General features: G+C 70.3%; 49 protein-coding genes. 22 read left to right on the top strand and 27 right to left on the bottom strand.

Annotated features, from left to right (window positions below):
* The first annotated feature begins 28 nt into the window (after positions 1-28).
* The 8 genes from V6M42_RS01750 to V6M42_RS01785 all read left to right on the top strand — a co-directional run bounded on the left by V6M42_RS01750 (position 29) and on the right by V6M42_RS01785 (position 6,813).
* A complete protein-coding gene (locus V6M42_RS01750; RefSeq protein WP_332657952.1) occupies positions 29-268 on the top strand; it encodes a DUF6489 family protein in 240 nt (79 codons plus the stop codon).
* A 147-nt stretch (positions 269-415) separates the two neighbouring features.
* A complete protein-coding gene (gene mnmE / locus V6M42_RS01755; protein WP_332676721.1) occupies positions 416-1,723 on the top strand; it encodes a tRNA uridine-5-carboxymethylaminomethyl(34) synthesis GTPase MnmE in 1,308 nt (435 codons plus the stop codon).
* A gap of 69 nt (positions 1,724-1,792) precedes the next feature.
* The gene (gene mnmG, locus V6M42_RS01760; protein WP_332676723.1) at positions 1,793-3,649 is read left to right on the top strand and encodes a tRNA uridine-5-carboxymethylaminomethyl(34) synthesis enzyme MnmG; all 1,857 of its coding nucleotides are present in this window, start codon (positions 1,793-1,795) and stop codon (positions 3,647-3,649) included.
* 53 nt (positions 3,650-3,702) lie between these two features.
* Positions 3,703-4,275 (top strand): 16S rRNA (guanine(527)-N(7))-methyltransferase RsmG, encoded by a 573-nt coding sequence (gene rsmG / locus V6M42_RS01765; protein ID WP_332657966.1) that lies wholly within the window; start codon positions 3,703-3,705, stop codon positions 4,273-4,275.
* A complete protein-coding gene (locus tag V6M42_RS01770; RefSeq protein WP_332676725.1) occupies positions 4,259-5,071 on the top strand; it encodes a ParA family protein in 813 nt (270 codons plus the stop codon). The genes rsmG and V6M42_RS01770 overlap by 17 nt, the downstream gene beginning before the upstream one ends.
* Positions 5,072-5,099: 28 nt before the next feature.
* On the top strand, positions 5,100-5,990 hold the full coding sequence (locus V6M42_RS01775) for a ParB/RepB/Spo0J family partition protein (protein WP_332676728.1): 891 nt from the start codon (positions 5,100-5,102) through the stop codon (positions 5,988-5,990).
* The gene (locus V6M42_RS01780; protein WP_332657957.1) at positions 5,991-6,623 is read left to right on the top strand and encodes a class I SAM-dependent methyltransferase; all 633 of its coding nucleotides are present in this window, start codon (positions 5,991-5,993) and stop codon (positions 6,621-6,623) included.
* A gap of 4 nt (positions 6,624-6,627) precedes the next feature.
* Positions 6,628-6,813 carry a hypothetical protein gene (locus V6M42_RS01785; protein WP_332657958.1) on the top strand — a complete coding sequence of 62 codons (186 nt, stop codon included), beginning with the start codon at positions 6,628-6,630 and terminating at the stop codon, positions 6,811-6,813.
* 36 nt (positions 6,814-6,849) lie between these two features.
* On the opposite strand, the gene holA is transcribed toward V6M42_RS01785, so the two are convergent.
* The 4 genes from holA to V6M42_RS01805 form a co-directional block, all read right to left on the bottom strand.
* Positions 6,850-7,902 (bottom strand): DNA polymerase III subunit delta, encoded by a 1,053-nt coding sequence (gene holA, locus V6M42_RS01790; protein ID WP_332676730.1) that lies wholly within the window; start codon positions 7,900-7,902, stop codon positions 6,850-6,852.
* A gap of 10 nt (positions 7,903-7,912) precedes the next feature.
* Positions 7,913-8,392 carry an LPS assembly lipoprotein LptE gene (gene lptE, locus V6M42_RS01795; protein ID WP_332676732.1) on the bottom strand — a complete coding sequence of 160 codons (480 nt, stop codon included), beginning with the start codon at positions 8,390-8,392 and terminating at the stop codon, positions 7,913-7,915.
* Positions 8,392-10,950 carry a leucine--tRNA ligase gene (gene leuS / locus V6M42_RS01800; protein ID WP_332676734.1) on the bottom strand — a complete coding sequence of 853 codons (2,559 nt, stop codon included), beginning with the start codon at positions 10,948-10,950 and terminating at the stop codon, positions 8,392-8,394. The genes lptE and leuS overlap by 1 nt, the downstream gene beginning before the upstream one ends.
* A gap of 63 nt (positions 10,951-11,013) precedes the next feature.
* The gene (locus V6M42_RS01805; protein WP_332659480.1) at positions 11,014-11,484 is read right to left on the bottom strand and encodes a DUF3576 domain-containing protein; all 471 of its coding nucleotides are present in this window, start codon (positions 11,482-11,484) and stop codon (positions 11,014-11,016) included.
* Positions 11,485-11,821: 337 nt separating this feature from the next.
* Between V6M42_RS01805 and V6M42_RS01810 the strand changes: the two genes are divergently transcribed.
* Positions 11,822-12,214 carry an NtrZ family periplasmic regulatory protein gene (locus V6M42_RS01810; protein WP_332659481.1) on the top strand — a complete coding sequence of 131 codons (393 nt, stop codon included), beginning with the start codon at positions 11,822-11,824 and terminating at the stop codon, positions 12,212-12,214.
* A gap of 6 nt (positions 12,215-12,220) precedes the next feature.
* Here V6M42_RS01810 and V6M42_RS01815 read toward each other — a convergent pair whose 3' ends face one another.
* Entirely contained in the window at positions 12,221-12,853 is a 633-nt protein-coding gene (locus V6M42_RS01815) for a thiamine phosphate synthase (protein ID WP_332676736.1), read from the bottom strand.
* Between V6M42_RS01815 and V6M42_RS01820 the strand changes: the two genes are divergently transcribed.
* Complete coding sequence (locus V6M42_RS01820; RefSeq protein ID WP_332676738.1) at positions 12,852-13,568, top strand: YggS family pyridoxal phosphate-dependent enzyme; 717 nt, start codon at positions 12,852-12,854, stop codon at positions 13,566-13,568. The two genes, V6M42_RS01815 and V6M42_RS01820, sit on opposite strands and share 2 nt — an antisense overlap.
* Before the next feature lie 62 nt (positions 13,569-13,630).
* Complete coding sequence (locus tag V6M42_RS01825; RefSeq protein WP_332659485.1) at positions 13,631-14,317, top strand: response regulator transcription factor; 687 nt, start codon at positions 13,631-13,633, stop codon at positions 14,315-14,317.
* Here V6M42_RS01825 and V6M42_RS01830 read toward each other — a convergent pair whose 3' ends face one another.
* Positions 14,318-14,842, bottom strand: coding sequence for a hypothetical protein (locus V6M42_RS01830; RefSeq protein WP_332676740.1), 525 nt, complete (start codon positions 14,840-14,842; stop codon positions 14,318-14,320).
* Between the two features lie 373 nt (positions 14,843-15,215).
* Here V6M42_RS01830 and V6M42_RS01835 point away from each other — a divergent pair, with 373 nt between their 5' ends.
* Positions 15,216-16,619: an SLC13 family permease gene (locus V6M42_RS01835; RefSeq protein ID WP_332676742.1), complete on the top strand. Its 1,404-nt coding sequence runs from the start codon at positions 15,216-15,218 to the stop codon at positions 16,617-16,619.
* Here V6M42_RS01835 and V6M42_RS01840 read toward each other — a convergent pair.
* From V6M42_RS01840 to V6M42_RS01850, 3 genes are all read right to left on the bottom strand, one after another.
* Positions 16,616-17,410 carry an exodeoxyribonuclease III gene (locus tag V6M42_RS01840; RefSeq protein WP_332659491.1) on the bottom strand — a complete coding sequence of 265 codons (795 nt, stop codon included), beginning with the start codon at positions 17,408-17,410 and terminating at the stop codon, positions 16,616-16,618. The two genes, V6M42_RS01835 and V6M42_RS01840, sit on opposite strands and share 4 nt — an antisense overlap.
* 382 nt (positions 17,411-17,792) lie before the next feature.
* Complete coding sequence (locus V6M42_RS01845; protein ID WP_332659492.1) at positions 17,793-18,425, bottom strand: LolA family protein; 633 nt, start codon at positions 18,423-18,425, stop codon at positions 17,793-17,795.
* 356 nt (positions 18,426-18,781) lie between these two features.
* Positions 18,782-21,145: an FtsK/SpoIIIE family DNA translocase gene (locus tag V6M42_RS01850; protein WP_332676744.1), complete on the bottom strand. Its 2,364-nt coding sequence runs from the start codon at positions 21,143-21,145 to the stop codon at positions 18,782-18,784.
* Between the two features lie 207 nt (positions 21,146-21,352).
* Here V6M42_RS01850 and V6M42_RS01855 point away from each other — a divergent pair, with 207 nt between their 5' ends.
* On the top strand, positions 21,353-22,606 hold the full coding sequence (locus V6M42_RS01855; RefSeq protein WP_332676746.1) for a UbiH/UbiF/VisC/COQ6 family ubiquinone biosynthesis hydroxylase: 1,254 nt from the start codon (positions 21,353-21,355) through the stop codon (positions 22,604-22,606).
* 116 nt (positions 22,607-22,722) lie between these two features.
* Here the strand turns inward: V6M42_RS01855 and V6M42_RS01860 are convergent, their stop codons facing one another.
* The 5 genes from V6M42_RS01860 to rpe all read right to left on the bottom strand — a co-directional run bounded on the left by V6M42_RS01860 (position 22,723) and on the right by rpe (position 27,124).
* Complete coding sequence (locus V6M42_RS01860) at positions 22,723-22,917, bottom strand: Trm112 family protein (RefSeq protein WP_332676748.1); 195 nt, start codon at positions 22,915-22,917, stop codon at positions 22,723-22,725.
* A 98-nt stretch (positions 22,918-23,015) separates the two neighbouring features.
* Positions 23,016-23,675 (bottom strand): LON peptidase substrate-binding domain-containing protein, encoded by a 660-nt coding sequence (locus tag V6M42_RS01865; RefSeq protein WP_332676750.1) that lies wholly within the window; start codon positions 23,673-23,675, stop codon positions 23,016-23,018.
* 9 nt (positions 23,676-23,684) lie between these two features.
* A complete protein-coding gene (trxA, locus tag V6M42_RS01870) occupies positions 23,685-24,581 on the bottom strand; it encodes a thioredoxin (protein ID WP_332676753.1) in 897 nt (298 codons plus the stop codon).
* Positions 24,582-24,659: 78 nt separating this feature from the next.
* Positions 24,660-26,468: a heparinase II/III family protein gene (locus V6M42_RS01875; RefSeq protein ID WP_332676755.1), complete on the bottom strand. Its 1,809-nt coding sequence runs from the start codon at positions 26,466-26,468 to the stop codon at positions 24,660-24,662.
* Entirely contained in the window at positions 26,465-27,124 is a 660-nt protein-coding gene (gene rpe / locus V6M42_RS01880) for a ribulose-phosphate 3-epimerase (protein WP_332676757.1), read from the bottom strand. The genes V6M42_RS01875 and rpe overlap by 4 nt, the downstream gene beginning before the upstream one ends.
* 103 nt (positions 27,125-27,227) lie before the next feature.
* Here rpe and V6M42_RS01885 point away from each other — a divergent pair, with 103 nt between their 5' ends.
* Entirely contained in the window at positions 27,228-27,689 is a 462-nt protein-coding gene (locus V6M42_RS01885) for an OsmC family protein (protein WP_332657576.1), read from the top strand.
* On the opposite strand, the gene V6M42_RS01890 is transcribed toward V6M42_RS01885, so the two are convergent.
* From V6M42_RS01890 to purH, 3 genes are all read right to left on the bottom strand, one after another.
* Positions 27,686-28,441: a dienelactone hydrolase family protein gene (locus tag V6M42_RS01890; protein WP_332676759.1), complete on the bottom strand. Its 756-nt coding sequence runs from the start codon at positions 28,439-28,441 to the stop codon at positions 27,686-27,688. The genes V6M42_RS01885 and V6M42_RS01890 overlap by 4 nt on opposite strands.
* 44 nt (positions 28,442-28,485) lie before the next feature.
* A complete protein-coding gene (locus tag V6M42_RS01895) occupies positions 28,486-28,821 on the bottom strand; it encodes a GNAT family N-acetyltransferase (protein ID WP_332676761.1) in 336 nt (111 codons plus the stop codon).
* 125 nt (positions 28,822-28,946) lie between these two features.
* Positions 28,947-30,551, bottom strand: coding sequence for a bifunctional phosphoribosylaminoimidazolecarboxamide formyltransferase/IMP cyclohydrolase (purH, locus tag V6M42_RS01900; protein WP_332676763.1), 1,605 nt, complete (start codon positions 30,549-30,551; stop codon positions 28,947-28,949).
* Positions 30,552-30,665: 114 nt separating this feature from the next.
* Here purH and V6M42_RS01905 point away from each other — a divergent pair, with 114 nt between their 5' ends.
* Together V6M42_RS01905 and V6M42_RS01910 are read left to right on the top strand one after the other, a co-directional pair.
* Positions 30,666-30,962 (top strand): autorepressor SdpR family transcription factor, encoded by a 297-nt coding sequence (locus V6M42_RS01905; RefSeq protein WP_332676766.1) that lies wholly within the window; start codon positions 30,666-30,668, stop codon positions 30,960-30,962.
* On the top strand, positions 30,959-31,333 hold the full coding sequence (locus tag V6M42_RS01910) for an ammonium transporter (RefSeq protein ID WP_332676768.1): 375 nt from the start codon (positions 30,959-30,961) through the stop codon (positions 31,331-31,333). The genes V6M42_RS01905 and V6M42_RS01910 overlap by 4 nt, the downstream gene beginning before the upstream one ends.
* Before the next feature lie 9 nt (positions 31,334-31,342).
* Here V6M42_RS01910 and V6M42_RS01915 read toward each other — a convergent pair whose 3' ends face one another.
* Positions 31,343-31,873 carry a prolyl-tRNA synthetase associated domain-containing protein gene (locus V6M42_RS01915; protein ID WP_332676770.1) on the bottom strand — a complete coding sequence of 177 codons (531 nt, stop codon included), beginning with the start codon at positions 31,871-31,873 and terminating at the stop codon, positions 31,343-31,345.
* Between the two features lie 53 nt (positions 31,874-31,926).
* Between V6M42_RS01915 and V6M42_RS01920 the strand changes: the two genes are divergently transcribed.
* Positions 31,927-32,667, top strand: coding sequence for a DUF6065 family protein (locus V6M42_RS01920; RefSeq protein WP_332676772.1), 741 nt, complete (start codon positions 31,927-31,929; stop codon positions 32,665-32,667).
* A gap of 36 nt (positions 32,668-32,703) precedes the next feature.
* On the opposite strand, the gene V6M42_RS01925 is transcribed toward V6M42_RS01920, so the two are convergent.
* The 7 genes from V6M42_RS01925 to htpX form a co-directional block, all read right to left on the bottom strand.
* Positions 32,704-33,276 carry a CC0125/CC1285 family lipoprotein gene (locus V6M42_RS01925; RefSeq protein ID WP_332657588.1) on the bottom strand — a complete coding sequence of 191 codons (573 nt, stop codon included), beginning with the start codon at positions 33,274-33,276 and terminating at the stop codon, positions 32,704-32,706.
* 82 nt (positions 33,277-33,358) lie between these two features.
* Complete coding sequence (locus tag V6M42_RS01930; RefSeq protein ID WP_332657590.1) at positions 33,359-33,991, bottom strand: LysE family translocator; 633 nt, start codon at positions 33,989-33,991, stop codon at positions 33,359-33,361.
* A 104-nt stretch (positions 33,992-34,095) separates the two neighbouring features.
* Positions 34,096-34,674, bottom strand: coding sequence for a hypothetical protein (locus V6M42_RS01935; protein WP_332657591.1), 579 nt, complete (start codon positions 34,672-34,674; stop codon positions 34,096-34,098).
* Positions 34,675-34,783: 109 nt separating this feature from the next.
* Positions 34,784-35,236 (bottom strand): translation initiation factor IF-2, encoded by a 453-nt coding sequence (locus V6M42_RS01940; protein WP_332676774.1) that lies wholly within the window; start codon positions 35,234-35,236, stop codon positions 34,784-34,786.
* An 89-nt stretch (positions 35,237-35,325) separates the two neighbouring features.
* Positions 35,326-36,558: an argininosuccinate synthase gene (locus V6M42_RS01945; protein ID WP_332676777.1), complete on the bottom strand. Its 1,233-nt coding sequence runs from the start codon at positions 36,556-36,558 to the stop codon at positions 35,326-35,328.
* Positions 36,559-36,655: 97 nt separating this feature from the next.
* Positions 36,656-37,081 (bottom strand): hypothetical protein, encoded by a 426-nt coding sequence (locus V6M42_RS01950; protein WP_332676779.1) that lies wholly within the window; start codon positions 37,079-37,081, stop codon positions 36,656-36,658.
* Positions 37,082-37,140: 59 nt separating this feature from the next.
* Positions 37,141-38,100 (bottom strand): zinc metalloprotease HtpX, encoded by a 960-nt coding sequence (gene htpX, locus V6M42_RS01955; RefSeq protein ID WP_332657599.1) that lies wholly within the window; start codon positions 38,098-38,100, stop codon positions 37,141-37,143.
* Between the two features lie 88 nt (positions 38,101-38,188).
* Between htpX and V6M42_RS01960 the strand changes: the two genes are divergently transcribed.
* The 3 genes from V6M42_RS01960 to V6M42_RS01970 all read left to right on the top strand — a co-directional run bounded on the left by V6M42_RS01960 (position 38,189) and on the right by V6M42_RS01970 (position 40,027).
* Complete coding sequence (locus V6M42_RS01960; protein ID WP_332657601.1) at positions 38,189-38,419, top strand: DUF1674 domain-containing protein; 231 nt, start codon at positions 38,189-38,191, stop codon at positions 38,417-38,419.
* Positions 38,420-38,489: 70 nt separating this feature from the next.
* Positions 38,490-38,981: a hypothetical protein gene (locus V6M42_RS01965; protein WP_332676781.1), complete on the top strand. Its 492-nt coding sequence runs from the start codon at positions 38,490-38,492 to the stop codon at positions 38,979-38,981.
* Positions 38,982-39,118: 137 nt separating this feature from the next.
* Entirely contained in the window at positions 39,119-40,027 is a 909-nt protein-coding gene (locus tag V6M42_RS01970) for a hypothetical protein (protein ID WP_332657605.1), read from the top strand.
* Here the strand turns inward: V6M42_RS01970 and pyrF are convergent.
* Positions 40,024-40,743 (bottom strand): orotidine-5'-phosphate decarboxylase, encoded by a 720-nt coding sequence (pyrF, locus tag V6M42_RS01975; protein WP_332676783.1) that lies wholly within the window; start codon positions 40,741-40,743, stop codon positions 40,024-40,026. The two genes, V6M42_RS01970 and pyrF, sit on opposite strands and share 4 nt — an antisense overlap.
* An 86-nt stretch (positions 40,744-40,829) precedes the next feature.
* Between pyrF and V6M42_RS01980 the strand changes: the two genes are divergently transcribed.
* Positions 40,830-41,528, top strand: coding sequence for a MarC family protein (locus V6M42_RS01980; protein ID WP_332657607.1), 699 nt, complete (start codon positions 40,830-40,832; stop codon positions 41,526-41,528).
* Positions 41,529-41,568: 40 nt separating this feature from the next.
* Positions 41,569-41,826, top strand: a complete 258-nt coding sequence (locus V6M42_RS01985) for a hypothetical protein (RefSeq protein WP_332657609.1) — start codon at positions 41,569-41,571, stop codon at positions 41,824-41,826.
* A 15-nt stretch (positions 41,827-41,841) separates the two neighbouring features.
* Here V6M42_RS01985 and V6M42_RS01990 read toward each other — a convergent pair.
* A partial coding sequence (locus V6M42_RS01990; protein ID WP_332676785.1) for an SDR family NAD(P)-dependent oxidoreductase occupies positions 41,842-42,387 on the bottom strand: 546 nt, incomplete at its 5' end.

The raw sequence follows: 42,387 nt of genomic DNA on the forward strand, positions 1-42,387 counted from the left end.
TGTTTCACGTGAAACATGGAGCGGCGGCATGAAGGTCACGGTCGAGGTCGATTGCACCCCCGCGGAAGCGCGCGCCTTCATGGGCCTGCCGGACGTCGAGCCGCTGAACGACCATCTCGTCTCCGAGATGAAGCGGCGCATGGATGAGAACATCACGGCCATGCAGCCCGAGGAACTGATGAAGACCTGGACCAGCTTCGGCCTCCAGGCCCAGGACCAGTTCCGCAAGCTGATGGAAACCGCCGTCGGCGGGGCGACGAAGCCGTGACCATGGTCTCCTCCCCATCGAAGATGGGGAGGGGGACCGCGAAGCGGTGGAGGGGTTGCCTGACCCAAACGCTGGCGTCGCCCCCTCCGTCTCGGCGCGATGCGCCGAGCCACCTCCCCATTCGCTTCGCGAACAGGGAGGAGACGATTGTCTGACACCATCTTCGCCCTCGCCACGCCTCCGGGCCGCGGCGCCATCGCCATCCTTCGTCTCTCCGGCCCGGGGACCGACGCCGCCCTGACCGCCCTCGGCGCCGGCGGGCTGAAGCCGCGCCTCGCCTCCCTCCGCGACCTGACCCACGACGGTCGGCCCATCGACCAGGCCCTCGTCCTGCGCTTCCCCGCGCCCAACAGCTACACCGGCGAGGACTGCGCCGAGCTCCATCTCCACGGCGGCCGCGCGGTGGTCGAGGCGGCCAGTCAGGCCCTGATCGCGCTGGGCCTCCGCCCGGCCGAACCCGGTGAATTCACCCGCCGCGCCTTCGAGAACGGCCGCATGGATCTGGCCCAGGCCGAGGCCGTCGCCGACCTGATCGACGCCGAGACCACGGCCCAGGCCTCGCAGGCTCTGGGCCAGCTCGACGGCGCCCTGTCGCGCACCTACACGGGATTCCGCCGCGACCTGCTCAAGGCCATGGCCCTGGTCGAGGCCGAGATCGATTTCCCCGACGAGGAAATCCCCGACAATCTGGCCCGCACGGCGGGGCCGGTTCTGGATCAGCTGATCGCCGATCTGCGCGCCGCCCTGGCCGACGCGCGGCGCGGCGAGCGCGTGCGCGAGGGCTACCGCATCGTCCTGATCGGCGAGACCAACGCCGGCAAGTCGTCGCTGTTCAACGCCTTGGTCGCGCGCGAGGCCGCCATCGTGACTCCGATCGCCGGCACGACCCGCGACGTGCTGGACGCCGACTTGATCATCGGCGGCTACGCCGTGACCCTGTCGGACACGGCGGGCCTCCGGGAGTCCGAAGACGTGGTCGAGGCCGAGGGCGTGCGCCGGGCGCGGGCGCGGGCCGAGGCGGCGGACCTGCGCCTCTGGGTCAGGGGTCCGGGCGATCCCGGCGGCGTCGCCGCCGACTATGTTCAGCCGGGCGATCTCCTGATCCGCAACAAGTCAGACCTCGGCCATACCGACGCCGTCGACGGCCTGGAAAATCTCGTCGTCAGCACCGCGACGGGGGAGGGGCTGGCCGAACTTCACGACTGGCTTGCCGCGCGACTGGCCCGCGATCTGTCGGGCGCGGACTTCCCGGCCGTGACGCGCGAACGCCACCGCCGCCGTCTCTCCGAGGCCCTCGCCGATGTCGAGGCCGCGCGCCGGGCGCTCGACCACACGCCGGAGATGGCGGGCGACGACCTGCGCCGGGCGGCGGAAACCCTCGGGCGGGTGACGGGCGCCATCGGCGTCGAAGACATTCTCGGCGAAGTCTTTTCGACCTTCTGCATCGGCAAGTGACGTGTTTCACGTGGAACACCCGAACGGCGCCGGTGGCGTTTGGGGCGCTTTTCCCCTATGTCCCCGGCCATGAAATCCTTTGATGTCATCGTCATCGGCGGCGGACACGCCGGCTGCGAGGCCGCGGCCGCCTCCGCGCGCGCCGGCGCGAAGACAGTGCTGCTGACCCAGAAGCTCGGGACCATCGGCGAGATGTCCTGCAACCCGGCCATCGGCGGCCTGGGCAAGGGCCATCTGGTCCGCGAGATCGACGCCATGGACGGCGTCATGGGCCGGCTGGGCGACGTCTCCGGCATCCAGTTCCGCCTGCTCAACCGCTCCAAGGGCGCGGCGGTGCAGGGCCCCCGCAGCCAGATCGACCGCCGCCTGTACCGCGAGGCCATGCAGGCCGAGCTGGGGGAGACGCCGAACTTGGCCCTCATGGCCGGCACGGCCGAGAGCCTGATCCTCGACGGCGGCCGCGTCGTCGGCGTGGTCACGGGCGAGGGGACCGAGGTCCGCGCCGGCGCCGTGGTCCTGACCACGGGCACCTTCCTGAACGGCGTCATCCATAAGGGCGACCAGCGCATTCCCGCCGGCCGTCACGGCGAGGCGCCGTCGACCGGATTGGCCGCCGACCTCTATGGCGCCGGGCTGCAGATGGGCCGGCTCAAGACCGGCACGCCCGCCCGCCTCGACGGCCGCACCATCGCCTGGGACCGGCTGGAGATGCAACAGGCCGACGCCGAGCCGGTGCCGTTCAGCTTCCTGACCGACCGGATCGACGTGCCCCAGATCGCCTGCGGCGTGACCCATACGACGGCCGAGACCCACCGGATCATCGCCGACAACCTCGGCGACAGCGCCGTCTACGGCGGCCACCTGTCCGGCCGCGGTCCCCGCTACTGCCCCTCGATCGAGGACAAGGTCGTCCGGTTCGCCGACAAGACCTCGCACCAGATTTTCCTCGAGCCCGAGGGGCTGGACGATCCCACTGTCTATCCGAACGGCATCTCGACCTCGGTGTCCGACGCGACCCAGTCCGCCTTCCTGCGCACCATTCCGGGGCTGGAGGCGGTCGAGGTCTTCCGCTTCGGCTACGCCATCGAATACGACTACGTCGACCCGCGCGAACTGACCCCGGCGCTGGAGGTCAAGAAGCGGCCCGGCCTGTATCTGGCCGGCCAGATCAACGGCACCACGGGCTATGAGGAGGCGGGAGCCCAGGGCCTGATCGCCGGCCTGAACGCCGCCCGCGCCGCCGCCGGTTCGGACCCGATCGTTCTCGGCCGCGACCAGGCCTATATCGGCGTCATGATCGACGATCTGGTCACACGCGGCGTGACCGAGCCCTACCGGATGTTCACCAGCCGGGCCGAGTACAGGTTGACGCTGCGGGCCGACAATGCGGATCAACGGTTGACCCCCCTGGCCATGGAGGCGGGCATCGTCTCGTCCCGTCGTGGCGAGGCTTTCCGGGCCAAGTCCGCGCAGCTGGCGGAGGCTTCGTCTGTTTCACGTGAAACAGTGTTCACGCCCAAGGAGGCGGCGGCGCTCGGAATTCACGTAAACGCAGACGGCCAGCGCCGCTCAATCCGCGACCTTCTGGCCTTCCCCGGTGTGACCCTCGAGACCTTCCTCGACGCCCGCCCGGACATCGCCGGCTGGTCGCATCAGGTGCGCCAGCAGATCGAGATCGACGCCGGCTACGCCGGCTATCTGGATCGTCAGGCCTCTGACGCCGAGGCCCTGCGGCGCGAGGAGGCGCTCGCCATCCCGGTCGACCTCGACTACGCCGCCATCGGCAGCCTGTCGAATGAGGTTCGCGAGAAACTGACCCTCGTCCAGCCGCGCACCCTGGGTCAGGCCGGCCGCATCGAGGGCATGACTCCCGGGGCGCTGACGGCGCTTCTGTCCCACGTCAAACGGACGCGGGTGGCCGCGTGAGCCTGCCCGACGCGGCCGCATTCCAGACCCACACCGGAGCCACACCGGCGCAGATGGCCGACCTCGAGACCTTCATCGGGCGCCTCGCCGAGGCCAACGCCGTGATGAACCTGATCGGCCCCGACACCCTGCCGGATGTCTGGAACCGCCACATCTGGGATTCCGCCCAGCTGCTGGAGATGAAGCCGAACGCAAGGACCTGGGCCGATCTCGGGGCGGGCGCCGGCTTCCCCGGTCTGGTGCTGGCCATCATGCTCAAGGACCGCCCGGACACTCACGTCTGGCTGATCGATAGCCTCGGCAAGCGCTGCCGCTTCCTGCAGGAGGTGGTCGACGCCCTGTCCCTGCGGGCCACGGTGATCAACGGCCGGGCCGAGGAGCAGAGGGTCACGGTCGACGTCGTCACCGCCCGCGCGGTCGCTCCGATGGAGAAGCTGCTCGGCTATGCACAGCCTTATCTACAGCGCGGCGCACAGGGGCTGTTTCTCAAGGGGGAAAAGGCCGAGGCTGAGTTGATCGAAGCCCGCAAGGTCTGGCAGTTCGATAGCGACCTCTCCGTCTCGCGCAGCGATCCGCGCGGCCGTATCGTTTCCGTCCGGAGCCTTCGACGTGTCCCCAACCGGTAAGACCCGCGTCCTCGCTGTCTCGAACCAGAAGGGCGGCGTGGGCAAGACCACGACCGCCATCAACCTCGGCACGGCCCTGGCCGCGATCGGCGAGAAGGTGCTGATCGTCGACATGGATCCGCAGGGCAATGCCTCCACGGGTCTCGGTGTTCCACGTGAAACACGGCGGGTGACCATCTATGACGTCATCGTCGACGGCCGTTCGGTCGACGATTCCGCGGTGCAGACCTCGGTCCCGGGCCTGCACATCATCCCCGCGGACGCCGACATGTCGGGCGTCGAGATAGAGCTGAGCCAGGCCGACCGCCGCTCCTTCCGCCTGCGCGACGCCCTGGCCGGGCAGGGGGCCGACGGTCAGACCCGGTACGACTATGTGCTGATCGACTGCCCGCCGTCGCTGAACCTTCTGACGCTCAACGCCATGGCCGCCGCCGACGCCGTCCTGGTGCCGCTGCAGTGCGAATTCTTCGCGCTGGAGGGCCTGACGCAGCTGATGAAGACCATCGAGATGGTGCGTCAGAGCCTGAACCCGACGCTGGAGATCCAGGGGCTGGTGCTGACCATGTTCGACCGGCGCAGCGCCCTTTCGGGCCAGGTCGCCAACGACGTGCGCAATCATTTCGGCGACAAGGTCTATGAGGCCGTCATTCCCCGCAACGTGCGGGTGGCCGAGGCTCCGTCGTTCGGCAAGCCGGCCCTGATCTACGATCTGAAATGCGCCGGCAGCCAGGCCTATCTGCGTCTCGCCCGCGAGGTGGTGGCGCGTGAGAAATCCCGTCGGCTTCAGGCCGCGTGATGATGATTAGAAGAACGGAATCAGTGTCTTGAGCGAACGTCAGCGCGGTCTTGGGCGGGGTCTTTCCGCCCTTCTGGGTGAACAGGTGGCCGAGAGCGCCCCGGTCGACGGCGCGCCCGCGCCCGCCGGCGTGCGAATGGCTCCGATCGAGAGCCTGAAGCCCAATCCGGAGCAGCCCCGCAAGATCTTCAACAATGACGATCTGGCCGAGCTGTCGGCCTCGATCCGCGACAAGGGGGTGCTGCAGCCGATCCTGGTGCGGTCGCAGCCGGGGCAGGACGGCGTCTGGCAGATCATCGCCGGCGAACGCCGCTGGCGCGCCGCCCAGCTGGCGCGGCTGACCGAGGTGCCGGTCGTGGTCCGCGAGATGGACGACGTCGAGGTGTTCGAGGTCGCCATCATCGAGAACGTCCAGCGCGCCGACCTCAACCCGCTGGAAGAGGCCGACGCCTATCGCATGCTGATGGAGCGGTTCGGCCGCACCCAGGACGCCGTCGCCGGCGTCGTCGGCAAGAGCCGCAGCCATGTGGCCAACACCCTGCGCCTGCTGCAGCTGCCTGAAGAGGTCCTGTGGTTCGTGCGGAACGACAAGATGAGCGCCGGCCACGCCCGGGCGCTGATCACGGCCCCGAACCCGGCGGCCCTGGCCCAGCAGATCGTCGACGAGGGGCTGAACGTCCGTCAGGCCGAGGCGCTGGCGCGCCGCGCCGCAGAAGGCCCGAAACCCGGCAAGGCGAGGACGGCTTCGTCGGCCCCGGGCGAGGGCGCGGCCGATGTGGCGGCGCTGGAGCAGGATCTGGCCGACGCCCTGGGCCTGAAGGTCCAGCTGGCGGACAAGGGCGGCAAGGGCGAGATCACCATCCGCTACGGCACGCTGGAACAGCTGGACGACCTGTGCCGCCGGCTGATGCGCGGCTAGATGAAGGATCCGGCCGAGGCGGCGGCCGAGGCCATCATCGGCCTCTACAGCCGGCACGCCGACGACTGGGCCCGGATGCGCGACGGGCCGTTGAACGCGGACGAGCGCCCCCATTTCGAACGCTATGCGGCGGCCCTGCCCGAGGGCGGGGAGGTGCTGGATCTGGGCTGCGGCTCCGGGCGGCCGATCGCGGCCTGGCTGATCGGGCGGGGGTTTCGCCTGACGGGCGTGGACGCCTCTCCGGGCCTGATCGCGCGCTGCCGGAGCGCCTTTCCGGAGCATGACTGGCGGGTGGCGGACATGCGCGGGCTGGACCTGGGCCGGCGGTTCGACGGCGTCCTGGCGTGGTTCAGCGCCTTTCACCTGACGGCGGAGGCTCAAGGCGCGATGGCGGCGGTCTACGCCCGGCACCTGCGGCCCGGCGGCGTGCTGATGTTCATCGGCGGGCCCGGGCGGGGCGTGGCCATGGGAACCTGGCTGGGCGAACCGCTGTATCACGCCAGTCAGGATCCTTCGGAGTATCGCGCCGGGCTGGAACAGGCCGGGCTGGTCGATATCGAGGAACGGTTTCTCAAGGCGGGGACAGACGATCCGGCGAGGGTCTGGACGGCGCGGCGCAGCGTGTCAGACTGAGGCCATGACCGACAAACCTTCCAATCCCACCGCCGAAGCCATGAAGAAGGCGCTGGCCGCCAAGAAGGCGGGCGGCGGCGCGCCCGCCTCGGGCGGCTTCAAGCCCGCACAGCATGCAGAGAAGTCCATGGCGCGCCAGAGCGCTGCGGCCAACAAACCCGCCTTCCGCAAGGCGTCGAAGCGGGGCTAGAGCCCGCCTCAAAGAGCGCGAAGTGGGGCCGGCGCCTTAAAGCCCCAGCCGTCTCGCCCGCGCGGAAATCTCCAGCAGCAGCCGTTCGGCGATCAGCTGGTCGGGCGAGCCCGTGGTCTTGGTGGCGACGTCGGCCGTGTTGACGCTGTCCAGAACCCGGTCGAGGTCTTCCAGCCGCCAGCTGCGCGCCTGACGCAGCATCTCGGCCTCCTGCTTCCAGAACACCCCCGCCGCCTTGGCCGCCTCCTTGGCGCCGGACCCGTTGGCCTGCAGCACATTGATGCGGCGCAGCCGGCCCAGATGGATCGAGGCCTGCCTGACCGCCATCACCGGCGATTCCCCCTCGGCGAAGGCGCGGCGCAGGCCGGACTGGGCCGGGGCCGGTCGGCCGCCGAAGGCCTGAAGCGCCGCGTCCTGCAGGGAGGCGTCGGCCTCGACCCCCAGATGCTGCTCCAGTTCGGCCACGTCGATCGTCTTGCCCGAACCGGGCCCGATATAGAGGGCCAGCCGCTCGATCTCCTGCCGCATCAGACCGCGTTCGCGGGGCAGGCGGCTGACGAACCGGTCCAGGGCGTCGCCGGTCAGACCGACCTTGTCGGCGGCCAGGGCCTCCCGCGTCATCCGGGCCACGTCGCCGGTCTCGTCCTCATAGCAGGCGATGCCGACGGCCTCCCTCGCCCCCTCGGCGGCCTTGCGAAGCGCGGAATCGCGGCCCAGGGCGCCGGCCTCGATCACGAGCATGGCGTCGGGGTTGTAGGCGCCCTCGGCGTGGTGTTTGAGCGCGGCGGCCAGCATCCTGTCGATCGAGGCCTTCTCGGAGCCCAGCCGCACGCGCACCAGACGGCGGCCGCCGATCATGCTCAGGGCGGTCAGGGCCTCTTCCAGCCGCGCCTCGTCGCCGTCGATGTCGCTGTCGGTCAGGACGGTGACGTTGAAGGGGTCGTTCAGGTCGGGGGTGATCGCCCTGCACAGGATCTCGGCCCGCTCGCCGACGCCCGAACGGTCCTTGCCGTGGATGACGGCGGCGCGGACGCCGCGGTCGGGCGAGGCCAGGAAGCGGTCGACCTCGGGTCGTTTGGCCAGGATCATCGCGCGACCCTCAAGGCTGCGCCGACATCGCCCGCATGATGTCCAGCCGGATCAGGCGCGCCAGTTCGGCGGCGGCGCGTTCCTCTCCGTCCTGCTGGGCGGCGATGGCGGCGTAGGGCTGGTCGGCGGCGGCGTAGGTGGTGGTCACGGTCTCGACTCCGCCGAGCGGTTCGCCGCCGCCCGCCGGGGTCAGGGTCCAGGCGCCGCGCACGGTCAGTTCATACCGGGTGGCGGTGTCGTCGATCCGGCGGCCCAGTGACCGGCGCGACTGATGCAGATCGGTCTGCAGGCGCCACAGCGGAGCCTGCGATCCGTCGCGGCCAAGGGCGTCCTCCAGCTGTTCGCGCACGCGATAGCCGAGGCGGTCGTCCTGGGTGGTCACGGCGATGCGCGACAGGGAGCCGCTGACGCCCGTGTCGCCGTACATGGGCGTGAAGCCGCAGGCGGACAGTCCCACAAGGGAGACAAGCGCCAGGGCGAGCCGGCGCATCAGCCGACCACCAGATTGACGATGCGATCCTTGACCACCACGATCTTCCTCACCGTCTGACCCTCCAGCCGCGCCTGGACGTCGGCGTCGGCCATGACGATGGCCTCGACCTCGGCCGGTTCCAGACCCCGGGCGACGCGGATTTCCCCGCGGCGCTTGCCGTTGACCTGGATCGGCAGGACCACCTCGTCGTCGGCCGCCAGGGCCGGGTCGAACGCCGGCCAGGGCGCGTCCAGCACCATCCCCTGTTCGCCGAGGCGCGTCCAGCACTCCTCCGCCAGATGGGGGGTGAAGGGGGCGATCAGCCGGGTCAGGGCCGACAGGGCCTCGCGCCGCGCGGCTCCACCCGCCTTGGGCGTGTCCCGCACGGTGGCGATGAAGCCGTACAGCTTGGCGATGGCCGAGTTGAAGCGGAAGGCGGAGACCCCTTCGGACACGGCTTTGATGGCCTTGTGCGTCTCGCGGATGAGGAAGGCGTCGGCCTCGGGGTCGCCCGCGGCCGCCGGATCGAAGGCCTCGACCTCGGCCCAGACCCGCTGGACGAACCGGCCCGCGCCCTCGACCCCGCCGGGGGTCCATTGCACGTCCCGTTCGGGCGGGCTGTCGCTGAGCACGAACAGGCGGCCGGCGTCGACGCCATAGCCCTCGACGATCTCCTGCGGGGCGACGACGTTCTTCTTCGACTTCGACATCTTCTCGATGTCGCCGATGGTCAGGGCCTCGCCGGTCGACAGCTGGCGCGCCGAGCGCTTGCCGGCGTCATTGGTCAGTTCGACGTCGGTCGGTTCGACCCAGGCGCCGTCGGCGCGGCGGTAGGTCTCGTGGACCACCATCCCCTGGGTGAACAGGCCCGCGAAGGGTTCGCGCACCGACATCAGGCCGGCGTCGCTGAGGGCGCGGCTGATGAAGCGGGCGTAGAGCAGGTGCAGGACGGCGTGCTCGACCCCGCCGATGTACTGGTCGACCGGCAGCCATTTGTCGGCGGCGGCCTTCGAGATGGGCTCGGCCGCCGTGGGGTCGGTGAAGCGGGCGAAATACCAGCTGGAGTCGACGAAGGTGTCGAGGGTGTCGGTCTCGCGCACCGCCTCGCCGCCGCAGGTCGGGCAGGAGACATGCTTCCAGGTCGGGTGCCGGTCCAGCGGATTGCCGGGCATGTCGAAGGTCACGTCTTTCGGCAGTTCGACCGGCAGCTGATCGGCGGGCACGCCCACCGGGCCGCAGGCGGCGCAGTGGATCACGGGGATGGGACATCCCCAGTACCGCTGGCGGCTGACGCCCCAGTCGCGCAGGCGGTAGATGGTCGCGCCCTGGCCCTGGCCCGCCGCCTCGATGCGGGCGACGGCCGCGGCCTTGGCGGCCTCGATCTCCATCCCGTCCATGAAGTCCGAGTGGAACAGGCGGCCGGGGCCGACATAGGCCTCGGTTCCGACCTCGAAATCATCGTCCGCGCCGTCAGGTCTCACGACCGGGATCACAGGCAGGGCGTATTTGCGGGCGAAGTCGAGGTCGCGCTGGTCGTGGGCCGGGCAGCCGAAGATGGCCCCGGTGCCGTATTCCGACAGGATGAAATTGGCGATCCAGACCGAGACCTCGCGGCCGTCGAACGGATGGACGACCTTCAGGCCGGTGTCGAAGCCGATCTTTTCGGCCTGTTCGATCTCGGCCTGGGTCGAGCCGCCCTTGCGGCATTCGGCGACGAAGGCGGCGGCGGCGGGATCAGCCTCGGCGATGGCGCGGGCGATCGGATGGTCGGGGGCCACGCCCATGAAGCTGGCGCCGAACAGGGTGTCGGGACGGGTGGTGTAGATCTCCAGACCGTCGGGCGCGGCGGCGGGCGCGTCGCCGGCCCATTTCCACGTCATCTGCAGGCCCTTGGACCGGCCGATCCAGTTCTCCTGCATCAGGCGGACCTTGTCGGGCCAGCGGCCTTCCAGTTCCTTGAGGCCTTCGATCAGGTCGTCGGCGTAGTCGGTGATGCGCAGGAACCACTGGTTCAGCTTGCGCTTCTCGACCACCGCGCCCGAACGCCAGCCGCGGCCGTCGACGACCTGCTCATTGGCCAGGACGGTGTTGTCGACCGGGTCCCAGTTGACCACCGAGTCCTTGCGATAGACCAGGCCGCGCCGGAACAGCTCCAGGAACCAGGCCTGCTGCTTGCCGTAATAGGCCGGGTCGCAGGTGGCGAACTCGCGCGACCAGTCCAGCGACAGGCCCAGCAGCTTCAGCTGGTCGCGCATGGCGGCGATGTTGGACCAGGTCCAGTCGCCGGGATGGACGCCGCGCTCGATGGCCGCGTTCTCGGCCGGAAGTCCGAAGGCGTCCCAGCCCATGGGGTGCAGGACGTCGAAGCCCTGGGCGCGCTTCGACCGCGCCACCACGTCGCCCATGACGTAGTTGCGGGCGTGGCCCATGTGGATGGCCCCCGACGGATAGGGGAACATCTCCAGCACATAGTATTTGGGCCTGCCCGTTCCTTCGGTCGGCGTGCGGAAGGCGTCGGCGGCCGCCCAGCGGGCCTGCTGGCGGGGTTCGGCGGTCTTGGGCTCGTATCGGGCCACGGGAATCCTTCAGGGTCGCTCCTGAAGGCGGGGCCAGAAGGAGGCGTTGGGTATCGGGGAGGGTTAGCCGGCGTTCTGGAGGTTTAGCTGGCGCGCCTTGGTCAGGATGGCGTTTTCCAGATCGGTCTCGGTCTGGGCCGCGACGCGGGCGCCGATCCAGGCGCCCGTGGCGTCACGGACTTCCTTGGTCACCGTGACGTTCAGCGCATCGGCGCGAAGGCGGGTGTCGAGGATGAAGACCGTGGCCTTGAAGCGCTCGTTCGGGTTCGAGGCGTCGCTGTACCAGTCGTAATTGATGACGCCGCCCCAGGGATCGGCGTTGGCCAGGGGCATGAAGGCCATGGTGTCGAGCGTGGCGCGCCACAGGAAGGCGTTGACGCCGATGCCCGTCTGGGCCGCGGCGGCGGCCTTGGTGTTGCTGTCCATGCCCATGACGTCGCCGACGGTGGGCCCGAACGGACGATCCGACGAGCAGCCGCTCAGCAGAACGCCCGAGGCGAGGAGGGCGAACATCGCACCGCGAACCAGCACCATCGAGAAACTCCATTCGGTCGAAACGTGAGGCGGACCGGTTCCACCCACGCGCTGGCCTGCCCGAACGTGGGTCGAAGCCGAGGCGAGGCTCTATAACACGGCGAAAAGGGGCGATGACAAGGCGAAGACGTGTCGGGGGGCATAAGCTTCTGTCCCGCAATGGAGCATTCGCGCGGTGCGGGAACCGTTGAGTCGTGACGCTCGCGCCACAGGAGTCTTCCAGAGTCGCGCGGAACCCCCGTACAGCTGCGCCGTTTCGTTGACCGGGCTGACCAGCAGTGTCTAATTGCTGGGAGTGATCGCGGCGGGATCCCCGTCGCGGCGTAAAGGGCAGGACATGCGCAGCAAAAGCGCCGTCATCGCTGGACTGGCCGCGGGGCTCACGCTCCTCGCCGTGGCGGATGTCGCCTCGGCCCAGACCGCCGCCCGCACCCGCGCGCCCGCCGTTTCCCTGACCGAGGCCCAGTCCGCCCGCGCCGCCACCGGCACGTCGCGCCTGCGCTTCACCGAGCGCGGCCGCTGGGGTCTGGATCTCAACATGAGCCAGCCCGAAACGCGCGACAGCAATGTCGGCGACGTCGAGGCCGGCGCCTATTACCGCGTCAACCCGCGCCTGCGCGTCGGCGCCGCCGCCGGCGTGACCGAGGCCGACACCGATCCGGCGACCGGGCCGCAGACCGAGCGCCGCCAGGCCGCGCGTTTCCGGCTGGAATCGATCTTCCGCTTCTGACGCCGGTCAGGCGCTGAACGCCGCCTGGATCGCCGACACCCCCGCAAGGCCGCAAGCGCCCGAGCCGATGAGGCCGCGGGCGTTTTTCGCGTCTATGCCTCCAAGGGCGTAGACGGGGCAGGACGCGGCCGCCGCAGAGGCTCGAAACGCCTCAAGACCGAGCGGCGACGCGGTCGACGAAGCGCCCCCCGCCTCGAACACCGGCGACAGGACCCGCGCGTGCAGGCCGGGAAGGTCGAACGCCGAGCCCGCGTGGGCCGCGCCGGTGATCAGCCAGGCCGGATGCGTTTCGGCCAGGGTCCGGGCCTGTCCCAGGGCGTGCTCGGGCAGGTGAACGCCGTCCGCGCCGACGGCCTCGGCCAGATCGTCGTCGAGGCCGATCAACAGCTGGACGCCGCCCGCCGCCGTGACCTCGCGCAGCCGCAGGGCGGTTTCGCCGGCGTCCGGCCGGCCGAAATGGCGGAACACCACGGCGGCACCGGCCGGCAGGCGCGCCGCCGTCTCCCACGGCCGGGGCGTGCGGGCCGGGTCGGTGAAGAACAGCAGGGGCGGCAGGGCCGCGACCCGGCTGACTTTGGCGGCGTCGCGTGCGAGGACACGGGCGACCTCCCACAGGATTTCGGCGTCCGAGCGGTTCATGACCTCCTCATCTCCCGATCAAGACGGTGCGTCCAGCGTCGCGAGCCGCCTCGAGGCGGTGCGCGGGCGGATCGCCCGGGCCTGCCGCGCCGCGGGGCGCGCCCCCGACAGCGTCGTCCTGACCGCCGTGACCAAGACCCAGCCGCCCGGGGCGATCGACGCCATACTGGCGGCGGGCCAGCGGGTGTTCGGCGAGAACCGGGTGCAGGAGGCGCAGGGGCGCTGGACGGATCGCCTCGCCGCGCCGCCCCGTCCGGAGCTGCGCCTGATCGGGCCGCTGCAGACCAACAAGGCGGCCGACGCCGTCGCCCTGTTCGACGTCATCGAGACGCTGGACCGGCCGAGGCTGGCGGACGCCCTCGCCGCCGCCGCCGGCAGGGCGGGAAAGTCGCCGCGGGTTCTGGTCCAGGTCAATACGGGAGCCGAGCCTCAGAAGGCCGGAGCCCTGCCCGAAGAGACCGACGCCCTGATCGCCCACGCGCGGGCGCTGGGGCTGACGGTCGAGGGGCTGATGTGCATTCCGCCCGCCGACGAGGCTCCCGGAATCCATTTCGCCCTGCTGCGCAGGATCGCCCGCCGCAACGGACTCGACGTCCTGTCGATGGGGATGAGCGGCGATTACGAGACCGCGATCCGCTTCGGCGCGACCCATGTCCGCATCGGATCGGCGCTATTCGGGGAACGAAACACCCCCCAAACGCCCTCTATGGACTGAAAACCGCTCCGCTTGCCGTCCAACCCTTGGCGGAACGGCCGACGCTCGCCATTCTGGTACCCATGCCCACGCCAAAGACCATCCTGATCATCGACGACGACGACGACCTGCGCGAGGCGCTGGCCGAGCAGCTGGCGCTGCACGAGGCCTTCCGGCCGGTGCAGGCCTCGACCGCCGCCGAGGGCGTGCGGATGGGGCGCGAGGTGCGGGCCGACCTGATCCTGCTGGACGTCGACCTGCCCGACATGGACGGGCGCGAGGCCTGCCGCCTGCTGCGCAAGGACGGCGTCTCGACCCCGATCATCATGCTGACCGGCCAGTCGTCGGATTCCGACACCGTGCTGGGGCTGGAGTCGGGGGCCAACGACTATGTCACCAAGCCCTTCCGCTTCGCCGTCCTGCTGGCCCGCATCCGGGCCCATCTGCGCAGCCACGAACAGTCCGAGGACGCCGTCTTCCGCATCGGCCCCTATGAGTTCCGGCCCGCCGCCAAGGTCCTGGTCGACGACAAGGCGCGCAAGGTGCGGCTGACCGAGAAGGAAACCAGCATCCTCAAATACCTCTATCGCGCCGGGGCCAAGGCCGTGTCGCGCGAGGAGCTGCTGACCGAGGTCTGGGGCTACAACGCCGGGGTCACGACCCACACGCTGGAAACCCACATCTACCGCCTGCGCCAGAAGATCGAGCCCGAGCCCGGTCAGGCGCGGCTGCTGCTGACCGACGCGGGCGGGTACCGGCTCCAGCCTTGATCAGCCGGGCCGCCATTCGCTGAGACGGACGCCTGATGCGTCCTCGAAGGCGATCTTGTCCACGGTCGCCCCGATGACGCAGGCCGGGGGCTCGTCCGCCCATATGACCCGGCAGCGGATCACCCGGCCGTCCGCCCAGGCCGTCAGTCGCCCTTCGATGACCAGACGATAGCCATCCTCGGGGGGCGGCGCGGGCGCTCCGGCCTCGCCACGCACCAGGTGGGTGAAGTCCCGCGTCCCGACCCGGCCGAGCCTGGATGCGTCTTTCGCCCGCAGCATCGCCAGACCCACCCGCGGCCCGGTCCTCACCGTCCGCTCGTCCATCACGGGAAGGCCCGGCGCCGGGCAGCGCTCGCTCTTCATCCACGGGAACGGGATCCACACCCCTTGCACGCCGTCGAAACCGGGAGGCGCGGGGCCGCTGGGATCGCCCTCGCTCCAGTTCGCGGGCGAGAGGGACAGCCGCAAATTTCCCCGGTCCGTCGGACGGAACCAGCGCGCCACGCCGTCGCCAACAGGGTCCACGCCCGGCGGGGGCGTGTCCTCACCAAGACAGCCGAACGCGATCCGCAATCTGAATTGCCGTCCATCAATGCCGGAAGGGCCTGTCCGGGCGACGCCGCCGGCTGTGTCGGATGAGGCGGCGGCGACGGCGTCGAGCAGCTCCGCGCGGCCCAGAACGGGGGGAGAGGATAGCGGCTGCGGGGCGAGAGGCGCTGCGATTTCAGGATCGGGCTGGGCGATGTCCGCCGTCTCACGCCGTTCGCATCCCGAGAGGCCGATCGGGATAACGACCGCGACTACGGTGAGGATCGTGTGAGCCGTCTCTCGCGTCATGGAACCGTCCGCTCCTTCGATCCGCTACCTCTAGCCTAGCGCACCCGGGCGGGGAGGGTTCATGACGTTCGACCAGATCGCCGCCCTCGCCGTTCTGTTGGCTGTCGTCGCCGCCCTGATCCACGGCAAGCTTCGGGCCGACGTGGTGGCCCTGACGGGCGCCGCCGTGCTGCTGATGCTGGGCGTGGTGCGCCCCGTCGAGGTGCAGGGCGCCTTCGCCAGTCCGGCGGTCATCGCCCTCGCGGGCCTGTTCGTCATCGCCTATGCCATCGAACTGTCCGGCCTGCTGGCCTTTCTGATCCGGCAGGCGACGCGCCTGACCCGAAGGCTCGGAGCGCGGGGCATCTGGCTCGTCATCGGCCTGTGCGGCTCGGTCGGGGGTTTTCTGAACAACACGCCGGTCGTTGTCCTGGCCGCGCCGGTGGTGCGCGACATGGCGCTGTCGCTGAATCATTCGCCGAAACGCTATCTGATGCCGCTCAGCTACATCGTCGTCATGGGCGGCCTGCTGACCCTGATCGGCACCTCGACGAACCTGCTGGTCAACGACATGGCGCGAAATGCGGGCCAGCCCGTCTTCGGCCTGTTCGATATCACCGGCGTCGGCCTGATCATCGGCCTGACAGGGGCGGCCTATCTTTACCTGGTGGGAGCCCGGCAGCTCGACGGCGTCGCCCGCCAGGAAGAGGCCGACATGGCGCGGGCGCAGGCGGAACAGGCGCGCCGCGTCCGGCCCGCGGATCGCCTCCCGGCCCGGCGGCGCTGGTTCGGCCTGCCCCTGCTCGGCGAGGCCCGCAGCCAGCCCGACGGGTCTGGCGATGCGGTGCTGGGTGACGTCGACCTCTATGAGAAGGGCAAGGAGCGGCCGCTCGAACTGAGGCGGGCGCTCCTTTCGATCGGTGTTTTCGTGGCGGTGATCTTTGTGGCCGCGACCGGCCTGGCGCCCATCGCCGCAAGCGCCTTCGCCGGGGCGGTGGTGCTGATCCTGCTCAGGGTCATCAGCGCGGACGAGGCCTATGCCGGCCTGCGCCCGGAAATCCTGCTGCTGATCGCCGGCATGGTGGTCGTGGGTACGGCCATCGAGGTCACGGGGCTGGCGGAGGCCGGGGCCGCCTCGCTGATCGGCGTGGTCGAACCCCTGGGTCCGATGGGCGCCCTGATCATCTTCTACGGCGTCACCCTGTTCGCGACGGAGCTCCTTTCCAACGCGACGGTGGCGGTGCTGATCACTCCGATCGCCGTGGCGCTGGCCGATGCGCTGGGAGTCGACGCCCGGCCGTTCCTCGTGGCGGTCATGATGGCGGCCTCGGCGGCGTTCGCGACGCCGTTCGGCTATCAGACCAATGTTCTCGTCTTCCAGATGGGCGGCTACAGCTACATGGATTTCGTACGCGTCGGCGTGCCGCTGAACCTGATCACATGGGTGGCGGCGATGATCGCCATCCCGATCTTTTTCCCGTTCTAGACCGCCAGATCGACCGTCACCGGGGCGTGGTCGCTGGGCTGGGTCCATTCGCGGACCGTGTCGTGGATGCGGGCCGTGCCGGGCGCCACCGAAGGCGTCAGGCCCGGCGAGGTCCAGATGTGGTCGAGGCGCAGGCCGCGGTTGGACTTGCGGAAGTCGGCCGCGCGGTAGCTCCACCAGCTGGCCAGCTTCTGCGGTTCGGGGATCTGGTCGCGGACCACGTCGGCGAAGCCGCCGGCCGCCTGGAGGCGACGCAGGGTCTCGACCTCCAGCGGCGTGTGGCTGACGATCTTCGACATGTAGCGGTGGTTCCAGACGTCGTTCTCGCCCGGCGCGATGTTGAAATCGCCCGCCAGCACCAGCGGCCGTTGCCTGTCGCGCCCCGCCATCTCGGCGGTCAGGCGCTCGTAGAAATCCATCTTGTGATCGAATTTCGGGTTCAGGGCCCGGTCGGCGACGTCGCCGCCGGCGGGGATGTAGAAATTCTGGATCTCGACCCCGTCGACCTCCACGCCCACGCAGCGCGCGTGGCGCTCACGGCAGACGTCGAGCGCCGGGGCCGCCGTGATCGGCTTGCGGCTGGCGATGGCGACGCCGTGCCAGCCCTTCTGGCCGCCGATCTTCAGGTGGGGCATGCCCATGGCCTCGAACGCCGCGCGCGGGAACTGGTCCTCGAGGCATTTGATCTCCTGCAGGCACAGGACGTCGGTCCCGCTCTCCTCGACGAAGCGGGCGACCTGATCGATGCGCAGGCGGACGGAGTTGATGTTCCAGGTGGCGATGCGAAGCATCGCGTGGCTCTAGCATCTTTGATCCGGGATCGCTGACCCCCTTACTTTCGTCATTCCGGGCAAGCCGCTCTTGCGGCGCAGACCCGGAACCCAGCGGCGCGCGAGAGCGAAACTGTCGGGAGCGTGGTTGCCTGCGGGTGTTGACGGAATCAGCGGTGTTTCGCCGCCGTCGCGGCGCCGCTGGGTTCCGGGTCTCCGCTGCGCTTCGCCCGGAATGACGAAAGGAAACAAAAAAGCGCCCGATCGGGGGGATCGGGCGCTGGAAGGTTCGTCTCTCGCCGCCGGGAAGGGGATGAAATCCATAGCGGTCCGGTCGACTCCCGCCGACCTGTTGCGAAAGTGCCACGGCCGGGAAAAAAAGTCAACTCGCCCGGGGCGCGAGTTATCCGCGGCGCGGACGGCGGGTCGGGTCGCTGAGCCGGAACAGGCTGGCGGCGAGGCCGGGCGCCGGTTGCAGCGAGGTCAGCTGGGTGCGGGTGCGCGACCCTTGCGCGTCGGTGATGGTCCATTCGTGCAGCCGCAGGGGCGAGCCGGCGAAGGACAGGATGACCGAGCCGTCGTTGGGACGATCCCGGTCGCGGGCGGTGATGGCGAAGGCGCCCGAGGCCATGCGGGTCACGCGGTCGATGCGCACGCCCTGATCAAGGCGCACGGTGCGGGCGAGGAAGGTCGACAGCGGGGTCGAGCCCAGCGGCACCTGACGGAAGACGTTCAGGCGCGGGTCGTAGCGTTTGACGTTCGAACCGTCCGAGACGACCAGCAGGCCGGCCGGGTTGGTGTATTCGAAGCGCATCTTGCCCGGACGCTGGATCCAGAAACGGCCCTCGCGGCGCTGGGCGCCCGAGGTCTCGACGAAATTGCCCTGGGCCGAGGTCAGGTTCTGCAGATAGGCCTGGGCCTGGGCCACGACGGCGCGGTCCTCCGCCGACAGCGCGCCCTGGGCGGCGGCGGGCAGGGCCGCGAGGGCGGCGAGGGCGGCGGATCCAAGCGCAAAGGCGCGGCGCGAGACGGTCATAGGGGTCTTCTCCCGTTCGGGATGGTTTTCGATCATGCCGTCATACGGACTGCGAAAGGCGCGGGCATGACCCGAGCCTGACCATATTCCGGCGCTGCGATGAAGCCCTGTTCAGGATCATGCGACGGACGGCGGTCCGGACGAACGCGGACAGGACCTCTCCGTTGCAGCGGCCGGGTGAAAGTGTCCGACGAAAATTCGTGGGACATTTCGGACAATTCGGACAATTCCATCGCTCCTCGGGCGCCGTGAACGGGCGACGTTCCATCATACCGCGACCGTGACGGGCGCCAGGAATAGAGACCTGGAAAACTCGAAAGCCTTGCGAATTGCGCCGGATAGCCTGACGGCGACCGCTACATCGGCGGCGGCCCGGCGAGGATGTCGCGCTTGCCCGCGTGGTTGGCCGGGCTGACGACGCCCTCCTGCTCCATCCGCTCGATCAGGGAGGCGGCGCGGTTGTAGCCGATCTGCAGGCGGCGCTGGATGTAGCTGGTCGAGGCCTTGCGATCGCGGGTGACCACGGCGACCGCGCGGTCGTACAGGTCGTCGCCCGAGCCGCCGCCGCCCTCGTCGTCGAAGGCCGCGTCGCCGTCGCCGTCGGGATCGTCGGTGATCAGGTCGAGGTAGTCGGGCTCGGCCTGACTACGCAGGTGTTTGCAGACCTCGTCGACCTCCTGGTCGGTCACGAACGGGCCGTGCAGGCGGGTGATGCGGCCGCCGCCGGCCATGTAGAGCATGTCGCCCTGGCCCAGCAGCTGCTCGCCGCCCTGTTCGCCCAGGATGGTGCGGCTGTCGATCTTGGAGGTGACCTGGAAGGAGATCCGGGTCGGGAAATTGGCCTTGATGGTGCCGGTGATGACGTCGACCGACGGGCGCTGGGTGGCCATGATCAGGTGGATGCCGGCGGCGCGGGCCATCTGGGCCAGACGCTGGACGGCGCCCTCCACATCCTTGCCGGCGACCAGCATCAGGTCGGCCATCTCGTCCATGACGACGACGAGGAAGGGCATGGGTTCGGGGCGGATCTTCTCGGATTCGTAGACGGGGCGGCCCTGTTCGTCGAAGCCGGTCTGGACGGTGCGTTCGAAATGCTCGCCCTTGGCCACGGCCTCGCGGGCGCGCTCGTTGTAGGAGGCGATGTTGCGCACGCCCAGCTTGGACATGCGGCGATAACGGTCCTCCATCTCGCGCACGGTCCATTTCAGCGCGACGACGGCCTTCTTGGGATCGGTGACAACCGGGGCCAGCAGGTGCGGGATGCCGTCATAGACGCTGAGCTCCAGCATCTTGGGGTCGATCATGATGAAGCGGCACTCGGCGGGGGTCAGCCGGTACAGGATCGACAGGATCATGGCGTTGACGCCCACCGACTTGCCCGAGCCGGTGGTGCCGGCGATCAGCAGGTGGGGCATGCGCGCCAGATCGGCGACATAGGGCTCGCCGCCGATGGTCTCGCCGAGGGCGAGGGGCAGCAGATGGGCGGGCTTGTCGTATTCGGTCGAGGCCAGCAGGTCGCGCAGATAGACGGTCTCGCGCCGGGCGTTGGGCAGTTCGATGCCGATGGCGTTGCGGCCGGGCACGACCGAGATGCGGCAGGCGCGGGCGGACATGGAGCGGGCGATGTCGTCGCTCAGGGCCACGACGCGGCCGTGCTTCACGCCCGGGGCCGGGACCAGTTCGTACAGGGTGACGACGGGGCCCGGGCGGATCTGGTCGATGACGCCGCGCACGCCGAACTCCTGCAGCACGCCCTCCAGCATCTTGGCGTTCTGTTTCAGCGCCTCCTCGTCGACCGAGGCGACGCGTTTGGCGGGCTTGGTCAGCATGCCCAGCGGCGGCAGGTCGAAACCGCCGGAGGGGCGGGCGAAGTCGAAGGCGGCCTGGCTGTCGTCGAGCTCGCGCTTCGACGCCTTGGGAGCCTTGGCCGCGGCGACCTTTGGTTCGGGCGCGCCGCGGGCGGGAACGGGGGCCTCCCACGGCGGGGCGTCGTCCCCGTCGAGGCTGACGGGGGCGTAGTCGTCGGGTTCGGGGGCCGGGCGCGGACGAGGCGGGGCCTTGGGCGCAGAGGCGCGGGCCCTGGCGGGCGGCGGCGACATGGCGCGGCCGCTGCGGGCCCAGAGCAGGGCGTCCGTCAGGTCGGAGGTCCTGAGTCCGATGGCGTAGCCGATGGCCCACAGCGCCATGGGGAAGAAGAGGACGCCGGCGATGATCGGGGCGCCCGGGATGCGCAGGGCGGAGCAGGCCATGCGGATCAGGCCGACGATGGCGTCGCCCCACAGGCCGCCGAGGCCGGCGGCCAGCGGCCAGGCGGCGGGCGCGGCGAGGGCCGACAGGGCGGCCGACAGGGCCAGGACGCCGCCGGTGGCCGACAGCGCCTTGAGGGTCGTGGGCTTGAGGCGCTGCTGGATGACGTCGCCGATGGCCGAGGCCAGGCCGAAGGCGATCAGCAGCAGGGCGGCCGGGAAGGCGGCCATGCCCAGCGACTGCATGAACAGGTCGGCGAACAGGGCGCCGTTCAGGCCGAGCCAGTTGGTCGGCGCCAGATCGGAGGCCGCATTGAGGCTGGGATCGGCCGGATTCCACGAGATCAGGGCCGCCAGCAGCAGCGCCGCCAGCAGGGCCTGGAGCACGCCGCGGAATTTGATCGCGATGGGCGCGCCCCAGAGGATGCGGGCGCCGGACCAGGCGCGCTGGCCGATGGCGAGGGCGGCGGACATGGCGGGGACGGACTCCGGACGGTCGAACTGACCGGGGAGTGTGGCCTGCGCAGGGTTAAGAGGCTGTTTACCTAGGGATGAGGGACGAGGGATGAGGGATGAGGATTTTGCGCTGCTCTCTTACTCATCCCTCATCCCCCTTCCCCCCTTCCCCTCCTCCACTTTGCCGCACTGGACCTTTGGGCCCGCCAGCGCGACAACCGGCCCATGAGCACGCCCGACCGATATGACGTCATCATCGCCGGCGCCGGCCTGGCCGGGGCGACCTTCGCCCTGGCTGCGGCGCAGGGCGGGCTGAAGGTCGTGCTGGTCGATCCGCAGCCGTTTTCCCTGCAGCTGGCTCCGGCGTTCGACGGCCGTTCGACGGCGATCGCCTTTTCGACCTTCCGCATGCTGGATGTTCTGGGCGTGGGCGCGGGCCTGCGTCCGCACGCCTGCCGCATGGACCGGATTCTGGTGACCGACGGCCGACGGCCGGGGGCGGCCTCGCGGCCGGCCGGCTCGGCCTTCCTGCGCTTCGACGCCGACGAGATCGGCGACCGGACGGACGGCGAGCCGCTGGGATACATGGTCGAGAACCGGCGCATCCGGGCGGCCCTGGCCGAGGCGGTCACGGCGGCCGGGATCGAGGTCCGGGCGCCCGCATCGGTCGCCGCCGTCGAGGCCGGGCCGGGACGGACGGCGGTGACCCTGGCGGACGGGACGACGCTGGAGGCGCCGCTGGTGGTCGGCGCCGAGGGACGCGGCTCAATGGTGAGACAAGCCGCCGGGATCGACACCGTGGGCTGGGCCTACGGCCAGAGCGGGGTCGTGGCGACCGTGTCTCTCGGGCGGGACCACGGCAATGTCGCGCATGAATATTTCCTGCCCGCGGGGCCGTTCGCCATCCTGCCGCTGACCGAACAGCGGGCCAGTCTGGTGTGGACCGAGACGACGCGCCGGGCCGAGGCGCTGAAGGCCTGTCCGGACGCCGCCTTCCAGTCGCATCTGATGCGGCGGTTCGGGGACTTCCTCGAGGATGTGACGGTGGTCGGGCCGCGCTTCGTCTATCCGCTGTCGCTGCAGCTGGCCGAGGCCCTGACCGCGCCGCGCGCGGCCCTGATCGGCGACGCCGCCCATGCCGTGCATCCGGTGGCGGGCCAGGGGCTGAACATGGGGCTGAAGGACGCCGCCGCCCTGGCCGAGGTGCTGGTCGAGGCCATGCGGCTGGGCGAGGACATCGGCTCGGAGACGGTGCTGGACCGCTACGCCCGCTGGCGGCGGTTCGACAATACGGCGCTGGCGGCGGGCTTCGACGGCTTCGTGCGGCTCTTCTCGAACGACGCCCCGCCGGTGCGGCTGGCGCGGGGTCTGGGCATCGCAGCGGTGAACCGGATTGCGCCCATGCGCCGCGCCTTCATGCACGAGGCGGGAGGCGCGACGGGGGATCTGCCGCGATTGCTGCGGGGCGAGGCGGTCTAGCTAAGTGGCTAGTGGCTAGTGGCTGGCCGACGCCTGTGCGACGGCGCGGTCCGCGTCGCCCTTCCGCTAGCAGTAAAGCTACAATCACTAGCCACTAGCCACTAGCCACTAGCCACTCAGTCCAGCTTCCGCGCTTCCTCGGGCAGCATGATCGGCACGCCGTCGCGGATCGGATAGGCCAGCTTCGCGCCCTTCGAGACCAGCTCCTGATGCTCGCGGTCATAGGTCAGCTTGCCGCGCGTGACGGGGCAGACCAGCACCTCGAGCAGGCGGGGATCGACCGAGGCGGGGGTGTGGAAGGTGTCGGACATGAGGGAAGGTTACAGGGGTTAGGGGTCAGGTTCTAGGGAGGGTCACGACCTGTCGCAGCAGTCTCCAGAACCTAACCCCTGGTCCCTAGCCCCTATCTTCACTGCATCTGCGGCGCGTCGCCCTCGCCGTCGCTGGCGGCGTCGATGGTGAGAAGGGCGGTCAGGACGGCCGAGCGGTCGATCAGGCCGGGCGCCTCCAGCAGCGCCTGTTTCTCGGGCGGCTCGAACGGCAGGGCCATGGACAGGCTGTTGATCAGGGCCTCGGGCGGGGCGGTCTCGGCGGTGTCCCAGTCGATGTCGAGGCCGCGCGTCTCCAGATAGGCGCGCAGGGCGTCCAGCAGGCCGTCGCGGTCCAGACCGATGTCGTCCACCGGCGGGGCGGTCAGGTCGTCCTCGAACGGGGCGAAGTCGGCGCGGATCTGGCGGTACGGCGTCTGGGCCGGCAGTTCGCTGGCCAGGCGGAAGCGGGCGCAGCCGGTCAGGGTGATCAGATAGCGGCCGTCAGAGGTCTCGGCGAAACTGGTGATCCGACCGGCGCAGCCGACGGGCGACAGACCGGGCTGACGGGCCGACCCGGCCTGGGGCTGGAGCATGCCGATGATGCGGTCGCCGGCCATGGCGTCGTCGACCATGTTCAGATAGCGCGGCTCGAAGATGTTGAGCGGCAGCTGGCCGCGCGGCAGCAGGATGGCGCCCGGAAGCGGGAAGACAGGGATCACCTGCGGCAGGTCGGCGGCCTTCACATATCCCTGCGCCACCCGGACCTCCTATGCGAACAGGATGGAGGACAGGCGGCGGCGCCCGTCCCGCGCGATGTCGGAGGCCCCGCCCGCGGCGTCGAAGACGACCAGCAACTGCTTGCGGGCGGCCTGGTCGTTCCACTCGCGGTCGGCGGCGACGATGGCCAGCAGGCTGTCGACCGCCCCCTTCAGATCGCCCGCCGAGGCCTGGGCCAGCGACAGGTCGTAGCGCGCCTGATGGTCTGTCGGATCGGCGGCGACGCGGGCCTCAAGTTCGGATGCGGCGCCGGTCGGGGCGGCCGAGGCCAGGGCCAGCTGGGCGCGGACGCTCTGGACCGTCGGCTCCTTCGAGTCCTGCGGGGCCATGGCGATGGTCTGGCGGGCCTGGTCGGCGTCGCCGTCGGCCAGGTAGACCCGCGCCATGCCGGCGATGGCCTTCTCATTGCCCGGCTCGATCGTCAGCAGCTGGGCGAAGGCCTGGGCCGCGCCGCCGAGGTCGTTCAGCGACAGGGATTCCTCGCCGAGGGACAGCAGCTGTTCGATGTCGGAATTGGCGCTTTCGCCGCCCGTCAGCTTGTCGATGAAGGCCTTGAGCTGGCTGTCGGGCACGGCGCCCTGGAAGCCGTCGACCGGCTGGCCGTTGACGAAGGCGTAGACGGTGGGGATCGACTGGACCCGCAGCTGGCCCGCATAGGCCGGGTTCTTGTCGACGTCGATCTTGACCAGTTTCACCGCCCCGCCGGCGGCGCGGACGGCCTTTTCGATCATCGGCGTCAGGGTCCGGCACGGCCCGCACCAGGTGGCCCAGAAGTCGACCAGCACGGGCTGGGTCTTCGAGGCCTCGATGACGTCGGTCATGAAGCCGGCGTCGGAGCCGTCCTTGATCAGGTCGTCAGGCAGGGCGGTCGGGTCGGCGAGGCTCATCAGTCGGTCCTGTGGTCGGATAAGGCGTAACGCAGCAGCGCACAGATGGTCGCGACGACCCTTCGCCTCAAGGGCGGATCAGGTCGGATCGCCGCCCGCCCCGGCGGGGCTCAGCTTCCAGCGGATCTTGGTTTCGGAATCGGTGCGGGCCGAGCCGCGCACCACGATCTGCAGCGAGCGCCGGGTCAGGCCCTCGTCGATATGGACCGAGGGCTCGATGGCCACGTCCGGCCCGTCGGTGCGGAACCACCAGCCCCGGCCCGAATGGCCGCGCAGCAGGATGGAACGGCGATCGCGGGCGAGCGAAGCCTGGACGCCGGGTTCCAGCTGGAAGCGCACGGCATAGGGAGCGGCGATGGCGCGGACGACCTCCTTCTGCCCGGGAGCGGGATGCAGCCGCTCCTCGGCGCGCAGTTCGTCGAGGCGCTGGTCCAGATAGAGGCGGCGCTGGTGCAGCAGGCCGTAGTCGTGGACCCAGCCGTCGTGCTCGACCTCGAGCCAGACCGCGCCCTCGCCGTCGCGCTGGTCGACGACGAGGTGCAGGGGGCGGCCGATCAGACGGTGGTCCAGCAGCTCGCCCTTCCAGCCGCCGAGCGGCTCGCCGGTCGAGCCGTCGCCGAGGGTCAGGGTCGAATGGCCCGGGGCGAGGCGCAGGCCCTGACGGTCGGCGGCGCGCGGCGTCCAGCCGCAGCCGGTGACCAGCCGGTCCTTGCCGCAGACGATCTCCAGCGCCATCGGCTGGGCGCAGGCGGCGGCGGACCAGGCGCCGCGCGCCGGGGCGGCGATGTCTGCGGCGATGGTCAGCAGCGGGCTGCGGATGCGGGTGATCCCGGCGACCGTTCCGCCGGCGGCGTCCGCCTGGGCGTCGTCATGGACGCGGGCGGCGGCGACGCGCGCGGCGCTCGAAGGCCCGCCGCCCTGCATGGTGATCAGCCGGCCGTCGGGCAGGGTCTGGAGGCGCAGGGCTCCCGTCAGCCGCTGGATGGCGCCGCGCACGGCGTCGGGCGCCGCCTCCGACACCTGGGACAGGGCGTCGTCGAGTGTGAGGAGGTCGAGCAGCAGTTCGAGGCCCGCTTCCGGGCTGCGGCTGGCGTGGCCGCCGTCAGGGCCGACGGTGCGGTCCAGCGCGCCGGCCAGACCGTTCAGGGCCGAGCGGCGCAGGGCGACGCCCGGCGCGCCGGCGAGGGTGCAGCCGGCGATGGCGGCGGCGGTCAGGCGTTCGGCCTTGCCGGCGACGCCTCCGGGCGGGCGCAGCAGCTGGCGGCCCTGACGGCCGAGGATGTCGGCCAGCCGGAGCCGTTCGGCCTCGGTGGCGACCTGACCCATGCGGCGGGCGGCGCAGGCCAGATGGATGGCGCGGCGGGCGAGGATGTCCGGCCCCCAGGCGAAGGGCGACCAGCGGGAGAAGGCGTCGGCCCAGGCCAGGGTCAGGCGCACGGCCTCGCGCGCGCCGCGCTCGCCCTGGAGCATCAGGGAGGGCAGCCAGGCGAAGCTGTGCAGTTCGACGGCGAAGGCGCGGGTCGGGCTGGGGCGGTTCCAGGGATCCTCGGGCGCGACGGCCTCGAGGCTGGTCCCGGCGAGGGCGAATTTGCCGCCCAGCACAGCCTTGCCCGGGGCCGGATCGACGGGGCGGAAATCGCGCGGGGTGGCGGCGAAGCCCTGGGCCGGGCGGCCTTTCAGGGTCAGGCTGTAGCCCGGCAGGCCATAGGCCTCGATCCACAGCTGGCGGGTCAGCAGCCGGCCGATGACGGCGGGCCACAGGCCGGGGCCGGTGGAGGCCCCCGTGGTCTTGACCGGGGTCCGCATCGGCGCGCCGCGCAGGCCCGGGATTTCTCCGGGCGCGGGACCGTCGGCTTCGGGACGGGCGAAGGGTCCGAGAGGGCTCACGCTGCCTTCAGGGCCTGGATGTTGGCGGCGTAGGCGGAGGGCCCCCCGCGGAAGACGGCCGTTCCGGCGACGAGGGCGTCGGCTCCGGCGGCGACGCAGGCGCCGGCGTTGGCGGCGGTGACCCCGCCGTCGACCTGCAGGTGCGCCTTCGACCCGGCGGCGTCGAGGATGGCGCGGGTCTTGTCGATCTTGCGCAGGGTGGTGTCGATGAAGGACTGGCCGCCGAAGCCCGGATTGACCGACATCAGCAGCACCAGATCGACCAGCTCCACGACGTCGTCGAGCACGCTGAGAGAGGTGCCGGGGTTCAGCACCACGCCCGCCTTCGCGCCCAGCTGGCGGATGCGGCCGAGGGTGCGGTGCAGGTGCGGGCCGCTTTCGGGGTGGACGGTCAGGATGTCGGCGCCGGCCTCGCGATAGGCCTCCAGCCAGGGATCGACCGGGGCGACCATCAGGTGGACGTCGAACGGCAGTGTCGTGTGCGGGCGCAGGGCCTTCACCACATCGGGGCCGATGGTGATGTTGGGCACGAAATGCCCGTCCATGACGTCGACGTGGATCCAGTCGGCGCCGGCCGCATCGAGAGCGCGGACCTCCTCGCCCAGACGGGCGAAGTCGCTGGCGAGGATCGAGGGGCAGATCAGGGGCGCGGCCATGTCAGCGGGATAAGGCGGGTCGGGGGCGGGGGCAAGGCGCAGGCTTGGGTCTGGAGGCCTCCGGCGCTACACGGTTCAGTCATTGACCATGCGGAGGGCCCCGATGAGCGAGCATGTCGCGACCGTGGAATGGAGCCGGGGCGACCAGCCCTTCAGCGACAACCGCTATTCCCGCGCCCACGACTGGCGCTTCGACGGCGGGGCGGTGGTGCGGGGCTCCTCGGCCCCGTCCAGCGTGCCGGAGCCGATGTCCGACGCGGCGGCCGTCGACCCGGAAGAGGCGCTGGTGGCGGCGGTTTCGAGCTGCCACATGCTGTTTTTCCTCGCCTTCGCGAACAAGGCGGGCTTCGTCGTCGACCGCTACAGCGACGACGCGATCGGCCGGATGGGCAGGGACGGGCGGGGGAAGATCTCGATCACCGAAGTGATGCTGAGACCCGCAATCGTCTTCTCGGGCGAGAGCCGGCCCGACGCTGCGGCGCTGGAGGCGCTGCACCACAGGGCGCACGAGGCCTGCTACATCGCCAATTCGATCCGCGCCGAGGTGACGGTCGAGCCGCGCTAGGCCCCCGGCGCCGCCGCGACATCGCCCAGCAGGGCGGTGAACCGGCGGATCGCCTCGTCGGCCAGTTCGGCATGGTAGCGCATCGGACCGGCCGCCATCGGTTCGTCGAAGGCGTGGGTGCCGTCGGCGATCCAGGTCTCGACGTCCGCGCCGCAGCGCCGGACCATGTCGTGCACCCGCTCGGCGTTGCGCACGGTGGTCAGGTGATCGGTGCGCGAAATGACGGCCAGGGTCTTCGGACAGTGGGTCCAGGGCCGCATTCTGTTGACCGCGCCGATGCCGACGTAGGGGTAGGCCAGATAGGCGCCGACCACGCCGTCGAGGGCGACCGCGCCGGGATCCTCGACGCCGAGCATGCGGCGGCCGCGCTGCGAGCTCATCGCCTCCATGATGCCCCAGCCGCCGTGGCTCCAGCCGGCGAGAACGATCTTCGAGGCGTCCACGTCACGCCTTTGGGACACGCCGTGCAGGGCCGCCAGCACGTCGCCCGCCCTCTGCCAGCCGTGCAGGAGCATCCCGGTGCAGACCATGGCCATGGCGAACTGGCGGCTCCAGCCGCGCGGCGCGTAGGAATCGACGATGACCGCCCGCCAGCCCGCGGCGACAGCGGCGGCGGCGTAGCGGGGCAGGTGGTCGCGCAGACCGCCGCAGCCGTGGAACAGGATGACGGTCGGGCGCGGCCGGTCGTCGTCGGGGCCGACGAAGCGGGCGTGAGGTTCCAGGCGAGCCCAGCGGTCGGCGAGTGTGTCCATGCCCCTGCTCTAGCCTGCGATCCCCGGCCCCGTCACCCTCGGGTTCAGCCCTGCCGCAGCGGCTTGCCGAAACAGACGGCGTCAGCCCGGCCGACATACCGGCCATACGGCGCGATGCGCGCATAGCCGGACCGGTCATAGAAGGCGACGGCGCGGCCGTTCACCCGCCGCGTCTCCAGCCGGATCTCCGCATAGCCGTCGGCGCGGGCGCGATCCTCGAGGGCGGCGAGAAGGGCCGCGCCGACGCCGCGCGTTCCCGGCGCCGCATACATCCGCTTGATCTCGGCCACGCCCGGCTCCAGCGGCCGATAGCCGCCGCAGCCCAGGGCCGCGCCCGAGGCGTCGCGCGCCAGCAGGAAGCCGGCCCCGGAGCCGCGCACGTCCCCGGCGTCGAACGAGGCCTGACCGCTCGCGCCGGTGAGGGCCTCGAGCGTGGCCGACAGGGCGTCGAGCAGGGCGCGCGCCTCCGCGTCCGCCGGATCGACGGCCTCGATGCGCAGCCCGATCAGTGCCGGAAGACCCGCACGCCGGTGAAGGCCATGGCGACCCCGGCCTCGTCGGCGGCGGCGATGACCTCGTCGTCGCGGATCGAGCCGCCGGGCTGGATCACCGCCGTGGCGCCGGCCGCGACCGCCTCCAGCAGGCCGTCTGCGAAGGGGAAGAAGGCTTCGGAGGCGCAGGCGGACCCTTGCGCCAGCGAATGGGCCAGACCCTTGGCCTCGCCGGCCTCCCTCGCGCGGATGGCGGCGATGCGGGCCGAGTCGCGGCGGTTCATCTGGCCCGCGCCGATGCCGGCGGTCTGGCCGTCCTTCGCATAGACGATCGCGTTCGACTTCACATGCTTGGCCACGGTGAAGGCGAACAGCATGTCCTCGATCTCCTGCGGCGTCGGCTGGCGGCGGGTGACGATCTGCAGATCGGAGGCGGCGATGCGGCTGCGGTCGCGCGACTGGACCAGGAAGCCGCCGGCCACCGAGCGGAAGACTTCTCCGGCCGCCAGCGGATCGGGCAGGCCGTCGGTCAGCAGCAGGCGCAGGTTCTTCTTGGCGGCGAAGATCGCCTTCGCCTCGTCGTCGGCGCCGGGGGCGATGACGACCTCGGTGAAGATGTCGGTGATCAGTTTGGCGTCGGCGCCCGACAGGGGCCGGTTGACGGCGACCACGCCGCCGAAGGCCGAGACGGCGTCGCATTCCAGGGCGCGGGCGTAGGCGGCCGAGAGGTCGCCGCCGACGGCGACGCCGCAGGGGTTGGCGTGTTTGACGATGACGCAGGCGGGCGCCTCGAACTCGGCGACCAGCTCATAGGCCGCATCGGCGTCGGCGATATTGTTGTAGCCCAGCTCCTTGCCCTGCAGCTGGCGGGCGTGGGCGACGCCGGGGCGCGCATCTCCCGTGCGGTAGAAGGCGCCGGTCTGATGCGGGTTCTCGCCGTAGCGCAGGGTCTGGGCCAGCGCGCCGGCGATGGATTTGCGGGCCGGGGCGGCGTCCTCGACCTGACCGGCGAACCAGCCCGAGACGGCGGCGTCATAGGCGGCGGTGCGGGCGAAGGCGCGGGCGGCGAGGCGTTTGCGCAGGGCCAGGGTGGTGGCGCCGTCGGCCTTGAGCGCCTCCAGCAGGTCGGCCACCGAGGCCTGGTCGACGCAGACGGCGACATAGCCGTGGTTCTTGCTTCCCGAGCGGATCATGGCCGGGCCGCCGATGTCGATGTTCTCGACCACGGCGTCGAAGCCGCCCCCCGAGGCCACCGTGGCCTCGAACGGATAGAGGTCGACCCAGACGATATCGATGGGGCCGATGTTGTGGGCGGTCATGGCCTCGGCGTGATCGGCCGCGCCGCGCACGCCCAGCAGGCCGCCGTGGACCACGGGGTGCAGGGTCTTGACCCGGCCGTCCATCATCTCGGGGAAGCCGGTCAGGTCGGCCACATCCTTCACCGGCACGCCGAAGCCGGCGATGGCGGCGCGGGTGCCGCCGGTCGAGACCAGTTCGACGCCGAGACCGTGCAGGGTGCGGGCGGCGTCCTCCAGCCCGGTCTTGTCGGACAGGGAGATCAGGGCGCGCTTCGGCGCCACGCGGTCCGGCGCGGGGGGAAAGTCGGGAGCGGCGGGCATGGCGACGTCCGTATCTGGCGTGGGGGTCGGGGAGACGCGCCGCCTCTAGCACTGTCCGCGACGGGATAGAACCGCCCTCTTGACTCATTTCGATAGTTAGCTAATTGTCTCATCATGAGTCAGGTTTTCAAGGCCCTTTCCGATCCCACGCGCCGTCGCGTCCTGCAGCTGCTGCAGAACGGCCCGATGAGCGCGGGCGAACTCAGCGACCGGTTCGACGTCTCCAAGCCGACGATGTCGGCGCATTTCGCCGTGCTGAAGGAGGCCGACCTGGTTCACGCCGAGAAGGCGGGCAAGTCCGTCATCTATCACCTGAAGCTCTCGGTGCTCGAGGAAGCGCTGCTGGGCTTCGTCGATTCATTCAGCCTCGGCGCAGAGGCGCCGGGCCCCAAGAAGGAGACTGCGCAATGAACAAGGATCTGACCGGAAGCCTCCTCTGGGCCGGCGGCCTGATCGCCCTGGGGCTGGGCGCGAGTTTCGCCCGGCAGCAGGGCTATATCGACGGCGATACGACGACGCGCATCGTCCTGGGCGCGATCGGGCTGATGATCGCCTGGTTCGGCAACCGGATGCCCAAGGCCATGGCCCCCAGCACGGGCGCCCGGCAGGTGGCGCGGGTCGGAGGCTGGTCCATGGCCCTGAGCGGGCTCGTCTACGCCGCGATGTGGGCCTTCGCTCCGTTCGACGTCGCGCTGATCGTCGGCTGCGGCGCGGTCGCGGCGGGCATGGCGGTGACGATCGGCTACTGCCTGATGCTGAGGTCCCGGGCCAAAGCCGCCTGACCCCTCGCGTCAGCCCGCCAGCTGACCGAAGTCCACCACCATCGGCTCCCGTCCGATCAGCGACAGGAAGCGCCGGAACGCCGTCTGGTCCAGCGCGGTCGTCGCGGTGTTGGTCAGGGGATGGAAGTTGACGATGTCGGCGTCCCACAGGGCCTTGTCGAGGACGAAGGTCACGCGCCGGTCCGGGTCGTTGATCAGGCCCAGCGCCGTGACCGAGCCGCCGCGCACGCCGAGGGTTTCGTACAGCAGGGCCTCGTTGCCGAAGGACAGTTTTTCCGAGCCGATGGTCTTCGGCGCGCGCTTCAGGTCGACGATCGTGTCCTGACGGGCCGAGATCAGCCACAGCCGCCCCTTCCTGTCCTTGAGGAACAGGTTCTTGGTGTGGGCGCCGGGCATGGCGGCCTTGAGCTCCAGCCCTTCCTCGACGCGGAAGACGGCCGGGTGGTCGTGGGTCGTCCCGACGACGCCGTGTTCGTCCATCCACGCCATGAGGCGGTCGCGGTCGAAGGCGGGAGGCGGCGTCGGCTTGTCTTCGGTCATGCCCCGAAGCTAGGGAAGATGATCTGTCTCGCCTAGTCGCCCGGAGGCTCCCCGTGGAACTCGAATGCTATCCGATGACGCAAACGCCGCCCGACCTGGTGCCGGGCCGGCAGTCGCGCAACTGGATGGACGCCTTCGCCAGCCGCCACCCCTATCGCTGCCTGCCGCTGAACATGGCCAACACCACGGGCTGGGAGATCCTGTGTCCGCTGACCTTCACGGCGGAATGGAACGGCGGGCCCAGCCAGGCGGACATCGTCATCACGCCCGAGCGGCCGAACGCCGACCTGACCCATGTGGTGACCTCGCATTTCTCGCGCGGGGTCCTGACCATGCACCCGCAGTATCTGTTCCGCACGCCGCCGGGCTGGGGCCTGCTGGCGGGCGGGTCGCCCAACCACATGAAGGACGGCATCCAGCCGCTGGTCGGGCTGATCGAGACCGACTGGCTGCCCTTCCCCTTCACCATGAACTGGCTTTTCACCCGGCCGGGCCGGGTCAGGTTCGAGAAGGGCGAGCCCTTCTGCTTCATCACCCCGATCGAGCACCGCAAGGTCGAGACCATGCAGCCGGTGATCCGGTCGCTGGAGTCCAATCCGGTCATGCACGGCCAGTTCGAGGCGTGGAACCGGGCCCGCACCGACTTCAACAAGCGGCTGGCCTCGGGCGACCCCGACGCGGCCAAGGAGGCGTGGCAGCGCTACTATTTCAAGGGCGAGATTCCCGAGGATCTGGGCACGGCGCCCGAGACCCACGTCAACAAGCGCCGGCTCAAGACGCCGCGCGTCGGCTAGGACCCCCTCCGCCGGAGCGGAGGGGCTTCAACCGATTCAGGCCGGCGGCGTCGGGCGCGGCAGGCGCGGGCCGATGTTCTGGACGACCTCGCGGGCGTCGAAGGCGTTGACGTCGCCCGCCGGCTTGGGACCGCGTCCGACAATGATCTCGGCCGTGGCCTCGTAGCGGTCGATCTCGCGCAGGTCGCCGCCGTAGCCGCCGTAGCCATAGGGGCCGCCCCAGCCCCACGGGCTCCAGTAGCCGGCGCGGTAATAGCGCCACGACGGGCCCCAATAGGGGCCGTACATGCCGCCGTACCAGGGATCATAGGTCGACTGGTAGCGGACGTTGCGTTCGGTGTCGCGCTGGACGGTGGAGAACCAGTCGCCGCCGCTTTCCAGCGTCACCTCGGCGGCGCGCAGCAGCAGGGCCATCTCGACCTGCTCGCGCGATGTGACCGAGTTGCCCGCGAAATTGATGCGGTAGCGGTCGGCGTCCACGCGCTGGTCCGAATAGCCGTAGCGGCTGCCGACGCCGGCGGGGCCATAGGGGGTGGCCGTGGCGCAGGCCGACAGGGCGAGGGCCGCCGTCGCCGCCAGAAGCACGGGCCTGAGGAACCGATGTCTCATGGGAACTCTCCTTGACGCGATATGACGCGCCCTGCCTGCTGAACGGGACATGAACAAAGCCGTTCCGTCCTGCTACAAGTCCTTATAATCGCGTAATAATAAGGATCGATGCAGCCAGAAGAAGAACGCCGGTCATGAGGGCGAAACCCGTGCGGAAACGCGGCTCGCCCATGCGCCGCGCGAGGGCCGCCCCGCCCAGACCGTAGGCGGACATCGAGATCACGTCCATGCCGATGGTGGCGAGGGCGAACAGGGCCAGCTGGGGCGCCGCCGGACGGTTCACATCGAGGAAGGGCGGCAGGACGGCGGTGAAGAAGAGCACCGCCTTGGGGTTGGCGATCTGGACCATGAAGCCGTCGACCAGGGCGCTGCGTCCCATCCGGACGGCGGGCGCGTGCGGGTCGGCCGCGGTGCGGAAGGCGCCGCGCAGGGCGCTGACCCCCAGCCAGGCCACATAGAGGGCGCCGCCGATCGAGATCAGCCGGAACACCTGCGGAAAGGCGACCACCAGGGCTCCGAGGCCCAGGGCCGCGGCGCAGAACCAGACCAGGGTGGCGGCGTTCATGCCGACCACGCCGAGCAGCGCCCCGGCCTTGCCGCGCTGGACGCCGTTGGCGACCGAAAAGATGTTGGCGGGGCCCGGTGTGATCGCCATCACCGCCATGACGCCCAGAAAGGTCAGATACAGGTGCGGATCGACGGGCAGGCTGGCCATGCCGTCCTGTCCGGCAGTCGCCGGCCACGGTCAAGCCCGGCGCTCGCATGGCGCGCCGGTCGCGGCAGGGATGTTGCTTCGCGGTCCTGCGGCGCGGGACCCGGTCAGTCCTCGTCGGACTCTTCGGGCTCGGCGGCTTCGGCGTTCGCTTCCGCGATGGCCTCGGCGACCGCGGCGTTGGCCTCGCTGATGTGGACCTCGACCTCGTCCATCGAATCCAGGGCCTCGCCGACGGCGTATTCGGCCATCAGGCCGTAGGTCGCCATATGTTCCGGATCATTGGAAGCCCAGGCGCCGTTGGTTGCGATGCCCTGCGCCGCGGCGAGCGCGCCCGAGGTCTGAACCTCCGTCAGGGCCTCGGTGACGATGGCGTCGATGTCGATATTGGCCAGGGCCTCGGCGGCGATGGCCGAGGCGTGCTGCGCGGCCACGGCGGTGAAGGCGGTCACGTCGGGCTGATACTCGACCCACAGGGCGGCGATGCGAAGCTCGCGCTGCTCTTCGGTCAGGCTCTTGTCCTCGCCGATGGCCTCGGCGCGTTCGCCGAAGGCTTCCATGCGGGCTTCGAAGGCTTCGGCGGCCGCCTCAAGCGCGTCCTCGGACGGTCCGCGCGCTTCGGCGGCGACGGCGGTCGACAGCGGCAGCAGGGCGAGGGCGGCGGCGAGGGAAAGGGCCTTGATCATCGGAGGGCTCCATGAGCGTGCAGCCCAAAATCCGCCCAACCCGATCATTGCTCAAGTGAAATCGCGGTAAGGCGGCGGGCGCGACCCCGCAGCCTTGCGCTTCAAGGACTTATTGCGGCGCCGCGGGCGCCGGCGCGGCCTGGGCCTGCAGGATTCCGGCCTTGGTGGCGGCGGGGACGCCGGTGATCTGGCCGCGGAGCATCGGACCCATCTGCGCCATCTGGGCCTGGGCCTCGGCGGGCATCGCCGGCAGCTGCGAGGCGACGAAGGCCTCCAGATCGTTGGCGAAGGCGTCCGCCACCGGCTGGTAGCGGGCGGCGATCGCGTCGAGATCGGTGTTGGCCCTGGCCGTGTCGGCGCCGGCGGCGGTCGCGGCGGCCTGCATCTCGCGGGTCATTTGCTCGACCGCGGCCTCGAACGCCTCGCCCTTGGCCTCGAAGGCGGCCTGGGCCGCCGGATCAATGGCCGGCGCGGCGGGCGGCGCCGGGGGCGCGTCCTGCGCGAGGGCGGGCGCGGCGAAGGCCAGGACGGCCGAGGCGGCGAGGATCATTCGGATGGACATGACGGGTTCCTGCTGCGGGAAGGAGCCCCTGCTCCCGCCCCGGAGAATGACGGATAATCCGGAGCGGGGCGAGGCGAATTCCCTCGGGCTCAACCCCGATCGCGCGCGTCCCGTTTGCCCAGGACCCGCAGCCGCAGGGCGTTCAGCTTGATGAAGCCGGCGGCGTCCTTCTGGTCGTAGGCCACGGCCCCGTCCTCGAAGGTCACCAGTTCCTGGTCGTACAGGCTCTCGGCGCTCTCGCGACCGATGACGGTGACATTGCCCTTGTAGAGCTTGACCCGGACCGTCCCCGAGACCTTGGTCTGGGAGTGATCAATGGCCGCCTGCAGCATCTCGCGCTCGGGCGAGAACCAGAAGCCGTTGTAGACCAGATGGGCGTATTTGACCGCCAGCTCGTCCTTCAGATGCATGGCCCCGCCGTCGAGGGTGATGGACTCTATGCCGCGGTGGGCGGCCAGCAGGATGGTCCCGCCCGGGGTCTCGTAGACGCCGCGCGACTTCATGCCGACGAAGCGGTTCTCGACCAGGTCCAGCCGGCCGACGCCATTGTCGTGGCCGTACTGGTTCAGGGCGGTCAGCAGGGTCGCCGGCGACATGGCCTCGCCGTTGATCGAGACGGGATCGCCCTTCTCGAAGCCGATGGTGATGACCGTGGCGACGTCGGGCGCGTCCTCCGGCGACAGGGTGCGCTGGTGCACGAACTCGGGAGCCTCGACCGACGGGTCCTCCAGCACCTTGCCCTCGGAGGAGGAGTGCAGAAGGTTGGCGTCGACGCTGAACGGCGCCTCGCCGCGCTTGTCCTTGGCGATCGGGATCTGGTGCTTCTCGGCGAAGTCCAGGAGGTGTTCGCGCGACTTGAAGTCCCATTCGCGCCAGGGGGCGATGACGCGGATGTCGGGCTCGAGGGCGTAGTAGCCCAGCTCGAACCGGACCTGGTCGTTGCCCTTGCCGGTGGCCCCGTGACAGACGGCGTCGGCGCCGACCATGCGGGCGATCTCGATCTGGCGTTTGGCGATCAGCGGGCGGGCGATCGAGGTGCCGAGCAGATACTGGCCCTCGTACAGGGCGTTGGCCCGGAACATGGGGAAGACGTAGTCGCGAACGAACTCCTCGCGCAGGTCGTCGATGAAGATGTTCTCTTCCTTGATGCCCAGCTTCAGCGCCTTCTCGCGCGCCGGCGCCAGCTCCTCGCCCTGGCCCAGGTCGGCGGTGAAGGTCACGACCTCCGCGCCGTACTCCGTCTGAAGCCACTTCAGGATGATGGAGGTGTCGAGGCCGCCGGAATAGGCGAGAACGACCTTCTTGGGCGCGGACTGGGTCATGCGGGATCCTTCGTAGAACGCGGGGAGGCGTTCGGCGGCGTTGCGCGCGCTTAAAGGACCAGACGCCCCGCGATGCAAGGGCGGGAATGCGGCAGGGTCAGGAGACGCCCAGGCGCCAGTAGATCGCCGGTACGAGGAGTACGAGAAAGATCGTCTGTTCGGCCATGCCCAGGAACATGCCTGAATGGCTTCCGTTGCTGGACCACTGGTTCCGGAGCGCCCGGGACGAGCCGCGCAGAAGGCCCCAACCCAGAGCGACGATCAGACCGTTCAGGGCCCAGGTCGCGACCAGGGATTGTCTCCAATCTCCGGCCCAGCGCTCGCCCGCGATGACGAGGCCGACCAGGATTGCGAGCAGAACGAGGGCGGCGACCAGCACGCGTTTCACGAGGGTCCGGGCGCGGGACAGGTCTTCCTCTACGCCGCCGATGCGGACCCGCCGCAGGTCCCGGAAATCGCGACCCAGCCAGACCGTTGCGAGGGCGCCGAGGATCAGGAGGAGCAGAAGGGTCAGGACGGGCATGCGCGGGAAGGGTGCAACGCTCGTGGGCGCTTCACAACAGGTTGTTGCTCATCGGGGGGTCAGCCCCAGGGGCCGGAAGCGCGCGACGGGGTGGACGGCACGCTGGTCGTCGTCGCAGCCCGGGCCGGAGCCTCGACGATGGCCGGGCGGCGCGACGTGAGCCCCATCGTCGTCCCCAGCGCCATCAGCGCCTTCACCCGGTTTCCGGTGGCCGGATGGGTCGAGAACAGGTTGTCGGCGCCGCGCCCCGCCAGCGGGTTGATGATGAACAGCTGCCCCGAGGCCGGATTGCGCTCGGCCGTCGGATTGACGATGCGGCGGGCCGAGGCGTCGATCTTCTCGAGCGCCGAGGCGAGGGCCTGCGGGTCGCCGGCGATCTCCGCGCCGACGCGGTCGGCCTCGTATTCGCGCGAGCGGCTGATGGCCATCTGCACCAGGCCGGCGGCCATGGGAGCAAGGATCATCAGGGCCAGGGTTCCGATGAAGCCGCCGGGCCGCTCGCGGTCGTCGCCGGCGCCGAAGAACATCGCGAAATTGGCCAGGGCGGCGATGGCCCCGGCGACGGTGGCGGTGACCGTCATGGTCAGGGTGTCGCGGTTCTTCACATGGGCCAGCTCGTGCGCCATCACGCCGCGGATCTCGTCGCGGGTCAGCATGTCCAGCAGGCCGGTGGTGGCGCAGACGGCGGCGTTGGCCGGGTTGCGGCCGGTGGCGAAGGCGTTGGGCTGGTCATTGGGGATGATGGCGATGGCGGGCCGGGGCAGGCCGGCGTCCCGGGCCATCTGGACCACGTCGGCGACATAGGCGCGGACGACGGCGTTGGGGTGCTGTTCGTCGACCGGCTGGGCCCGGTACATCTTCAACACGATCCTGTCGGCGTTCCAGTAGCTGAACAGGTTCATGCCGCCGGCCACGACCAGGGCGATGACCATGCCCGTCGCGCCGCCGATCATGTAGCCGATGCCGACGAACAGGGCGGTCAGGGCCGCCAGCAGGGTGAAGGTCTTCAGGTGGTTCATGGTCGCTTTTACTGGATCACGGCTGGCCGCCTTGCCGACGAACCTCTAACTTGTGGAGTTCAACGCCCAGGCTCAAGGCGAGGCCGCTGTGACCGATCATCCCACCCCCGAGACCGCGCCCGCCCTCAACAGCGACGTGCCGCACGCCACGCCGGACCGGCCGTTGAGCGAGATCGCGCGCCGGGCCCTGCTGGAAGCCGCCGCGCGCCGCGCCGCCGCGACCGAAGCCGAGCCGCCGGTCGAGCATGGCGGCCCGCGCGGGCCCGAGCCGACCCGGTACGGCGACTGGGAGAAGAAGGGCCTGGCGGTCGATTTCTGACCCGGCTCCGGGCCGGGAGAACAAAGGCGGGCGAACGGCGTTAACCATTCCGTTCCAGGAGACGCCGCCGATGTTTCGCCCGCTCGCCGCCGCCGCGGCTCTCGCCACGCTCATGCTCGCAGGGGCCGCCTCGGCCCAGACATATGGACAGCCGATCTACCTCAACGCCTATGGACGGCCGCTGGGCGGAACGCCGCTGTCGGAGGTCGAGACGCGGTCCTATGTCGAGACGGGCCGCTGGGCCGACGGCTACTCCGACCGGCCCCGGGTCTACGTCCCCGCGCCCGGATACGGACGGCCGTATGTCAGCTATGGATCGGACCATCGCCGTCACGGCGACCGCGCCTACGGATATGAGGGCGGTTACCGGTACGGATATGGCGACCGCTACCGCTACGACAGCCGCCGGTACGATCCGCCGCCGCGCCCCGGTTATCGTGACGCGTGGGGCTATGACGACGACCGTCCGCCGTCGTCCTGGCGTGGGCGAAGCGACCGCGGCGGCCGCTACAGGCAAGATCGCGGCTGCGGCTGTGCGGACGTCTATTTCTATGACCGCTGACCGGGGCGAAACGCACGAACAGGGTTAAATTGACGGGCCTCAGGGGAATGTCCGGCCCTCGCTTTCACCCCTGCGGTGTAATCTGAACCCTTTTATTTCCAGAGACTTAGGGTGGCTCCAACACCGGAGCCTGTCCCATGCGTATGCTTACCGTCGCGGCCGGAGCCGCCTTCCTGATCCTCGCCGCCGGCCCCGCGCTCGCGGGCGGGCCCACGGGCGGCGGCCATCCGGGCGGGGGACGTCCGGGCTGCGGAGGCTGCCACTCCGGCGGCTCCCGGAACATCAACGTCAACGTCAATGCGAACGCCAGCGCCAGCGCCTCCGCGAGCGCCTCGGCCCGCTCCTACCTGAACGCCCGGGCCTACAGCGTCAGCGGCGCGCGCGGCGCGGTCGGCGGCGGCTCGGTCTATGTCGGCGGCGGCTATGGCGGGGATGTCGGGGGCGGCTACTACGGCGGGCCGGTCTACCATGAGGCCGTCTACGAGGGCCGCGCCTGCGCCCCGGCGCCGTTCGGCTATGTGCTGGGCGGGTTCGGGCGGGACGAGCGCTACGCCCCCGTCTGCGGGACCCGGTACTATGAGGACGCCGACCGGGGCGGCCGCTACGGCTACAGCGAACGGCGGGACAGCTACGAAGCGAGCCGGTACGAGGAAAGCCGGTACGAATCCCGCGAGGAATACAGCGAGTACGAAGCCGGCGCCGTGTACCGCGACGCCGACTACGGGCGCCGGGAAGAGCGGTACGAAGACCGCGGCGGCTACGACCACGCCTCCAGCGCCCGCGAATACGACCGCGGCTATATGGACGGGCGGCGCGACTGCGACTGCCGCCCCGACGGACGCGACGGCGAACCGTATGTCCGCGCGCCGGAGCCGGCGCCCTACGGATACGAACCGGAGCCGCCGCCTGTCCGGATTTACGAGGCGCCGCCTGCGTATGAAGCCCCGATGACGCCGAACCAGTACTACGGCATCGACGGCGCCGTCCCTCCGCCTCCGCCCCCGCCCCGGCAGCGCTACAGCCAGGAACCGGGCGAGCGCGGCTAGACCGCCCTCATTTCGGCGACGATGTCCGCGGCGGCCTGGACCGGATCGGCGGCGCCGACCACGGGGCGGGCCACGACCAGGTGGGTCGATCCCGAGCGCAGGGCGTCGGCGGGCGTCGCCACGCGCTGCTGGTCGCCCTTGTCGGCGCCGGCGGGGCGCACGCCCGGGGTGACGATCAGGAAGTCGGGACGACCGGCGGCGACGGCGATCTCGCGCACCCGGGCGGCCTCCAGCGGGCTGGAGACGACGCCGTCGACGCCGCAGTCCAGCGCCTGACGCACCCTGCGCTCGACGAGGTCCGCGGCCGGGAAGCCGTAGCCGAGCTCGGCCAGGTCGGCGTCCGACAGACTGGTCAGGACCGTGACGGCGAGCAGTTTCGTGTGCGAGCCCGAGGCGTCGCGGCCCCTGACCGCGCCGCGCATCACCTGGGGCTCGGCGTGGACGGTCAGCAGGTCGCAGCCGCCCTCGGCCACGGACCGCGCCGCGCCCTCCACCTGGGCGCCGATGTCGTGGAGCTTCCAGTCCTGGAAGACGGACTTGCCCGCCGACCGCAGCTCATGGGCGAAGGCGACGCCGCCGGGGCGGGCCAGAAGCGTCAGCCCGACCTTGTAGAAGCTGACGCTGTCGCCCAGCCGCTCGGCCATGGCGCGGGCCGCGTCGACGGACGGCAGGTCCAGTCCGACGATCAGGCGGGGGTCGTTCTTCGCAGCCGTCATGACGTCTCCGTTCCGACGCAGGGGGTGGACGCGCGCGACGGCGTCGGCCCTTATGCGTTCGATTCAATTGGGGGCGAGGTCAGCACATGGACGCGGTCGATCTGGGGGTCAACCTGTTCGTGGCCCTGTTCGCCCTGGTGGATCCCATCGGCAACATCCCGATCTTCGCTGCGGCGACGGCCGGCGCCAGCGTGCGCCAGCGGCTGTCGGTGTCGTTCCTGATCTGCCTGTTCGCCGCGGCCTTCCTGGCCTTCTTCTTCTTCACCGGCCTCGGCCTGCTGCAGTTCTTCGGCATCTCGCTGGCCGCCTTCCGGATCGCGGGCGGCATCCTGCTGCTGCTGCTGGGCCTCGACATGACGCGCGGGGACTTCCTCAAATCCTTCGCCGACAACGATGCGGACAGCAATCCGGCGGACGTGCGCGGCTACGCCCGGCGGCGCTTCCAGCGGCTGGTGGTGCCCTTCGCCATGCCCCTGATGATCGGGCCGGGCGCCATCTCGACCATCATCATCCAGGCCGGCGAGGCGTCCAAGATCGGCTATCAGGGCCAGGTCGCGGGCATGGCCGCGATCGTCGCGGCCTGCGTCGCCACCTTCCTGTGCTTCGCCCTGACCGGACCGATCAGCCGCATCCTCGGCGACATCGGCATGTCGATCATCGTGCGCGTGCTGGGCCTGATCCTGTGCGCCCTGGCGATCCAGTTCATCCTGCTGGGCCTGTCGGAAGCCATTCCGGGCATGATTTCGGGGGCGGTGACGACGCCGTATCCCGAGGGCGGCCACTAGATTGGGGCCGCTCTTTGCATTTGGTGCTCTGGCGATCGTCATGACGGCATCGGCCGCAATCACGTTTCTCGTCGCAAAGCTGTTTCTGCGCTTTTGGGGCGCCGTCTGGCTCGCGTTCGCCACCGCTTTGACCGGCTGGATTACGTTCATTGCGATGCTGTTCGTCCAGGCGCCCTTCTATCCCGGCACGCTGACCGGCAATCAGCCAACGACCTACCTGGGAACCGCAGCCGTCCTCGGCTTGCTCGTTGCAATCGCAGCGGGCTGGATCGCGGTGCGGGTAAGTCAGCGTCGATGAGCTCTCTGCCGGGCGCTAAATCCGCTTCAGCCGTTTTGCGTGCCCGCCGACCATGTTCAGCGCCACCCTGTCCGGCAGGTGTTTGGCGAGACCGGCCAGCAGATTGTTCATCGCCCCCGGCGTGACCTTCGGCCGGTTGGCCTCGCAGGCGGCCCAGCCGACGCGGGCGACGTGGTCGGCGGTCTGCCACATCCAGGCGGGATAGGCCGACGCGACCTCATCCCGCGTGCCGTTCACATCGTGGAATTCGGTCAGGGTGTAGCCCGGGCACAGGGCGGTGACATGGACGCCGGTCCCGTGCAGCTCGAGGTGCAGGCCCTGCGAGGCCTTGATCAGGAAGCTCTTGATCGGCCCGTACAGGGTGTCGCCGCCGGTCGCGGGCATCTGGCCGGCCAGCGACGCGACGTTGAGGATGCGGCCGTAGCCGCGCTCGACCATGGCGGGGGCGAACAGCCGGGCCAGCTCGACGGGGGCGGCCAGCATGACGCGGATCATGGCGGAGTGGGCGGCCGGATCGGTGTTGAGAAAGCCCGCCGTGCGGCTGAAGCCGGCGTTGTTGAC

This window comes from Brevundimonas sp., from assembly GCF_036677305.1.
GTDB lineage: Bacteria > Pseudomonadota > Alphaproteobacteria > Caulobacterales > Caulobacteraceae > Brevundimonas.

Coding starts and splice junctions, on each gene's coding strand:
- V6M42_RS01970 (WP_332657605.1), top strand. CDS start 39,119: ATGCGTATGCTTACCGTCGCGGCCGGAGCCGCCTTCCTGATCCTCGCC.
- V6M42_RS01945 (WP_332676777.1), bottom strand. CDS start 36,558: ATGACCCAGTCCGCGCCCAAGAAGGTCGTTCTCGCCTATTCCGGCGGC.
- V6M42_RS01845 (WP_332659492.1), bottom strand. CDS start 18,425: ATGACCGTCTCGCGCCGCGCCTTTGCGCTTGGATCCGCCGCCCTCGCC.
- V6M42_RS01985 (WP_332657609.1), top strand. CDS start 41,569: ATGACGGCATCGGCCGCAATCACGTTTCTCGTCGCAAAGCTGTTTCTG.
- rsmG (WP_332657966.1), top strand. CDS start 3,703: ATGGCCGACCTCGAGACCTTCATCGGGCGCCTCGCCGAGGCCAACGCC.
- V6M42_RS01810 (WP_332659481.1), top strand. CDS start 11,822: ATGCGCAGCAAAAGCGCCGTCATCGCTGGACTGGCCGCGGGGCTCACG.
- V6M42_RS01835 (WP_332676742.1), top strand. CDS start 15,216: ATGACGTTCGACCAGATCGCCGCCCTCGCCGTTCTGTTGGCTGTCGTC.
- mnmG (WP_332676723.1), top strand. CDS start 1,793: ATGAAATCCTTTGATGTCATCGTCATCGGCGGCGGACACGCCGGCTGC.
- V6M42_RS01785 (WP_332657958.1), top strand. CDS start 6,628: ATGACCGACAAACCTTCCAATCCCACCGCCGAAGCCATGAAGAAGGCG.
- V6M42_RS01750 (WP_332657952.1), top strand. CDS start 29: ATGAAGGTCACGGTCGAGGTCGATTGCACCCCCGCGGAAGCGCGCGCC.
- V6M42_RS01935 (WP_332657591.1), bottom strand. CDS start 34,674: ATGATCAAGGCCCTTTCCCTCGCCGCCGCCCTCGCCCTGCTGCCGCTG.
- V6M42_RS01905 (WP_332676766.1), top strand. CDS start 30,666: ATGAGTCAGGTTTTCAAGGCCCTTTCCGATCCCACGCGCCGTCGCGTC.
- V6M42_RS01885 (WP_332657576.1), top strand. CDS start 27,228: ATGAGCGAGCATGTCGCGACCGTGGAATGGAGCCGGGGCGACCAGCCC.
- lptE (WP_332676732.1), bottom strand. CDS start 8,392: ATGCGCCGGCTCGCCCTGGCGCTTGTCTCCCTTGTGGGACTGTCCGCC.
- V6M42_RS01915 (WP_332676770.1), bottom strand. CDS start 31,873: ATGACCGAAGACAAGCCGACGCCGCCTCCCGCCTTCGACCGCGACCGC.
- rpe (WP_332676757.1), bottom strand. CDS start 27,124: ATGGCCGCGCCCCTGATCTGCCCCTCGATCCTCGCCAGCGACTTCGCC.
- V6M42_RS01855 (WP_332676746.1), top strand. CDS start 21,353: ATGAGCACGCCCGACCGATATGACGTCATCATCGCCGGCGCCGGCCTG.
- V6M42_RS01930 (WP_332657590.1), bottom strand. CDS start 33,991: ATGGCCAGCCTGCCCGTCGATCCGCACCTGTATCTGACCTTTCTGGGC.
- V6M42_RS01940 (WP_332676774.1), bottom strand. CDS start 35,236: ATGTCCATCCGAATGATCCTCGCCGCCTCGGCCGTCCTGGCCTTCGCC.
- purH (WP_332676763.1), bottom strand. CDS start 30,551: ATGCCCGCCGCTCCCGACTTTCCCCCCGCGCCGGACCGCGTGGCGCCG.
- V6M42_RS01860 (WP_332676748.1), bottom strand. CDS start 22,917: ATGTCCGACACCTTCCACACCCCCGCCTCGGTCGATCCCCGCCTGCTC.
- holA (WP_332676730.1), bottom strand. CDS start 7,902: ATGATCCTGGCCAAACGACCCGAGGTCGACCGCTTCCTGGCCTCGCCC.
- trxA (WP_332676753.1), bottom strand. CDS start 24,581: ATGAGCCTCGCCGACCCGACCGCCCTGCCTGACGACCTGATCAAGGAC.
- V6M42_RS01965 (WP_332676781.1), top strand. CDS start 38,490: ATGTTTCGCCCGCTCGCCGCCGCCGCGGCTCTCGCCACGCTCATGCTC.
- V6M42_RS01890 (WP_332676759.1), bottom strand. CDS start 28,441: ATGGACACACTCGCCGACCGCTGGGCTCGCCTGGAACCTCACGCCCGC.
- V6M42_RS01950 (WP_332676779.1), bottom strand. CDS start 37,081: ATGCCCGTCCTGACCCTTCTGCTCCTCCTGATCCTCGGCGCCCTCGCA.
- V6M42_RS01925 (WP_332657588.1), bottom strand. CDS start 33,276: ATGAGACATCGGTTCCTCAGGCCCGTGCTTCTGGCGGCGACGGCGGCC.
- V6M42_RS01780 (WP_332657957.1), top strand. CDS start 5,991: ATGAAGGATCCGGCCGAGGCGGCGGCCGAGGCCATCATCGGCCTCTAC.
- V6M42_RS01825 (WP_332659485.1), top strand. CDS start 13,631: ATGCCCACGCCAAAGACCATCCTGATCATCGACGACGACGACGACCTG.
- V6M42_RS01820 (WP_332676738.1), top strand. CDS start 12,852: ATGACCTCCTCATCTCCCGATCAAGACGGTGCGTCCAGCGTCGCGAGC.
- V6M42_RS01910 (WP_332676768.1), top strand. CDS start 30,959: ATGAACAAGGATCTGACCGGAAGCCTCCTCTGGGCCGGCGGCCTGATC.
- V6M42_RS01815 (WP_332676736.1), bottom strand. CDS start 12,853: ATGAACCGCTCGGACGCCGAAATCCTGTGGGAGGTCGCCCGTGTCCTC.
- V6M42_RS01805 (WP_332659480.1), bottom strand. CDS start 11,484: ATGGTGCTGGTTCGCGGTGCGATGTTCGCCCTCCTCGCCTCGGGCGTT.
- htpX (WP_332657599.1), bottom strand. CDS start 38,100: ATGAACCACCTGAAGACCTTCACCCTGCTGGCGGCCCTGACCGCCCTG.
- V6M42_RS01980 (WP_332657607.1), top strand. CDS start 40,830: ATGGACGCGGTCGATCTGGGGGTCAACCTGTTCGTGGCCCTGTTCGCC.
- V6M42_RS01850 (WP_332676744.1), bottom strand. CDS start 21,145: ATGTCCGCCGCCCTCGCCATCGGCCAGCGCGCCTGGTCCGGCGCCCGC.
- pyrF (WP_332676783.1), bottom strand. CDS start 40,743: ATGACGGCTGCGAAGAACGACCCCCGCCTGATCGTCGGACTGGACCTG.
- V6M42_RS01840 (WP_332659491.1), bottom strand. CDS start 17,410: ATGCTTCGCATCGCCACCTGGAACATCAACTCCGTCCGCCTGCGCATC.